General features: G+C 67.2%; 51 protein-coding genes (2 of these 51 cut by a window edge). 26 read left to right on the top strand and 25 right to left on the bottom strand.

Annotated elements, in window-relative coordinates; genetic code table 11:
- The 7 genes from IB261_RS12545 to IB261_RS12515 all read right to left on the bottom strand — a co-directional run.
- Nucleotides 1–963 carry the 5' portion of an MFS transporter gene (locus IB261_RS12545; RefSeq protein WP_192382950.1) on the bottom strand. The gene continues 327 nt to the left of window position 1, outside the view, so 963 of the gene's 1,290 nt are visible here — the first part of the coding sequence; its start codon is at nucleotides 961–963; its stop codon lies beyond the left edge, outside the window.
- A gap of 90 nt (nucleotides 964–1,053) precedes the next feature.
- On the bottom strand, nucleotides 1,054–2,106 hold the full coding sequence (locus IB261_RS12540; RefSeq protein WP_081516844.1) for a beta-keto acid cleavage family enzyme: 1,053 nt from the start codon (nucleotides 2,104–2,106) through the stop codon (nucleotides 1,054–1,056).
- 44 nt (nucleotides 2,107–2,150) lie between these two features.
- Nucleotides 2,151–2,999, bottom strand: coding sequence for a TauD/TfdA dioxygenase family protein (locus IB261_RS12535; protein WP_081516843.1), 849 nt, complete (start codon nucleotides 2,997–2,999; stop codon nucleotides 2,151–2,153).
- Nucleotides 3,000–3,009: 10 nt separating this feature from the next.
- The gene (locus tag IB261_RS12530) at nucleotides 3,010–3,990 is read right to left on the bottom strand and encodes a quinone oxidoreductase family protein (protein WP_081516842.1); all 981 of its coding nucleotides are present in this window, start codon (nucleotides 3,988–3,990) and stop codon (nucleotides 3,010–3,012) included.
- Between the two features lie 231 nt (nucleotides 3,991–4,221).
- Nucleotides 4,222–4,893 carry a DUF3313 domain-containing protein gene (locus tag IB261_RS12525; protein ID WP_151186763.1) on the bottom strand — a complete coding sequence of 224 codons (672 nt, stop codon included), beginning with the start codon at nucleotides 4,891–4,893 and terminating at the stop codon, nucleotides 4,222–4,224.
- A gap of 135 nt (nucleotides 4,894–5,028) precedes the next feature.
- On the bottom strand, nucleotides 5,029–5,988 hold the full coding sequence (locus tag IB261_RS12520) for an HlyD family secretion protein (protein WP_081516840.1): 960 nt from the start codon (nucleotides 5,986–5,988) through the stop codon (nucleotides 5,029–5,031).
- Between the two features lie 3 nt (nucleotides 5,989–5,991).
- A complete protein-coding gene (locus IB261_RS12515) occupies nucleotides 5,992–6,360 on the bottom strand; it encodes a DUF3302 domain-containing protein (protein WP_081516839.1) in 369 nt (122 codons plus the stop codon).
- A 222-nt stretch (nucleotides 6,361–6,582) separates the two neighbouring features.
- Here IB261_RS12515 and IB261_RS12510 point away from each other — a divergent pair, with 222 nt between their 5' ends.
- Nucleotides 6,583–6,768: a hypothetical protein gene (locus IB261_RS12510; protein WP_151186762.1), complete on the top strand. Its 186-nt coding sequence runs from the start codon at nucleotides 6,583–6,585 to the stop codon at nucleotides 6,766–6,768.
- A 27-nt stretch (nucleotides 6,769–6,795) separates the two neighbouring features.
- Here the strand turns inward: IB261_RS12510 and IB261_RS12505 are convergent, their stop codons facing one another.
- Entirely contained in the window at nucleotides 6,796–7,026 is a 231-nt protein-coding gene (locus IB261_RS12505; RefSeq protein ID WP_081516838.1) for a hypothetical protein, read from the bottom strand.
- Nucleotides 7,027–7,194: 168 nt separating this feature from the next.
- On the opposite strand from IB261_RS12505, the gene IB261_RS12500 reads away from it, so the two are divergent.
- The 6 genes from IB261_RS12500 (at nucleotide 7,195) to IB261_RS12475 (ending at nucleotide 14,126) form a co-directional block, all read left to right on the top strand.
- The gene (locus tag IB261_RS12500) at nucleotides 7,195–8,196 is read left to right on the top strand and encodes an HlyD family secretion protein (protein ID WP_151186761.1); all 1,002 of its coding nucleotides are present in this window, start codon (nucleotides 7,195–7,197) and stop codon (nucleotides 8,194–8,196) included.
- Nucleotides 8,196–9,962 carry an ATP-binding cassette domain-containing protein gene (locus tag IB261_RS12495; protein ID WP_192382951.1) on the top strand — a complete coding sequence of 589 codons (1,767 nt, stop codon included), beginning with the start codon at nucleotides 8,196–8,198 and terminating at the stop codon, nucleotides 9,960–9,962. Before IB261_RS12500 ends, IB261_RS12495 begins: the two co-directional genes overlap by 1 nt.
- Nucleotides 9,959–11,101 carry an ABC transporter permease gene (locus tag IB261_RS12490; protein WP_192382952.1) on the top strand — a complete coding sequence of 381 codons (1,143 nt, stop codon included), beginning with the start codon at nucleotides 9,959–9,961 and terminating at the stop codon, nucleotides 11,099–11,101. Before IB261_RS12495 ends, IB261_RS12490 begins: the two co-directional genes overlap by 4 nt.
- Before the next feature lie 5 nt (nucleotides 11,102–11,106).
- Nucleotides 11,107–12,210: an ABC transporter permease gene (locus IB261_RS12485; RefSeq protein WP_081516834.1), complete on the top strand. Its 1,104-nt coding sequence runs from the start codon at nucleotides 11,107–11,109 to the stop codon at nucleotides 12,208–12,210.
- A gap of 68 nt (nucleotides 12,211–12,278) precedes the next feature.
- The gene (locus tag IB261_RS12480) at nucleotides 12,279–12,587 is read left to right on the top strand and encodes a hypothetical protein (RefSeq protein ID WP_192223148.1); all 309 of its coding nucleotides are present in this window, start codon (nucleotides 12,279–12,281) and stop codon (nucleotides 12,585–12,587) included.
- 45 nt (nucleotides 12,588–12,632) lie between these two features.
- On the top strand, nucleotides 12,633–14,126 hold the full coding sequence (locus IB261_RS12475) for an efflux transporter outer membrane subunit (RefSeq protein WP_192382953.1): 1,494 nt from the start codon (nucleotides 12,633–12,635) through the stop codon (nucleotides 14,124–14,126).
- 2 nt (nucleotides 14,127–14,128) lie between these two features.
- Here IB261_RS12475 and IB261_RS12470 read toward each other — a convergent pair whose 3' ends face one another.
- A complete protein-coding gene (locus IB261_RS12470; RefSeq protein ID WP_192382954.1) occupies nucleotides 14,129–14,749 on the bottom strand; it encodes an eCIS core domain-containing protein in 621 nt (206 codons plus the stop codon).
- A 271-nt stretch (nucleotides 14,750–15,020) separates the two neighbouring features.
- On the opposite strand from IB261_RS12470, the gene IB261_RS12465 reads away from it, so the two are divergent.
- From IB261_RS12465 to lysA, 10 genes are all read left to right on the top strand, one after another.
- A complete protein-coding gene (locus IB261_RS12465; protein ID WP_192382955.1) occupies nucleotides 15,021–15,437 on the top strand; it encodes a YybH family protein in 417 nt (138 codons plus the stop codon).
- The gene (locus IB261_RS12460; protein WP_081516829.1) at nucleotides 15,434–15,925 is read left to right on the top strand and encodes a P-loop nucleotide/nucleoside kinase family protein; all 492 of its coding nucleotides are present in this window, start codon (nucleotides 15,434–15,436) and stop codon (nucleotides 15,923–15,925) included. The genes IB261_RS12465 and IB261_RS12460 overlap by 4 nt, the downstream gene beginning before the upstream one ends.
- A 59-nt stretch (nucleotides 15,926–15,984) precedes the next feature.
- A complete protein-coding gene (locus IB261_RS12455; protein ID WP_192382956.1) occupies nucleotides 15,985–16,923 on the top strand; it encodes a class I SAM-dependent methyltransferase in 939 nt (312 codons plus the stop codon).
- Between the two features lie 265 nt (nucleotides 16,924–17,188).
- Complete coding sequence (locus tag IB261_RS12450; protein ID WP_192382957.1) at nucleotides 17,189–18,838, top strand: VRR-NUC domain-containing protein; 1,650 nt, start codon at nucleotides 17,189–17,191, stop codon at nucleotides 18,836–18,838.
- Nucleotides 18,835–21,150: an ATP-dependent DNA helicase gene (locus IB261_RS12445; protein ID WP_192382958.1), complete on the top strand. Its 2,316-nt coding sequence runs from the start codon at nucleotides 18,835–18,837 to the stop codon at nucleotides 21,148–21,150. Before IB261_RS12450 ends, IB261_RS12445 begins: the two co-directional genes overlap by 4 nt.
- A 256-nt stretch (nucleotides 21,151–21,406) precedes the next feature.
- Nucleotides 21,407–22,021: a translesion DNA synthesis-associated protein ImuA gene (imuA, locus tag IB261_RS12440; protein ID WP_192382959.1), complete on the top strand. Its 615-nt coding sequence runs from the start codon at nucleotides 21,407–21,409 to the stop codon at nucleotides 22,019–22,021.
- 2 nt (nucleotides 22,022–22,023) lie between these two features.
- Nucleotides 22,024–23,433 carry a Y-family DNA polymerase gene (locus IB261_RS12435; RefSeq protein WP_192382960.1) on the top strand — a complete coding sequence of 470 codons (1,410 nt, stop codon included), beginning with the start codon at nucleotides 22,024–22,026 and terminating at the stop codon, nucleotides 23,431–23,433.
- Complete coding sequence (locus IB261_RS12430; protein WP_192382961.1) at nucleotides 23,430–26,516, top strand: error-prone DNA polymerase; 3,087 nt, start codon at nucleotides 23,430–23,432, stop codon at nucleotides 26,514–26,516. The genes IB261_RS12435 and IB261_RS12430 overlap by 4 nt, the downstream gene beginning before the upstream one ends.
- 358 nt (nucleotides 26,517–26,874) lie before the next feature.
- Nucleotides 26,875–27,810 carry a LysR family transcriptional regulator gene (locus IB261_RS12425; RefSeq protein WP_192382962.1) on the top strand — a complete coding sequence of 312 codons (936 nt, stop codon included), beginning with the start codon at nucleotides 26,875–26,877 and terminating at the stop codon, nucleotides 27,808–27,810.
- Nucleotides 27,811–27,889: 79 nt separating this feature from the next.
- Complete coding sequence (gene lysA, locus IB261_RS12420) at nucleotides 27,890–29,134, top strand: diaminopimelate decarboxylase (RefSeq protein ID WP_192223138.1); 1,245 nt, start codon at nucleotides 27,890–27,892, stop codon at nucleotides 29,132–29,134.
- Between the two features lie 139 nt (nucleotides 29,135–29,273).
- On the opposite strand, the gene IB261_RS12415 is transcribed toward lysA, so the two are convergent.
- Complete coding sequence (locus IB261_RS12415) at nucleotides 29,274–29,702, bottom strand: Lrp/AsnC family transcriptional regulator (protein ID WP_081516819.1); 429 nt, start codon at nucleotides 29,700–29,702, stop codon at nucleotides 29,274–29,276.
- Nucleotides 29,703–29,926: 224 nt separating this feature from the next.
- On the opposite strand from IB261_RS12415, the gene IB261_RS12410 reads away from it, so the two are divergent.
- Together IB261_RS12410 and IB261_RS12405 are read left to right on the top strand one after the other, a co-directional pair.
- Complete coding sequence (locus IB261_RS12410; protein ID WP_192382963.1) at nucleotides 29,927–31,609, top strand: flavin monoamine oxidase family protein; 1,683 nt, start codon at nucleotides 29,927–29,929, stop codon at nucleotides 31,607–31,609.
- A gap of 102 nt (nucleotides 31,610–31,711) precedes the next feature.
- Nucleotides 31,712–32,497 (top strand): carbon-nitrogen hydrolase family protein, encoded by a 786-nt coding sequence (locus IB261_RS12405; RefSeq protein WP_151186747.1) that lies wholly within the window; start codon nucleotides 31,712–31,714, stop codon nucleotides 32,495–32,497.
- 114 nt (nucleotides 32,498–32,611) lie between these two features.
- On the opposite strand, the gene IB261_RS12400 is transcribed toward IB261_RS12405, so the two are convergent.
- The 10 genes from IB261_RS12400 to IB261_RS12355 form a co-directional block, all read right to left on the bottom strand.
- Entirely contained in the window at nucleotides 32,612–32,983 is a 372-nt protein-coding gene (locus tag IB261_RS12400; RefSeq protein ID WP_192382964.1) for a cytochrome c3 family protein, read from the bottom strand.
- Entirely contained in the window at nucleotides 32,980–33,684 is a 705-nt protein-coding gene (locus IB261_RS12395; RefSeq protein WP_192382965.1) for a ferric reductase-like transmembrane domain-containing protein, read from the bottom strand. Before IB261_RS12395 ends, IB261_RS12400 begins: the two co-directional genes overlap by 4 nt.
- 255 nt (nucleotides 33,685–33,939) lie before the next feature.
- Nucleotides 33,940–34,890 (bottom strand): PDR/VanB family oxidoreductase, encoded by a 951-nt coding sequence (locus IB261_RS12390; protein ID WP_081516814.1) that lies wholly within the window; start codon nucleotides 34,888–34,890, stop codon nucleotides 33,940–33,942.
- A 336-nt stretch (nucleotides 34,891–35,226) separates the two neighbouring features.
- Nucleotides 35,227–35,967: an SDR family NAD(P)-dependent oxidoreductase gene (locus tag IB261_RS12385; RefSeq protein ID WP_151186743.1), complete on the bottom strand. Its 741-nt coding sequence runs from the start codon at nucleotides 35,965–35,967 to the stop codon at nucleotides 35,227–35,229.
- Nucleotides 35,968–35,977: 10 nt separating this feature from the next.
- On the bottom strand, nucleotides 35,978–36,475 hold the full coding sequence (locus IB261_RS12380; protein ID WP_192382966.1) for an aromatic-ring-hydroxylating dioxygenase subunit beta: 498 nt from the start codon (nucleotides 36,473–36,475) through the stop codon (nucleotides 35,978–35,980).
- Entirely contained in the window at nucleotides 36,472–37,755 is a 1,284-nt protein-coding gene (locus IB261_RS12375; RefSeq protein ID WP_192382967.1) for an aromatic ring-hydroxylating oxygenase subunit alpha, read from the bottom strand. The genes IB261_RS12380 and IB261_RS12375 overlap by 4 nt, the downstream gene beginning before the upstream one ends.
- Before the next feature lie 10 nt (nucleotides 37,756–37,765).
- The gene (locus IB261_RS12370) at nucleotides 37,766–38,929 is read right to left on the bottom strand and encodes an amidase (protein ID WP_151186741.1); all 1,164 of its coding nucleotides are present in this window, start codon (nucleotides 38,927–38,929) and stop codon (nucleotides 37,766–37,768) included.
- The gene (locus IB261_RS12365) at nucleotides 38,926–39,426 is read right to left on the bottom strand and encodes a nuclear transport factor 2 family protein (protein WP_405307951.1); all 501 of its coding nucleotides are present in this window, start codon (nucleotides 39,424–39,426) and stop codon (nucleotides 38,926–38,928) included. Before IB261_RS12365 ends, IB261_RS12370 begins: the two co-directional genes overlap by 4 nt.
- Before the next feature lie 3 nt (nucleotides 39,427–39,429).
- Nucleotides 39,430–39,801 carry a hypothetical protein gene (locus IB261_RS12360; RefSeq protein ID WP_192382968.1) on the bottom strand — a complete coding sequence of 124 codons (372 nt, stop codon included), beginning with the start codon at nucleotides 39,799–39,801 and terminating at the stop codon, nucleotides 39,430–39,432.
- Nucleotides 39,802–39,832: 31 nt separating this feature from the next.
- Complete coding sequence (locus tag IB261_RS12355; protein ID WP_192382969.1) at nucleotides 39,833–40,984, bottom strand: acyl-CoA dehydrogenase family protein; 1,152 nt, start codon at nucleotides 40,982–40,984, stop codon at nucleotides 39,833–39,835.
- 226 nt (nucleotides 40,985–41,210) lie between these two features.
- Here IB261_RS12355 and IB261_RS12350 point away from each other — a divergent pair, with 226 nt between their 5' ends.
- A complete protein-coding gene (locus IB261_RS12350; protein WP_151186739.1) occupies nucleotides 41,211–42,686 on the top strand; it encodes a PAS domain-containing sensor histidine kinase in 1,476 nt (491 codons plus the stop codon).
- A gap of 435 nt (nucleotides 42,687–43,121) precedes the next feature.
- Here IB261_RS12350 and fusA read toward each other — a convergent pair whose 3' ends face one another.
- Nucleotides 43,122–45,230 (bottom strand): elongation factor G, encoded by a 2,109-nt coding sequence (gene fusA / locus IB261_RS12345; RefSeq protein WP_081516807.1) that lies wholly within the window; start codon nucleotides 45,228–45,230, stop codon nucleotides 43,122–43,124.
- 258 nt (nucleotides 45,231–45,488) lie between these two features.
- On the opposite strand from fusA, the gene IB261_RS12340 reads away from it, so the two are divergent.
- The 4 genes from IB261_RS12340 to IB261_RS12325 all read left to right on the top strand — a co-directional run bounded on the left by IB261_RS12340 (nucleotide 45,489) and on the right by IB261_RS12325 (nucleotide 50,474).
- The gene (locus IB261_RS12340; protein WP_151186738.1) at nucleotides 45,489–45,992 is read left to right on the top strand and encodes a sigma-70 family RNA polymerase sigma factor; all 504 of its coding nucleotides are present in this window, start codon (nucleotides 45,489–45,491) and stop codon (nucleotides 45,990–45,992) included.
- On the top strand, nucleotides 45,992–46,927 hold the full coding sequence (locus tag IB261_RS12335; RefSeq protein WP_192382970.1) for a FecR domain-containing protein: 936 nt from the start codon (nucleotides 45,992–45,994) through the stop codon (nucleotides 46,925–46,927). Before IB261_RS12340 ends, IB261_RS12335 begins: the two co-directional genes overlap by 1 nt.
- A gap of 302 nt (nucleotides 46,928–47,229) precedes the next feature.
- Nucleotides 47,230–49,641, top strand: a complete 2,412-nt coding sequence (locus IB261_RS12330) for a TonB-dependent receptor (protein ID WP_192382971.1) — start codon at nucleotides 47,230–47,232, stop codon at nucleotides 49,639–49,641.
- A gap of 173 nt (nucleotides 49,642–49,814) precedes the next feature.
- On the top strand, nucleotides 49,815–50,474 hold the full coding sequence (locus tag IB261_RS12325; RefSeq protein ID WP_192211239.1) for a DsbA family oxidoreductase: 660 nt from the start codon (nucleotides 49,815–49,817) through the stop codon (nucleotides 50,472–50,474).
- Between the two features lie 272 nt (nucleotides 50,475–50,746).
- On the opposite strand, the gene IB261_RS12320 is transcribed toward IB261_RS12325, so the two are convergent.
- Nucleotides 50,747–51,082, bottom strand: a complete 336-nt coding sequence (locus IB261_RS12320; protein ID WP_024762270.1) for a ribonuclease E inhibitor RraB — start codon at nucleotides 51,080–51,082, stop codon at nucleotides 50,747–50,749.
- A 207-nt stretch (nucleotides 51,083–51,289) separates the two neighbouring features.
- On the opposite strand from IB261_RS12320, the gene ptrC reads away from it, so the two are divergent.
- On the top strand, nucleotides 51,290–51,481 hold the full coding sequence (gene ptrC / locus IB261_RS12315) for a type III secretion system co-regulatory protein PtrC (protein ID WP_081516802.1): 192 nt from the start codon (nucleotides 51,290–51,292) through the stop codon (nucleotides 51,479–51,481).
- A 55-nt stretch (nucleotides 51,482–51,536) separates the two neighbouring features.
- On the opposite strand, the gene IB261_RS12310 is transcribed toward ptrC, so the two are convergent.
- From IB261_RS12310 to IB261_RS12300, 3 genes are all read right to left on the bottom strand, one after another.
- On the bottom strand, nucleotides 51,537–53,780 hold the full coding sequence (locus IB261_RS12310; protein ID WP_081516801.1) for a xanthine dehydrogenase family protein molybdopterin-binding subunit: 2,244 nt from the start codon (nucleotides 53,778–53,780) through the stop codon (nucleotides 51,537–51,539).
- An 11-nt stretch (nucleotides 53,781–53,791) separates the two neighbouring features.
- On the bottom strand, nucleotides 53,792–54,250 hold the full coding sequence (locus tag IB261_RS12305) for a (2Fe-2S)-binding protein (protein ID WP_081516800.1): 459 nt from the start codon (nucleotides 54,248–54,250) through the stop codon (nucleotides 53,792–53,794).
- 440 nt (nucleotides 54,251–54,690) lie between these two features.
- The gene (locus tag IB261_RS12300) at nucleotides 54,691–55,710 is read right to left on the bottom strand and encodes a zinc-dependent alcohol dehydrogenase family protein (RefSeq protein ID WP_192382972.1); all 1,020 of its coding nucleotides are present in this window, start codon (nucleotides 55,708–55,710) and stop codon (nucleotides 54,691–54,693) included.
- Between the two features lie 313 nt (nucleotides 55,711–56,023).
- On the opposite strand from IB261_RS12300, the gene IB261_RS12295 reads away from it, so the two are divergent.
- A protein-coding gene (locus IB261_RS12295; RefSeq protein ID WP_017517481.1) for a LysR family transcriptional regulator crosses the window boundary here: on the top strand, nucleotides 56,024–56,351 show its start. The gene runs 587 nt beyond the window's last position; only the first 328 of its 915 coding nucleotides appear in the window; its start codon is at nucleotides 56,024–56,026; its stop codon lies off the right edge, out of view.

Genomic DNA, 56,351 nt, shown 5'->3' with positions numbered 1-56,351 from the left:
CAGGTGGAAGGCCACCAACAGCAGCAGGCAGCTGGCCAGGCAGAAGCCGATGGCGAGGATGATCTTGCGCGGCGGGTTGCTGCGGCCCAGGCGGTCGCAGAGGATGCCGCAGAGCACCATGCCGCTGCCGCCGACCAGTACGATCACCGCGGAGATCATCCCGGCCTTGCCGGTGTCCAGGTGGTAGTAGCGGTTCAGGTAGCTGGGAATCCACACCATCACGGCGGCGGCGACGAACAGCTGCAGGCCGCTGCCCAGGTAGGCGGCGATCACCGAGCGGCTGCCGAACAGGCTGCGCAGCGAGCGCCCGCCGGCCTGGCGCGGCGCTTCGGCAGCGGCCACCGGGGCAATGCGCTTCTCGCTCACCACCAGCGGGTAGAGCAGCGCCAGCAGCAGGCCGAACAGCGCCATGCCGGCGAACGCCCAGCGCCAGCCCAGGTGCGCGGCGAGCACGCCGCCCAGGCCCATGCCGAGCACCGAGCCGAACATGCCGCCGGCCATGAAGGCGCCGGTCAGGGTGGCGCGCAGGTGCGCCGGGAATACCGAGATGACCACGGCGATACCGACGCTGCCGTAGGCGGCCTCGCCGACGCCGACGAAGAAGCGCGCGGCGAACATCTGCGGGAAGGTCTCAGCCGCGGCGCAGCCAAGCGTTGCGAGGCTCCACAGCATGGCCATCAGCGCCAGGCTGCGTACGCGCCCCCAGCGGTCGGCGAGCAGCGAGAGCGGGAAAGTCAGCAGGCCGACCATCACCGCGACGATGCCGCTGAGCAGGCCCAGCTGCGCATCGCTCAGGGCCCATTCGACCTTGAGCAGCGGGAAGACGGCATTGAGCACCTGACGCGACATGTAATCGGAGATCAGCAGGCCGAAGGTCAGAGCGAACACCACCCAGGCATAGCGGCGCGGCACGCTGGGCACGGTGGCAGGGATGTCGCCCAGGGCGACGGAGTGGATGGCCATGGTGCTAGCTCTCCAGGTGGGTCAATGGATTCTTGTTGTTCTGGGATAAAAGCCGTGGCGCGGTACTGGCAGACCGCGCCACGGAGCCTGTCACGCGCGAAGCGGAACGGACTTCTGGCCCGGCTGGCGGTTGGGCGCCATGCCGTTCATGCGCAGGGTTTCTTCCACGCTGTCGTACTGCACGCCGATCTTGTAGATGGCGCGTGCTTCCTTGCCGCTGGCGACCTCGCGGCCCAGTTCATGGGCGACGCGGACGCACTGCTGGATCTGTTCCACCGAGGTCATGCGCTGGCCGTGCTGGCCGATGATGGTGTCCTCGATGCCGCAACGCGGGTGCAGCCCCATGGCCATCGCCATCATGTTGAACGGCAGGACGTTCTTGAGCAGCGACTCGGCGGTGACGGTGGCGCCGTCCGGTGCGCGGTGCACGAAGTTCATGAAGTTGAACGGGTTGGGGCCGTCGAAGCCGCCGCCGATGCCAATCCAGGTCAGGTTCAGCGGGCCCTTGTAGACGCCCTTGCGCACCAGGCGCTCGAGGGTTTCCAGGGCATGCATGCCGGTCAGCTGGAAGTGCGGCTGGATGCCGGCGGCCTGCAGTCGCTTCAGGTGCTCTTCGACCCAGGCCGGGCCGGCCGGCACGGTCATCTCGCTGTAGGCCGCCTGGTAGAGCGGGTTCTCCAGGGAGGTACCTTTCAGGTACTCCGGATAGAGCAGCTCCATGATGTTCATCTGGGTGGTGTTGATCGCCACCGTCACCTGGTCGGGCTTGGGAGTCAGCTCGGCGAGCATGTGGCGGGTGTCGTCGGACAGCCACTTGGCCGCTTCGCCGTCGCTTTCCGGGGCAAAGGAAATCGAGCCGCCGACCTGGATGATCATGTCCGGCACGGCTTCGCGCACGCCAGCGATCAGCTCGTTGAACTTGGACAGGCGCTTGGAGCCCTTGCCGTCCAGCTCGCGGACGTGCAGGTGGAGCACGGTGGCGCCAGCCTCGTAGCAGTCAACGGCCTTCTGGACCTGCTCGTCCATGGTCACCGGAATGTCTTCGGGGAAGTCCTCGGGCATCCATTCGGGGCCGTAGGGAGCGGTGGTGATGACCACCTTGTCCTGGTTCTCGGGGTGCAGCGAATCGTCGAAGAATTGCATGTCGGTCTCCGTAATTGTTTTTGTCAGAAGTCTTTCTTCAGGGATCAGAACGGCTTGTCGCCGATGATTCCGGCGCGTTCCATGCGGCGCACGCAGGGCGGGTAGTCCATCACCGCGTAGTGCTGGGTACAGCGGTTGTCCCAGATCGCCACATCGTTCTTCTTCCAGCGCCAGCGCACCTGGAATTCGGGGATGTACACCTGGCTCACCAGGTAGCGCAGCAGGTCGGCTGCGCCGGGGTTGGCGTCCTGGCCGAAGCGCACGTTCTGTGGCGTGTGGTAGTTGCTGAAGTGGGTGGTGAAGGCATTGACGAACAGCACCTTCTCGCCGGTTTCCGGGTGAGTACGCACCACCGGGTGCTCGGCGTCGGGGTACATGGCCTTGAGCGCCAGGCGCTTCTCGATCGGCATCGCCGCGCCGAAGCTGGCCTCGATGCTGTGGCGCGCGCGCAGCTTGGCGATGCGCTCCTTGATCTCGGCCGGGAGCATGTCGTAGGCCAGGGCCATGTTCGCCCACATGGTGTCGCCGCCCACCGGCGGGCACTCCACGCAGCGCAGGACGCAGCCCAGGGGCGGCACCTCGCGCCAGGTGGCGTCTGTGTGCCAGGCGTTCTCGTAGCGGTCGTTGGGCAGGTCCGGAGTCTTGTAGATGCGCACCAGGCCCGGGTGCTCCGGGTCACTGCCGGCCACCGGGTGGTCTTCCAGTTCACCGAAGCGGCGGGCAAATGCCACGTGCTCGGCACGGGTGATGTCCTGGTCGCGCAGGAACAGCACCTTGTGCTTGAGCAGCAGCTCGCGCAGCTCGGCGAACAGGCCTTCATCGCGGGAGGCGTCGCCCAGGTTCACCCCGGAGATTTCGGCGCCGATGCTGCAGGTCAGACGTTCTACGTGCATGGCGGCGCCCTCAGATGACGAAGATCGACGAGCCGGTGGTCTTGCGCGACTCGAGGTCGCGGTGGGCCTGCACGGCATCTTCCAGCGCATAGTGCTGGTTGATCTCGATGCGGATGTCGCCGTTGCCCACATGGGTGAACAGCTCGTCCAGCAGCGCCGCCTTTTCCGCCGGGTCGGCGATGTAGTCGGCCAGGGCCGGGCGAGTGAGGAAGAGCGAGCCCTTCATCGCCAGCAGCACCGGATCGAACGGCGGGATCGGGCCCGACGCGGTGCCGACGCAGACCATCAGGCCACGACGCTTGAGCGACTCCAGGGAGGTCATGAAGGTGTCCTTGCCGACGCTGTCGAAGACCACGTCCACACCACGGCCATCGGTCAGTTCGCGCACGCGCTCGGCGACGCCTTCCTGGCTGTAGTTGATGACGTGCTCGCAACCGTGGGCGAAGGCGATCTCGGCCTTGGCGTCGCTGGAGACGGTGCCGATCACCCGCAGGCCGAGCAGCTTGGCCCACTGCGAGACGATCAGACCGACACCGCCGGCGGCGGCGTGCAGCAGGATGCTCTGGCCCGGCTTGAAGTCGTGTATGCGACGCAGCAGGTAGGCCGAGGTCAGGCCGCGCATGGTCATGGCGGCGGCGGTCTCGAAGGCGATGTTCTCCGGCAGACGGATCAGCGGCGCCGCCGGTACCAGGCGCTCGGTGCTGTAGGCGCCGAGGGTGTTGATGAAGCCGGTGTAGGTGACTCGGTCACCGGGCACGACGTTGGTCACGCCCTCGCCCACCGCCACCACCACGCCGGCGGCTTCCACGCCCATGCCGCTGGGCAGCGGAACGGCGTAGGTGCCATTGCGGAAATAGGTGTCCGCATAGTTCAGGCCCACCGCCACATGGCGAATGCGCACTTGCCCCGGGCCGGGCTCGCCGACCTCCACGTCCTCGTAACGCAGGACTTCGGGTCCCCCTGTTTCATAGAAACGAACGGCTTTGGCCATGGCCGGAATCTCCAGTTGTCTTGTTGTCTTGGGCGCCCCGTTTGGAGCAGGCAAGCGCCCTTTGAGCGGACAATAGGCAGGGGCCGGGCGGGAAGCTTCACATCGTGCGACAGGGGCTTTTCATTTCATGACAGGCCGATGCGGCGCCACGCTGGGCGCCGCATGGAGAGCAGGTTTGTCGGTGCTGGTGCAGGCCCTGGCGGACGAGCGGGATTGCTTGAATGACGAGAACTACTTGAGTTCGCGCAATTTGCTGTAGGTCAGGCGCATGTCGCGGGCCCAGCCGTCGAGCACGCCCTTGAAGTCGCTGGCGGCCATGGCCTGGCTGTCGTTCTCCAGCGCATGCCCGGTGCCTTTGCGCACTACCTGGGCGACCACACGGCTGGAGGGGCCGTCGAGAATCGCCGCTTCGGTGGCGATCTGGGTGTCCTGGTCGCGGATGCCGGTAGCGGTGCTGACCCCGGCGGCGATCAGGGCGATCGGAATGACTTCATAGGGTTTGAGCGACTGGGTGTGGCTGCTCACCGCGGTGATCGCCGGACGTAGCACCAGGGTGCCCGGGCCGGGCTTGTCGACGACCTGCAGCACCTGGCCCAGCTCGCGGCGCAGCGCCTTGTCGTAGTAGTCGGTGATCTGCGTCATGGTCGCTTGCGAGAGCTGATCGGTGGCCTTGGGCGCCGGGTAGAACTGCGAGCGCTCGATGACGATGCTGCGGTAGTTCATCAGGTTCAGCTTGGGGTCGATCCAGGCCAGGACCTTGGTGCCCGCGGCGTTTTCCTGTTCGGTGAGACGGGAGTAGTCATACAGGAAGCCGGAGTATTCCTCCGGCTGGACCTGTTTTTCCGCGCAGCCTTGCAGAAACGGCAACAGCAGCAGGGACAACAACGCGACATAGGACTTCATAGGGTTCTCCGGTTGAGCTATCGATGTCGCCAGGTTGTACGGCAGGAGACTGCGCTACCCCCTCCCCCGTGTTGTTCGCGCGCAGACGGACGCCCACGCGCAGGCGCCCCCGTGGGGGCGCCGCAATGCCGCGAATCAGTGGAACGGGAAGATGTAGTTCATCCAGGCCGCCATGCGCAGGAGGATCTTGCGCATGATCGCCACATGGTGGAAATGCTCGCTGTAGAGCGCCGCCTGGCCGTAGGAGCCGCCGGGCATGATGCTGGCGTACTGGGCGAAATCCGGGTCGGTGATCTTGATCAACACCGGTACCCGACCCGGCGGCGGGGAGCCGGTGTAGCTGATCAGGGTACCGGAAGGCTGCACCTGGCCCTCGCCGATCACCGGCAGGACCTTGTCCACGGTGCCGGCGAAGACCCTGCCGGGTATGCCGTCGAAGGCGACTTCGGCCTCGTCGCCGACGGTCAGGCGCAGCTGGCTGTTCTGGCGCATCCAGGCGGTGAAATACGGACCTTCATCCGGTACGAAGACCATCGAGGGGCGCAGCGGCAAGCGGCTGGCCATCATCCCGGGACGCAGCGACACGTGGCTGACGAAGCCCCGCGAGGGCGCGCGCACCACGGTGTTGTCCAGGTTGAACTGAGCCAGGGCCACCTGCGCGTTGAGGTCATCGACGCGGGCGGTGGTCAGGTCCACGTCGCGCTTGTTGCCGACGTTGCGCAGCGCCAGCTCACGGGCGCGGGCCTGGTCGGCGCGCGCCGAGACCAGTTGCGCCTTAAGCGAATCCAGCTTGAGCTGGAAGGGTTTGGGATCGATGCGGAACAGCACGGCTCCCTTCTCGATGATCTCGTTCCCCTTGACCGGCACCTCCACCACTTGCCCGGTAACCACCGGGATCACCGGCGTGGTGACGAAGTAGGTGCGCGCCACCTCGGAATACGGGTGGTTGTAGTTCATCAGGAAGATCAGCGTACCGATCAGCACGATGCCGCCGAGCGCGGCGGTAGGTACCGTCCACTTGTTCAGCGGGATGCGGAAGATCTTGAAGATGGCGACGCAGAAGGCTGTGTAGGTGAGGATCAGCAACAGGTCCATGGCTCAGCCCTCCCCGCCCGGTTGAGTGGTCGCCGGTGCGGCAGGCGAGTTCTGGCGGCCTTCCAGCGCATCCAGGCGCTGACGCAGCTCGGCCAGCTGCTGTTCCAGGTATTGCGCCTCCTGCGCCGGCGTCTTGCCGTGATGGAAGCCCCAACCCCGGTCCTCGCGGTACAACATGGCCCAGATCCACAGGAACGGCCACAGCGCATGCAGCGTGAAAAGGCTTACCCAGCCGGCCGCGTGGATCGCGTCCTGGTGGGGATGGTTGCGGTGTACCGCAATCTCATAAGGAATGTCGTGCAGCACGATGATCCCGTAGAACAGTACCAATCCGACAAAGATCAGTACCCCCAGCGCAAAATAGTCGAGCATCCCGCCCTCCTTGTTCCCCCGAGCACAACGCCGGAGCGAGTCGCCTGAGTATGGTTGATCCATGGCAATCTGCACGATCGTAACCGCGCGAAAACAGCGGGATTTCAAGCGATTGCCAGGGAAACCGGCGGGCCGGTTGCGGCGCCCCCATTCGTCCGACCGGCCGGCTCACCGGCGGGTTTTCGTTTTCACTGGAAGGACGGCTCACCAGGAGCAACCACCATGGGAAAAACCACCGCTCTACTCATGATCGGCGCGCTGGCCGTGCTGCTGGGCGGCTCGTCCTGCGGCAGCCACAACGACCACGACGCACCACGCCCGCCGCCCATGGAAGAGGGCCAGATGGGCTACCGGAACATCCCGCAGCAGCAGATGCAGCCGCAGGTGCAGTCCATTCCGCGGCGCTGAGCCGTATCGGCCCAGTACCGGTGGCTCCTACACAGGCTTCGGCCGCATCAGGATGAACCGCGCCACCACCAGCGCCAGCGCGCCGACCACAGCGAAGGCGACAATGGTCGCCACACCGCCATCGCGCTGCAGGAAGTCGGTCAACGCCGCAAGCCCCACGGCCAGGAACAGCAGGACCAGGCCGAACCATTGAATCCGCTGGGCACGCAGGTACAAGGACGCCCGGTGCGCGCTCGTGGTGTTTTCGTCTTTGCCCATGGTGGCATCTCCATCGGGATGTCTCTCCACGCTAACAGGCGACGCCCCCAGCGGCACGGCAGCTGACGAAGGGCAGGCTCTGCGACGCGGGGTAGCGGCCTGCGTCAGAGTCCTGGGGCGAATAACTGTCTATCCTTCACCGGGCTGTCATGAATCAGGGATGGGCCGATGCCTAAGAAGCTGGTGCTGGTGGCGCTCGTTGCGCTGCTGCTGGGGGGCGGGCTGTGGTGGTACCTGCAGTCCCGCGAAAGTGATGACAAACGCCTGGTGCTCTACGGCAACGTGGACATCCGTCAGGTGTCGCTGGCCTTCACCGGCAGCGAGCGCATCGCGAAGATGAATGTCGAGGAAGGCGACGTGGTGAAAGCCGGCGACGTGCTGGCCAGCCTGGACACCCGCGCCCTGCGCCTGCAGATCGACAAGGCCCGGGCACAGATTGCCGCCCAGGAGCAGAACCTGCTGCGCCTGAAGAACGGCTCGCGCCCCGAGGACATCGACCGGGCGAAAGCCCAGGACAAGGCCGCTCGCGCCCAGCTCGACCTTGCCAACACCCAGTTGCGCCGGCTGCAGAGCATCCGCGCCAACAGCCCCGGCGGCCGCGCCGTCAGCCAGCAGGACATCGACAGCGCCACCTCGCAGCAGAAGGTCGCCCAGGCCGAGCTGGAAGACCGGCAGAAGTCCCTGCGCCTGGCGCAGATCGGCCCGCGCGCGGAAGACATCGCCCAGGCCGACGCCCAGCTCGCCGCCGCCCGTGCGGACGTGGCGCTGCTGCAGCACAACCTCGATGAAGCCGACCTCAAGGCGCCGCAGAACGCCACCGTGCGCTCGCGCCTGCTGGAGCCCGGCGACATGGCCTCGCCGCAGCGCCCGGTGTACTCCCTGGCGCTGACCGATCCGAAGTGGATTCGCGCCTACGTCAGCGAAACCAACCTGGGCCGCATCAAGCCCGGCATGAAAACCCAGGTGTTCACCGACAGCCACCCGGACCAGGCCATCGACGGCCATATCGGCTTCATTTCCTCGGTGGCCGAGTTCACCCCGAAATCGGTGCAGACCGAGGAGCTGCGCACCAGCCTCGTCTACGAGGTGCGCGTGCTGGTGGCCGACCCGGACAACCGCCTGCGCCTGGGCATGCCGGCCACGGTGCGCTTCGCCGACGAGCCGCGCTGATGTCTGACGCTCCAGTAATTCGCGCCGAGGGCCTAGCCAAGCACTTTCTGGTGAAAGAGTCGGGCAAGACCGTGCAGGCGCTCAAGGACATCAGCCTGGACATCCCGCGCGGCCAGCTCACCGCGCTGGTGGGCCCGGACGGCGCCGGCAAGACCACCTTCCTGCGTCTGGTCGCCGGACTGCTGCAGGCCGACGCCGGCACGCTCACGGTGCTGGACGTGGACGTCCACGCCCACCCGCAGCAGGTGCAGGACCGTATCAGCTACATGCCGCAGCGCTTCGGCCTCTACGAGGACCTGAGCGTGCAGGAGAACCTCGACCTCTACGCCGACCTCCACGGCGTGCCGCACAAGGAGCGCCAGGAGCGCTACCAGCGCCTGCTGGAGATGACCGACCTGGCACGTTTCACCGATCGCCCGGCGGGCAAGCTCTCCGGCGGCATGAAACAGAAGCTGGGCCTGGCCTGCACCCTGGTGCGTTCGCCGGACCTGCTGCTGCTCGACGAGCCCACCGTCGGCGTCGATCCGCTGTCGCGCCGCGAGCTGTGGGAGATCATCCAGCAGCTGATCGAGCAGGAGCAGCTCAGCGTGCTGGTCTCCACCTCCTACATGGACGAAGCCGAGCGCTGCGCCGAAGTCTTCCTGCTGCACCAGGGCCAGCTGATGGCCAAGGGCGACCCGGCGTCGATCCGCGAACACGCCGACAACCTCTGTTTCATCGCCACTCCGCCCGCCGACGAGCCCGCGCGCACCCTGCAGGCGCGGCTGCTGGACGACCACCAGAACATCGTCGACGCGGTGCCGCAGTCCGGCGAGGTGCGTTTCATCCGTCAGTCGGACGCCGACCAGGGCAAGCTCGAGCAGATGCTCGACGGCGCACCGGTACGCCAGGTGGACGCGCGCCTGGAAGACGGCTTCATGTTCCTCCTGCGCGCCCGCAGCGATGCCGAAGCCGTCGACATGGAATCCCTGAAAGCCGGTACTCACCGTCATGACGACAGCAACGAAGCAGTGATCGAAGTGAAGGACCTGGTGCGCAAGTTCGGCGACTTCACCGCCGTCGCCAGCACCAGCTTCAGCGTGCGCCGCGGGGAAATCTTCGGCCTGCTCGGGCCCAACGGCGCCGGCAAGACCACCACCTTCCGCATGCTCTGCGGGCTGCTGCCGGCCACCAGCGGCACGCTGCAGGTGGCCGGGGTCAACCTGCGCCACGCGCGGGCCCAGGCGCGGCGCAAAGTCGGCTACGTGTCGCAGAAGTTCTCCCTCTACGGCAACCTCTCGGTCGCCGAGAACCTGCGCTTTTTCGGCGGCGCCTATGGCCTGGGCGGCAAGCGCCTGAGCCAGCGGATGGACGCGGTGTCCCGGCAGTTCGACCTCAGCGGCCAGGAGGACTCGCCCAGCGGCCAGCTTCCCGGCGGTTTCAAGCAACGCCTGGCGATGGCGGTCGGCCTGCTCCACGAGCCGGAAATCCTCTTTCTCGACGAACCCACCAGCGGCGCCGACCCCCTCGCCCGCCGGGGCTTCTGGCAGCGCATCACGGCGCTGGCGGCCTCCGGCACCACCATCATCATCACCACCCACTTCATGGAAGAGGCCGAGTACTGCGACCGCATCGTCATCCAGGATGCCGGCAAGCTGCTGGCCATGGGCACCCCGCAGGAAGTCCGCGAGCAGGCCGGCGGCAAGGGCAGTACGCTGAACATGGAGCAGGCTTTTATCGAAATCGTGGAAAGCAACCGCCATCCGGCCAAGGCGGGCGCGGCATGAGCGCCGGCGGTTTCTGGCGGCGCCTCGCCTCGCTGACCCGCAAGGAAGTGCGGCAGCTGGTGCGCGACCGCAGCAACCTGCTGATCGGCATCGGCCTGCCCATCGCGCTGATCCTGATCTTCGGCTACGGCCTGTCGCTGGACGTGAAGCGCGCCATCGTCGCCATCGTCCTCGACGACCCGTCCCCCGTGGCCCGCGACGTGGCTGCCGGGATCAGCCACACCGAGTACCTGGAGCCTCACCTGGTGCGCTCCTTCGCCGAAGGCGAGGCGCTGATGAAGGCGCGCGAGGTGGACGCGCTGGTGCAGTTCCCTGCCGATTTCACCCGCCGCCTGAACGACGGCAACGCGCAGGTCCAGGTACTCGTGCAGGGCTCGGATGCCACCCGCGCCGCCAGCGTCTCCACCTACGTCAGCAGCGCCCTGGCCGGCTATGGCGAGAAGCAGGCCGACCGCAGCGCCGGCAGCACGGCCCAATCCACGGATCAGCGCGGCGCGGTCACCATCGTCCAGCGCATGTGGTTCAACGCCGCCAACACCAGCACCTGGTACCTGGTGCCGGGGCTGATCGTGCTGATCATGACCCTGGTCGGCGCCTTTCTCACCGCGCTGGTGATGGCTCGCGAATGGGAGCGCGGCACGCTGGAGGCGCTGTTCGTCACGCCGGTGCGGCCGGTGGAAATCCTCCTGGCGAAGATCATCCCCTGCTTCGGCATCGGCATGATCGGCCTCGCCTTGTGCCTGCTTGCCGCGCGCTTCCTGTTCGACGTGCCGATCTACGGCTCCTTCGTCGTGCTGGTGATCGCCTCGATGCTCTACATGCTGGTGGCGCTGGGCATCGGCCTGCTGATCTCGGCGGTGACCAAGAACCAGTTCCTCGCCAGCCAGATCGCCCTGCTCGCCAGCTTCCTGCCGGCGATGATGCTCTCGGGCTTCATCTTCGACCTGCGCAACGTGCCCACCGCGATCCGGGTGATCGGCAACCTGCTGCCGGCGACCTACTTCATGGAGCTGGTGAAATCCCTGTTCCTGGCCGGCGACTTCTGGCCGATGATCCTCAAGAACTGCGCCATCCTCGCCGCCTACGCCGTCGCCCTGCTGGGCCTGGCGCGGATGGTGACGCGCAAGCGGCTGGACTGAATCCCATGGAATTTCTCTGGCGCATCCTCAACCTGTGGCGCAAGGAACTGCTGGTGATCCTCAAGGACCCGGCCAACCGCATCGTGCTGGTGGCGCCGGTGCTGATGCAGAGCGTGCTGTTCGGCTACGCGGTGACCTTCGACCTCAACGATGCGCCCTACGCCATCCTCGACCTGAGCCACAGCGAATCCTCCACCCGCCTCGCCTCGCGCCTGGACGGCAGCGGTATCTTCCACCGGGTGGCGACGCTGACCCGCGTGGAGGAAATCCAGACGGTGATCGACGAGCAGAAGGCCCTGCTGGTGATCCATATCCCGTCGGACTTCCAGACCCGCCTGGCGCAGGGCGACCCGGCGCCGATCCAGGTCATCCTCGACGGGCGCAACTCCAACACCGCCGGCTCCGCAGCTGCCGGGCTGGCCGTGGTGGTCGGGCAGTTCAACCAGGAACAGGGCCTGGCCTCGGCGCCCATCAGCGTGGTCAGCCGCTCCTGGTACAACCCCAACCTGGAGACCCGCTGGCCGCTGATCCCGGCGCTGATCGCCACCCTGAGCATGATGCAGACGCTGATGCTCACCGCGCTCTCGGTGGCCCGCGAACGCGAACAGGGCACCTTCGACCAGTTGCTGGTGACGCCCTACACGCCGCTGGAGATCATGCTCGGCAAGGCCATTCCGCCCCTGCTGATCGGTATGCTGCAGGCCACACTGGTGCTGCTGATGGCGCTGTTCTGGTTCCGAATACCCATGGCCGGTTCGCTGTTCAACCTCTACGCCGGGCTGGCGGTATTCACCATCGCCTGTGTCGGGCTGGGCATGTCGATCAGCGCGGTGTCGCTGAACATGCAGCAGGCAATGCTCTACACCTTCGTGCTGATCATGCCGCTGACGCTGCTCTCCGGCCTCGCCACGCCGGTGCGCAACATGCCCGAATTCCTGCAGGTGGTGACCTACGCCAACCCGCTGCGCTTCGGCATCGACCTGATCCAGCGCGTCTACCTCGAAGGCGCGACCCTGGCCGATGTCTGGCACAACCTGATTCCCATGCTGGTGGTGGCCGCCGTCACCCTGCCGCTCGCCTCGTGGCTGTTCCGCCACCGGCTTGCGTAGTCGATCACTGGAGATGGCCCCGCGATGCAATACCCTCACCCGGAACCCCACTTCAGAAGCCGCCACCCATGAGTGAAACCAGCCAGTTCATCGTCTTCGCCGTCACCCAGCTCGCCCTGCCGTTCGGGCTGGGCTACCTGTACTGCCGCCGCAAGGGCATCCCGACCGACACCTGGCGAGCCGGAGGCATCTACCTGATCGCCCTGTCGCTGGCGATGCTGTTCTTCATCGGCCTGCTCGGTCTGCCGACCCATGTGAAAAACGTCGGCATGGTCAGCAACCGCTCCATGGGCCTGACGCTGGGCCTCGTCGGTATTGCCGCAGGCCTGCTGCTGGGCTACGTCGCACGGCGTTTCGAGGGCTCGTCCGATGACTAGCGCCCAGCGAATCTGAAAAGGTGCAATTCTGAAAAGGTGCCATCGATGAACCGCACGTCTCGCCTCGTCTCCCTCGCCCTGCTCGGCACAGGCCTCGCCGGCTGCGCCGTCGGCCCCGACTACGAAGCGCCGCGAACCCAGGCGCCGGCCAGCTGGCAGGCCGCGCACTCGGGCGACGCGCAGTTGCACCCCGCCCAGGGCGATGTCCACCTCAGCGAAGACTGGTGGACGCTGTTCAACGACCCGGTGCTGAACAACCTGCAACGCCGCGCCGACAAGGCCAGCCCCGACCTCAACAGCGCCGTGCTGCGCTTCGCCCAGAGCCGCATGCAGCGGCAAATGGTGGCGGCCCAGCGTGGCGTGGATGTCAACGCTTCCGGCGGCGTGACCCGCCAGCGCATGAGCGAGAACGGCGCCAACGCACTGATGATCCAGCGCATCGCCCCCGGCGCCAGCAGCGACGAGATCAGCAAGGTGCTGGCGCAGCCCTTCACCCTTTATCAGGCCGGTTTCGACGCCTCCTGGGAGCCCGACCTGTGGGGCCGCGTGAGCCGCTCCATCGAAGCCGCCGATGCCAGCGTGGCGGCGCAGCAGGCGATGTTCGAGGAAACCCGCCTGGGCGTCTCGGCGGAGCTGGCCCGCGCCTACTTCGAGCTGCGCGGCGTGCAGCAGCAGATCGTCGTGGCCAACCAGGACATTGTCGCCACCGAGCAATCCCTGCAGCTGATCCAGGTGCGCGCCGACGGCGGCCTGGTGGACGACTTCGACGTCGAACGCCAGCGCGGCCAGCTCGCCGACCTGCGCTCCAGCCTGCCACAGCTGCACGCCAGCGAGAGCGCGGCGATCAACCAGATCGGCGTGCTGATCGGCGCCGAGCCCGGCAGCCTGCGCGATGACCTGAAGCCCGTCGCGCAGACCACTGCGCAAACGCCCGACCTGAGCCTCGGCCTGCCGTCGGAAGTGGCCCGCCGTCGCCCGGATATCCGCGCCGCCGAGGCCCAGCTGCACGCCGCCACCGCCAACATCGGCGTGGCCGTGGCCGATCTCTACCCGTCCATCCGCCTGGGCGCGAGCTTCGGCTACGAGTCCGCCGACGACGGCAAGTTCAGCGACTGGGGCAGCCGCACCTGGAGCGTCGGCCCGAGCCTGTCGCTGCCGATCTTCGACAACGGCCGGCGGCGCTCGCAGATCAACCTGCGCAAGCTGGAGCAGCAGGAAGCGGCGGTGTCCTACCAGCAGACCGTGCTCAAGGCCTGGCAGGAAGTGGACGATGCCCTCAACCACTACGGCGCCGAGCGCCAGCGCAACCAGCGCCTGCAGGAGAAGCTGCACAGCAGCGACGTCGCCTATGGCATGGCCAAGGCGCGCTATGCCGGCGGCATGACCGACTTCCTGGTGGAGCTGGATGCCCAGCGCGCGTTCCTGCAGTCGCGCCGCGATGTGGTGGACAGCGATACCCAGCTGCGCCTGACGCTGATCGCCCTGTGCAAGGCGCTCGGCGGCGGCACGCCGGCGCCGGAGGCCAGCGCCAGCCGCTGAGGTCAGTTCTGCTGTGCGGTGACCTTGCCGTCGCGCAGGTCCTTGGCGACCCGGCGCTGCATCTCGTAGGCCGGTGCCTCCACGGCATCGAAGTCCTCGGAGTAGCGCGTGGCAAAGCCCTGCACGCCCCACTCCTGGTACTGCTTCACGTGCCACAGTTCGTGGGCCCAGAGGGCAACGTCATTCTGCGCGTCGTCCTCGCTGCGGAAGACGATCACGTCCACCAGGGTGACCGCCTCGGTGTCAGGGTTCTGCATGATCGCCTGGGCAGCGTTCAGCTCGTCCAGCGCACCGGTGGAATAGCGCGCGGCCATCAGCACGTCGTCAGAGAAGTACGGCTGCAACTGGGCGCGGATCTCCAGCGGGATCGGCTCGGTGCCGCCCTGCGCCGCCTGCTCGCGGGACTGCTGCAGCCACACGCCCAGCGCCTGGGCGGCCATCTTGCGGGTATCCGACAGCACCGGGCCGAGCACTGCGCCCAGGTCCGGCAGGCAGGTGCAGGTATCCAGGCAGACCTGGCGCTGCCCCGGCGGGCAGGTCGCGGCAAGGGCATCGACGGACGCGGCCAACCCGGCGAGCAGCGCCAGGGCGCGCAGGAAGCGGGTTGCAAGGGGGGACGGCATGAAAAGACTCCGCTACAGCGTGGAGAAAGACATGGTGCTCAGACCATGGCGCGGCGCGATCATGCCATGCCGCCAGCAAAAAAGAGCGCTGGCGCGACGTATGAAACTTCTGATAGCTTCTGAGCCATGAATGCCGCCAACCGCACCTTCCAGCAGATTATTACCACCATCGCTCCGATGGTGGGTTAGCGCATTCCGCGAACAACCAAACCCGCCTCCCGGCGGGTTTTTTAATGCCCGCCGTCCGAGGCTCCCGATCGAGGAGACACTGATGGACCAGGCACCTTCCCCCGCTCTTTCCCCGGAGCTGCACCCCCTGCAAGCGCTCATCCAGGCCGCCGACGAAGCCATCGGTCGCGAGGACTTCGACGCGCTGCTCGGGTTTTACACCGAAGACGCCCTGCTGGTGGTCAAGCCCGGCCTGCTGGCACGCGGCAAGGCGCAGATCCGCCAGGCCTTCGTCGCCATCGCCGAGCACTTCGGGCACAAGCTGCGGGTGCGCCAGGGGCGCCTGGAAATCCTCGAAACCGGCGACACCGCGCTCGTTGTCGCGCAAACCCTGCTGGATACCAGTCACGGCAAGCTGAGCCGCCGCGCCAGCTACGTGTTCCGCCGCGAAGCCGACGGCGCCTGGCGTTGCGCGGTCGACAACTCCTACGGCACCGACCTGCTGGAGGCCACCACATGAATACACAGACAGGCACCCTGCACCTGCTGTGCGGCAAGGCGGCGTCGGGCAAATCCTGCCTCGCCCGCGAACTGGCCGAGGCACCGGGCACCGTGATGCTAGCCGAGGAGCAGTGGCTGGCCGAGCTGTTCCCCTGGGGCATCAGCAACCCCGACGACTACCAGCTCTACGCCCGCCGCGTGCGCAAGGTCATGGGCCCGCACGTGGTCGGCCTGCTCCGCGCCGGCACCAGCGTGGTGCTGGACATCCCCGCCAACACCCTGGCCGACCGCCGCTGGCTGATCGACCTGGCGCAGCAGGCCGGTGCGGCGCACTGCCTGCATTTCCTCGACGTCGACCCGGCCACCTGCCGCAGCCGCCTGCTGGCGCGCCACGCCATCGCCCCGCTGGCTGCGCCGCTGGACCCGGCCGGCTACGAGGCGCTCAACCGCTACTTCGTCGCCCCGCGCCCGGAGGAAAAACTGCAGGTGCAGCGCCATGGCGCCTGAGCGCGTAGAATCGCCGCCCCGATTTGCCCCAATCGCCTGAATTCAGAAAGACCGGATAGATGAACACCGAAGCCATCGCCACCCTGCGCGAGCAACTGCTCACCGCCCTGAACCCCGCCCCTGCGGAAACCCGCCGCCTGTTCCACGGCCGCGGCCGCCGCTGGCCGGGGCTGGAGCAGGTCACCGCCGACTGGCTGGAAGGCGTGCTGCTGGTGTCGCTGTTCCGCGAGCCCGCCGAAGACGAGCTGAGCGCGCTGCGGGCGATGCTGGTGGAGCTGGCGCAAGGCGATGTCTGGCGCGCTACCGGCGCCCGCAGCCTGATGCTGCAGCACCGCTACACCCTGGAAAGCACCATGGAAGTGCTCCACGGCGAAGCCTTCGACGGCTGGCAGATCAGCGAACACGGCCTGCGCTACCAGCTGGACCTGGGCCGCAAGCAGAACAACGGCCTGTTCCTCGACATGCGCTACGGCCGCCAGTGGGTGCAGGCCAACTCCGCCGGGTTGCGCGTGCTCAACCTGTTCGCCTACACCTGCGGCTTCTCCGTGGCGGCGATGGCCGGCGGCGCGCAGAAGGTGGTCAACCTCGACATGGCCCGTGCCGCCCTCAGTCGTGGCCGCGACAACCACCGCCTGAACGGCCACGACCTGTCGAAGGTGAGCTTCCTCGACCACGACCTGTTCAAGTCCTGGGGCAAGGTGAAGAAATCCGGCCCGTACGACCTGATCATCATCGACCCGCCGAGCTTCCAGAAAGGCAGCTTCGTCCTCGACAAGGATTACGCCCGCGTCCTGCGCCGCCTGCCGGAACTGCTGGACGGCGCCGGCACCGTGCTGGCCTGCGTCAACGACCCAGGTATCGGCGTGGACTTCCTGCTCCGTGGCATGGCCGCCGAGGCGCCTCAGCTGCGCTTCATCGAACGCCTGGAAAACCCGCCGGAGTTCGCCGACATCGAGGAAGACAGCGGCCTCAAGGCGCTGGTGTTCCGGTTGGACTGATCCACCACTTCACCACGCCTGGCATTGAACGGCGGATAACCGTGAACGGTTATTCGCCCTACGAACGAGCGCTCCGACTGAATCACCCGTAGGGCGCATAACGCCTACAGCGTTATCCGCCGCCCTACCGCAAACCCGGCGTCCACTGTAGGAGCGAGCTCCTACAGAAAAGCCCAACTTCTCCCGATGAAAGGCCGTGCCAACCCTTGCGGCCAGGCCCCCATCACGCCATCCTTGCCACTGTATGTAAAACCAGTGCCAACCGATGTCCGTGCCGCTCGACCCCAGCCTCTACTACCTGACCAACTTCCACCGCGCCCTCGACTGGATCGACGAACGCTACGCCGACCTGCTTGACGCCGAGGAAGCCCGGTTCATCGCCGATTTCCGCGCGCTGCCGCTGCCGTCGCGGGCGCTGCTGGTGCGGCTGGTGATGCGCAAGGGGCCGCACTTTCGCGCCGGCAAGCTGAGCTACGCGGAGATCGGCGACATCCCCAACGCCGCCGCGCCGCTGCTGGAACTGGGCTGGCTGGACGATGCCTACCCTCTCGCGCTGGAAGAGTTGCTGCCACTGCTGCTCAAGGACGAACTGCTCGCGCGCTTCCGCGCTGACCTGCCGCGCGGCGCGCTGAAGAAGGCCGAGCTGTACGAGCACCTGCACGCCTACCACGAGCAGGTACAACCCTTCGCCGGCTGGTACCCGGAGCTCGACCACCTCTACACGCTGATGGCAACGCCGTTGTGCGATCGCCTGCGTCTGCTGTTCTTCGGCAACCTGCAGCAGGACTGGTCCGAATTCGTCCTTGCCGACCTCGGCATCTTCCGTTACGAAACAGTCCCTTTCACTGCCGACTCCCGAGCCTTCCGCCGCCGCGATGACCTTGAGGCCTACATCCACCTGTGGAACGGCGCGGTGCGCTTCGAAACCGGCGAACCCATCGCCGAGCTGCTGGCCGAACTGGGTGACTTCCACAGCGACAACAGCTATCTGCAAGCCCGCCACGACCGTCTGCTGTACCGCATGGCCTACCAGCTGGAGCGCGAAGGTGAGCTGGACGCCGCACTGGCGCTTTACCAACGCACCACCGCCGGGGGCTCGCGGCAGCGGCAGATTCGCGTGCTGGAACGCCTGCAACGCTTCGAGGAAGCCCATGCGCTGGTGCAAGCCGCCCTGGCCGCGCCGGAAAGCGACGGCGAGCTGCAGTTGGTCGAACGTGCGCTGACCCGGCTGATCCGCCAGCTCGGGCTGCCGAAGGAAAAAGTCGCCAAGGCTGCGCCGCCGCTGCGCATCGACCTGGAGCTGGCGCGCCCGGACGTCAACGTCGAATTCGCCGTGCAGGCCGTGCTTCACGAAGACGAAGCGCCGGTGTACTACGTGGAGAACGCGCTGATCTGCAGCCTGTTCGGCCTGCTCTGCTGGGAGGTGATCTTCGCCCCGCTGCCCGGCGCCTTCTTCCACCCCTTCCAGGTCGGGCCCAGCGATCTCAACCGCAGCGACTTCGTCAGCCGCCGCGCGGAAGCCTTCGCCGCACGCCTGGCGTTGCTGGACAGCGATGCGTACCTGAAGGCGATCCGCGAAACCTGGGCCGCCAAGACCGGCATCCTCTCGCCCTTCGTACACTGGGAGCTGCTCGACGAAAACCTGCTGGAGCAGGCCCTGCACTGCCTGCCGGCGGCGCACCTGAAGCTGTGGTTCGAGCGCCTGCTGGCCGACCCGAAGGCCAACCGCGCCGGCATGCCCGACCTGATCCAGTTCTGGCCCGCCGAGGCGCGCTACCGGATGATCGAGGTGAAAGGCCCCGGTGACCGCCTGCAGGACAACCAGAAGCGCTGGCTGGCCTTCTGCGCCGAGCACGGCATGCCAGTGGAAGTCTGCTACGTGCGCTGGCAGGGCGCGGCGGACGAAGCCGAATGAGCTACGCCATCGCCGTGCGCGCGCTCTGCGAATTCACCGCCAAGGAAGGTGACCTCGACCTGCGCTTCACCCCCGCCCCCACCGCCCAGGAAGGCATGGCCGGCCACGCTACGGTGGTCTCTCGGCGTGGCCTGGGCTACATCGCCGAACTGCCGCTGCGCGGCGAATACCCGGGGCTGGTGGTCAGCGGCCGCGCCGACGGCTACGACCCGAACGAAAACCTGCTGGAAGAGATCAAGACCCACCGCGGCGACGTCGCGCGCATCCCACAGAACCACCGGCTGCTGCACTGGGCGCAGGTGAAGGTATACGGCTGGCTGCTGTGCCAGACCCTGGAGATCGACGCCATCGATCTCGCCGTCGTCTACTTCAACGTCATCACCCAGAAGGAAACCGAGTTCCGCGAGCGCTTCGCCGCCGCCGAGCTGCGCGCCTTCTTCGAGCTGCAATGCCAGCGCTTCGTGCAATGGGCCGAGCAGGAAAGCGCCCACCGCGTCGAGCGCGACCAGGGGTTGGAGACGCTGCGCTTCCCCTACGCCGATTTCCGCCAGGGCCAGCGCATGCTCGCCGAATCGGTGTACCGCGCCGCCCGCGACGGCCAGACGCTGATGGCGCAGGCCACCACCGGCATCGGCAAGACTCTCGGCACGCTGTTCCCGCAGCTCAAGGCCTTCCCCGGCCAGCAGCTGGACCGCCTGTTCTTCCTCACCGCCAAGACCCCCGGCCGGCGCCTGGCGCTGGACGCCCTGGCGACCCTGCGCCAGCAGGAGGCCGCCCAGCCGCTGCGGGTGCTCGAGCACGTCGCCCGCGACAAGGCCTGCGAGCACCCGGACAAGGCCTGCCACGGCGAATCCTGCCCGCTGGCCAAGGGGTTCTACGACCGCCTGCCCGCCGCCCGCGAGGCCGCGCTCAAGCAGTGCTGGCTGACCCAGGAGGCGGTGCGCAAGGTGGCGCTGGAGCACCAGGTCTGCCCCTACTACCTGAGCCAGGAACTGTGCCGCTGGTCCGACGTGGTGGTGGGCGACTACAACTACTACTTCGACATGACCGCCCTGCTCTATGGCCTCACCGTGCTCAACGACTGGAAGGTCACCCTGCTGGTGGACGAGGCGCACAACCTCATCGAGCGCGGCCGCGGCATGTACAGCGCCGAGCTGGACCAGGGCGAGTTCAACGCCCTGCGCAAGGTCGCCCCGGCCAAGCTGAAGAGCGCGCTGGAGCGCGTCGGTCGGCACTGGAACCAGCTGCACCAGGACCAGGACGCGGAGTACCAGATCTACCCGACCATCCCCGACCTGTTCATCGCCGCGTTGCAGAAGGCCGTCAGCGCCATCACCGACCACCTCACCGACCAGCCCACCGGCAACGAGGCCGAGCTGCTGCGCTTCTATCTCGACGCCATGCTGTTCTGCCGGCTGGCCGAAGCCTACGGGCCGCACTCGCTGTTCGACATCACCCGCCACGACGTCAGCGCGCGCCGCGTGCTCTCAACCCTGTGCCTGCGCAACGTGGTGCCGGCGCCCTTCCTCGCCGAGCGCTTCAAGGTGGCCCACAGCACCACGCTGTTCTCCGCCACCCTGACCCCGGCGCACTACTACGCCGACCTGCTCGGCCTGCCCGAAGACACCGGCTGGCGAGAGGTCGAGTCGCCCTTCCACGCGCAGCAGCTGGAAGTCCATGCGCTGAGCAACCTGTCCACCCGCTACCAGCACCGCGAGGCCAGCCTCACACCGATCAGCACGCTGATGGCCCGCCAGTTCCGCGCGCGCCCCGGCAACTACCTGGCCTTCTTCAGCAGCTACGCCTACCTGCAGCAGGCGCTGGACCGTTTCACCGCCGAGCACCCGGACATCCCGCACTGGGCGCAGTCGCGCAGCATGAACGAACTGGAGCGCCAGGCCTTCCTCGACCGCTTCACCACCAGCTCGCGCGGCATCGGCTTCGCCGTGCTCGGCGGCGCCTTCGGCGAGGGCATCGACCTGCCGGGCGACCGTCTCATCGGCGCATTCATCGCCACGCTGGGCCTGCCGCAGGTGAACGAGGTCAACGAGGAGATCAAGCAGCGCATGCAGGGGATGTTCGGCGACGGTTACGACTACACCTACCTGTTCCCCGGCTTGCAGAAAGTCGTTCAGGCGGCGGGCCGGGTGATCCGCACGCCGACGGATTCGGGGGTGATCTACCTGCTCGACGACCGCTTCAACCAGCCGGCGGTGCGGCGGTTGCTGCCAGGGTGGTGGAAGCCGGAGCGACTGAAGTTCATCGCCGATCCACCTCGGTTCAAGGCGCCGCAGGGGTATCTGCTGCTATAAACCGTTGGGTGGCGCTCTTTGTGCTCCGCCGTGATGCAGGCACGAGCGTAAACTTGGGTCGCGGGCATGGCCCGCTCCTACAGTGAGCCACCCAACGTCCGTCAGTCCAACCGCCATTGACGGCGCCTTCCCACCGGATAAACTGTATATCCATACAGCATTATCCGAGTCATCCCATGCCCCGCCACGCCAGTTCCCTCCCCCGGCCCTCTCGCCGGGCGCATGACCGTCGCCGTTCGCCGGCCGGGAGGCCGTGATGGGCAGCGTGGTCGCACTCGACACCCTGTTCCACCAGCGGCAGGTCTGGAAGGGCCAACCGCAAGGCCTGCCGCCCAGCCAACAGCCCACCGGCCATGCGCTGCTGGACGCTGCCCTGCCCAGCGGCGGCTGGCCGGAAGCGGCGCTCAGCGAAATCCTCCTGGCTGCCGAAGGCACCGGCGAACTGCAACTGGTCTGGCCGACCCTCGCGCGACTCAGTGCAGCGGGCGAGCGCATCGTGCTGGTCGCACCACCCCACATTCCCTACCCGGCCGCCTGGCAGGCCGCCGGCGTCGCGCTGGAGCAGCTCGCCATCATCCAGGCGCGCGGGCGCGATGCGCTCTGGGCCGCCGAACAGTGCCTGCGCTCGGGCAGCTGTGGTGCCGTGCTGTGCTGGCCGCAGCAGGCCGACGACCGCGCCCTGCGCCGCCTGCAGGTGGCCGCCGAAACCGGGCAGACCCTGGCCATCGCCTACCGCTCGCAGCGCGAAGCGCTCAACCCCTCGCCCGCCGCGTTGCGCCTGGCGCTGGACGCCAACCCGGCGCAGCTGCGCGTGCTCAAGTGCCGGGGTGGCCTGGCGCCGGCGCGGCCCATCCCGCTGCCCTGGCACTGACCATGCTCTGGGCCTGCATTCTCCTGCCACAGCTGGCCATGGACGGCGTGCTGCGCGGCCGTCCCGAGCCGGACGCCGCCCTGGCGCTGCTCGCCGGGCCGACCCAGCGCCGCGTACTGCAGGCGGTGAACCCGGCTGCGCGGGCGCTGGGGCTCAAGCCCGGCCAGTCGCTCACCGCCGCCCAGGCCTTGAGCCGCGACTTCGCCACCGCCGAGTACGACCTGCGCGACGTGCAGCGCTGGCAGAACCTGCTGGCCGCCTGGGCCTACGGCTTCAGCTCGCAGGTCAGCCAGCACTACCCGCGCGCGCTGCTGCTGGAAGTGCAGTCGAGCCTGCAACTGTTCGGCCCCTGGCCGCGCTTCGAGGCACGTCTGCGCGAGGAGTTGAACGGGCTGGGCTTCCGCCACCGCATCACCGCCGCGCCCAACCCGGCCGCCGCGCGCATCCTCGCCAACGGCCACGACGGCCTGGCGATCCACGACAACCAGCAGCTGCGCCAGTACCTGGGGAAGATGCCGCTGGAGCGCCTGGGCCTGGAGCGCGACGCCGCCACGTCGCTGGGGCGCATGGGCCTGCGCAGCCTGCAGCAACTGCTCGCCCTGCCGCGCGAAAGCCTGGCCCGGCGCTTCCCGCCACAGGTGCTGCGGCAGGTCGACACCCTGCTCGGCCAACGCCCGCTGGCCCTGGAGTTCTACCGGCCGCCGGACTGTTTCGAGTCGCGTATCGAGCTGAATTTCGACGTGGAGTCCACCCAGGCGCTGCTGTTCCCGCTGCGCCGCCTGACCGCCGATCTCGCCGCCTTCCTCGCCGGACGCGACAGCGGCGTGCAGCGTTTCGTCCTCCATCTGGAGCACCACGAAGGCAGCGACACGCTGATGCCGGTCGGCCTGCTCAGCGCCGAACGCGAGGCGACGATGCTCTTCGAGCTGACCCGTGGCCGCCTGGAGCAACTGCAACTGCGCGCCCCGGTGCACAGCGTGCGGCTGCTGGCCGACGACCTGCCGGCCTTCGTGCCGCAGCACCGCGAGCTGTTCGACGACCGCCCGCAACAATCGCTGCCCTGGGAACAGCTGCGCGAACGCCTGCGCGCGCGGCTGGGCGACGACGCCGTGCACAGTCTCGGCGGCCGCGCCGACCATCGCCCGGAGCGCGCCTGGCAAGGCAGCCCGACGCCGCTGCAGGCCATCATCGAAGCCCCGCGCCCCGGCTGGCTGCTGGCCGAGCCCCAGCCACTGCGCGAGTTCGCCCCGGCCCTGCTGGCCGGCCCCGAGCGCATCGAATCCGGCTGGTGGGACGGCGAGGACATCCGCCGCGACTACTACCAGGTGCGCACCCGCAGCGGCCAGCGCGCCTGGGTGTTCCGCCCGGTGGGCGACGACGGCCCGCTGCTGCTGCACGGCTGGTTCGCATGAGCGCGCCGGAGGAAGGCATCGGCTACGCCGAGCTGCACTGCCTGTCCAACTTCAGCTTCCAGCGCGGCGCCTCCAGCGCTGACGAGCTGTTCGAGCGGGCGAAGAAGCTCGGCTACCGCGCCCTGGCGATCACCGACGAATGCAGCCTGGCCGGCATCGTCCGCGCCTGGCAGGCGGCGAAGAAACACGAGATCGCGCTGATCACCGGCAGCGAACTGAGCATCGAGCAAGGCCCGAAGCTGGTGCTGCTGGCGGAGAACCTGGCCGGCTACGAGAACCTCTGCCGCCTGCTCACCCACGCCCGCCGCCGCGCCGAGAAAGGCAGCTACCGCCTGGTGCGCACGGACTTCGACGGCAACCTCGACCACCTGCTGGCAATCTGGCTGCCTCGGGATGATCAGGACGACGACGGATTCTGGCTCCGCGAACTGTTCCCCGAGCGCCTGTGGCTGGGCGTCGAACTGCACAAGGGCCCGGACGACGCCGGCAAGCTGCGCCGTCTACAGGAACAGGCCGCACGCCTGGAGATTCCCGCCGTGGCCTGCGGCGACGTACACATGCACGCCCGCGGCCGCCGCGCCCTGCAGGACTGCATGACCGCCATCCGCCAGCACCTGCCGGTGCACGAGGCCGGCCAGCACCTCTATCCCAATGGCGAACGGCATCTGCGGCCGAGGGAGGCGCTGGCGTCGATCTACCCGGCCGAGCTGCTGGCGGAGACATTGAAGATCGCCGGGCGCTGCACCTTCGACCTGGGCGATCTGAAGTACCAGTACCCGCGCGAATTGGTACCCGAGGGCCATACGCCCACCTCCTGGCTGCGCGAGAAGACCGAGGAAGGCATCCGGCGCCGCTGGCCGGATGGTGAGACAGAAAAAGCGCGCGCACAGGTGGAATACGAGCTGGAGCTGATCGCCGAGCTGGGCTACGACAGCTACTTCCTCACCGTCCACGACATAGTCGCCTTCGCCCGCCGCCAGAGCATCCTCTGCCAGGGGCGCGGCTCGGCGGCCAACTCGGTGGTCTGCTTCGCCCTCGGCATCACCGAGCTGGACCCGTCCAAGGCCAGGCTGCTGTTCGAACGTTTCATCTCCCGCGAGCGCAACGAGCCGCCGGACATCGACGTCGACTTCGAACACGACCGCCGCGAGGAGGTCATCCAGTACGTGTTCCAGCGCTACGGCCGCAGCCGCGCCGCGCTCACCGCCGTGGCCAGCACTTACCGCGGCGCCGGTGCGGTACGCGACGTGGCCAAGGCGCTGGGCCTGCCGCCGGACCAGGTCGGCGCGCTGGCCGACTGCTGTGGCGCCTGGAGCCGCGAGGCGCCGCCGCCCGAGCGCCTGCTGGAGGCCGGCTTCGACCCGGAAAGCCCGATCCTGCGCCGCGTGCTGGCCCTGACCGGGCAACTGGTCGGCTTCCCCCGGCACCTGTCGCAGCACCCCGGCGGCTTCGTCATTTCCCAGCAGCCACTGGAAACCCTGGTGCCGGTGGAGAACGCGGCAATGCCCGAGCGCACCCTGATCCAGTGGGACAAGGACGACCTCGACGCCGTCGGCCTGCTCAAGGTCGACGTCCTCGCCCTCGGCATGCTCAGCGCCCTGCGCCGCTGCTTCAACCTGGTCGCCGGCTATCGTGGCCAACAGTGGACCCTGGCGACGCTGCCGCAGGAGTGCGCGAAGACCTACGAAATGATCAGCCGCGCCGACACCGTGGGCGTGTTCCAGATCGAGTCCCGCGCGCAGATGGCCATGCTGCCGCGCCTGCGGCCCGAAACCTTCTACGACCTGGTGATCGAAGTGGCCATCGTCCGTCCCGGCCCGATCCAGGGCGACATGGTCCATCCCTACCTGCGCCGGCGGAACAAGGAGGAAAAGGTCGAGTACCCGCACGAAGAGCTGATCCCGATCTTCGAACGCACCCTGGGCGTACCGCTGTTCCAGGAACAGGTGATGGAGCTGGCGGTGGTTGCTGCCGAGTACACGCCCGGCGAAGCCGACCAACTGCGTCGTTCCATGGCTGCCTGGAAACGCCATGGCGGGCTGGAGCCGCACCGCCAGAGATTGTCCGAACGCATGGGCGCCAAGGGCTACAAGCAGGAATACATCGACCGCATCTTCGAGCAGATCAAGGGCTTCGGCAGCTACGGCTTCCCCGAATCCCACGCCGCCAGCTTCGCCCTGCTCACCTACGCCAGCTGCTGGTTGAAATGCCACGAGCCGGCGGCCTTCACCTGCGCGCTGATCAACAGCTGGCCCATGGGTTTCTACAGCCCCGACCAGCTGCTGCAGGACGCCCGCCGCCATGGCCTGGAGATTCGCCCGGTGGACGTGCGCCACAGCCACTGGGACTGCACCCTGGAACCCATCGCCGAACGCCAGCCGGCGATCCGCCTCGGCCTGCGCATGGTGCGCGGGCTGCGTGAGGACGTTGCCAACGCCGTGGCCCGGGCGCGCGAGCAACGCCCCTTCGCCGATGTCGCTGACCTCTGCCTGCGTGCCCATCTCGACGGCCGCGCCCGCGAACAACTAGCCGACGCCGGCGCCCTGCGCGGCCTCGCCGGCCACCGGCACAAGGCGCGCTGGGCGATCGCCGGAGTCGAGCCGCAGCTGCCGCTGTTCGCCGGCCAGGCCTCCGAGGAAGCGCCGGTCAGCCTGCCGCTGCCCAGCCGCGGCGAAGACCTGCTCACCGATTACGCGACCCTCGGCACTACCCTCGGCCCGCACCCCATGACCCTGCTGCGCGGCGCCCTCAAGGCCCGTCGCTGCCGCAGTTCAAGGGAACTGGCCAGCCTGGAAGCCGACCGCCCGGTACGCGTCGCCGGCCTGGTGGTCGGCCGCCAGCGCCCCGGCACGGCCAGCGGCGTCACTTTCATCACCCTGGAAGACGAGTTCGGCATGATCAACGTGATCGTCTGGCGCGACCTCGCCGAACAGCAGCGCCGCCCCTTCCTCAGCGCCCGCCTGATGCAGGTGGACGGCACCCTGGAAGCCAAGGACGGTGTGCGCCATGTGATCGCCGGACGGCTGACGGACCTGAGTGAGCTACTGGAGGGGCTGGATGTGCGGAGTCGGGATTTCCATTGAGCCAGCAAAACGAATCTCGCAGGAATGCGGCTTCGTAGGATGGCGTGGAGCGCAGCGATACCCATCAGCCCCCGGCACCATCAGCATGGGTATCGCTGCGCTCCACCCATCCTACCTAATCCCATCCTGATGCCTATGCGCTGGGGCTGTCGCAGGCATGGCCAGCTCCTACAGGCCGGCTGTAGGCTGCCCATGTAGGAGCGGGCCATGCCCGCGAAAAGCGGACAAAGTCCGCACCGACATACCACCCCAGGCCTCGATACACCCCCAATCCCTCCAGGAACGCGCGGTCAGGACCGCACTGGTGCCCTACCCAGAACAACGCCACAATGACCCGCACTCCAGCATCGGACCCAGCATGATCACCCTCCGCCACATCGAAGTCTTCCGCGCGGTCATGACCACCGGCAGCGTCACCCGCGCGGCGGCGTTCCTGCATACCAGCCAGCCCACCGTCAGCCGCGAGCTGGCGAGGCTGGAGCAACTGGTCGGCTTCGAGCTGTTCCTGCGCGAGCGTGGGCGGCTGGCGCCGACGGCGCGGGCGCTGATGCTGTTCGAGGAGGTGGAGCGTTCCTTCACCGGGCTGGACCGCATCGTCGCCTTCGCCGACAGCCTCGGGCAGTTCGCCGAGGGCAAGTTCTCCATCGGCTGCCTGCCGGCGCTGACCCAGGCGCTGCTGCCCGAAGCCTGCAAGCGCTTCAGCCGGGAGAACCCGGCCATCAGCCTGGAGGTGGCGGCGCTGGAGTCGCCGCACCTGGAAGAGGCGCTCAGCGCCCAGCACCACGACATCGGCCTGATCGAGAACGACGACGCCCCGCGCGGCACCGAGCTGCAACCGCTGCTGGCGGTGGACGAGGTGTGCATCCTCCCGGACGGCCACCCGCTGCTGGCCCGCGAGCACCTGGCGGCGGCAGACTTCGCCGGCCAGCCCTTCGTCAGCCTGGCCACCAGCGACCGCTACCGACACCTGATCGACGCCGTGTTCCTCGGCGCTGGCGTGCAGCGGCAGATGCAGGTGGAAACCCACAGCGCCGTCTCGGTGTGCAGCATGGTCCGCGCCGGCCTGGGCCTGGCCGTGGTCAACCCGATCACCGCGCTGATGTTCCAGGGCCAGGGCATCCAGCTGCGCCCGCTGGCTTTCTCGCTGCCGTTCCAGGTCAGCGTGGCGAAACCGCTGTACCGCCCCGCTACGCCGCTGCGCGAGCGCTTCGTGGCGGCACTTCAGGCAGAGGCTGGCGTGCTGGTACAACGCCTGCGCGAAGCCGGCGTGGGCTGCACCCTATATCAAAATTGAATTGATCCGATAACAAGCGGCATTATTCAGCCATGCAAAGGACCGGTAGACTAGCGCCATCTACCTTCGGAGCCCATTCATGACTTTCCTCGCCCTGCCCCGCGCCGAACAGCTCGCCCTGCAATTCGGCACCCCGCTGTGGATCTACGACGCAGCCACCATCCGCGGCCAGATCGAGCGCCTGAAAAGCTTCGACATCATCCGCTTCGCCCAGAAGGCCTGCTCCAACCTGCACATCCTGCGCCTGATGCGCGAACAGGGGGTGAAGGTCGATGCGGTATCCCAGGGCGAACTGCTGCGTGCCCTGGCCGCCGGCTACTCGTGCCGCGAGGATGAATCCGAGATCGTCTTCACCGCCGACCTGCTGGACCGCACCACCCTGGAAACCGTGGTCGAGCACGGCATCCCGGTGAACGCCGGCTCCATCGACATGCTCCGCCAGCTGGGCGAGGTCGCCCCCGGTCATCCGGTGTGGCTGCGCATCAACCCCGGTTTCGGTCACGGCCACAGCAACAAGACCAACACCGGCGGCGAACACTCCAAGCACGGCATCTGGCACAGCGACCTGCGCGCCGCCCTGGACGTGATCCGCGAGCGCGGCCTGCGTCTGGTCGGCCTGCACATGCACATCGGTTCGGGCGTCGACTACGGCCACCTGGCCCAGGTCGGCGAAGCCATGCTCGGCCTGGTGCAGCAGGTGAAGGACGCCGGTCATGATCTGTCCGGCATCTCTGCCGGCGGCGGCCTGTCCATCCCCTACCGCGCCGGCGACCCGGAAGTGGACACCGCGCACTACTTCCAGCTGTGGGACAAGGCGCGCAAGGCCGCCGAGGCCGTGGTCGGCCACAAGCTGCACCTGGAGATCGAACCGGGCCGCTACCTGGTCGCCCAGTCCGGCTGCCTGCTCAGCGAAGTGCGCGCCACCAAGGACGCCGGCCGCAACCACTTCGTGCTGGTGGACGCCGGCTTCAACGAGCTGATGCGCCCATCCATGTACGGCAGCTACCACGGCATCCGCGTGCTGGCCGGCGACGTCGCCAGTCGCGAGGTGATCGATACCGTGGTGGCCGGCCCGCTGTGCGAATCCGGTGACGTGTTCACCCAGGGCGATGGCGGCGTGGTCATCCCCCGCGCCCTGCCGCGCGCCCAGGTCGGCGACCTGCTGCTGATCGAGGACACCGGCGCCTATGGCGCGTCCATGTCGTCGAACTACAACAGCCGCCCGCTGATTGCCGAGGTGCTGCTCGAAGGCGCCGACGCGAAGCTGATCCGCCGCCGCCAGCGCGTGGAAGAGCTGCTGGCCCTGGAAGAAGATCTGGGCTGATCCCCGCCGTCACGATCCGCCGGCCCTGCCGGCGAGTCGCGGGCGTGGCCCGCTCCTACAGTCAGTGCTCAACCTGTAGGAGCGTGCCCTGCACGCGAAAGGCGGGCAAAGCCCGCCCTCTGCCGGAAGCGTCCGCCCCTCACCGATCGATGCGCGTCGACAGAATGATCGACGACATCGTCCGCTCCACCCCGTCCAGCGCGCCGATGCGGTCCAGCACCGCGTCCAGGTCGCGGATCGACAGCGCCTCGACTATCACGATCATGTCGAAGTTGCCGCTCACCGAATGCAGTGTCTTCACCTCGGCGATCTTCTCCAGTGCCTGCACCACCTGGTGCGACAGCTTGGGCAGCGCCGTCACCAGCACGTGGGCGCGCACCAGCGACTGCGCGTAGCTGTCCGACACCTTGATCGAATAGCCGGTGATGACGCCCTGCTGCTCCAGCCTTTCGATACGGCTCTGCACCGTGGAGCGCGACACCCCGAGCTTGCGCGCCAGCTCGGAGATCGACTCGCGGGCATTGGCGCGCAGCAGGTTCAGCAAGGCCGTGTCGGCATTTTTCGTCATATTGCTCATGGTATTGGTCAATCTGCCTGAAAGCTCCCGACAATCTTGCAGATTGTCAGGTTCATTTCAACGACGGCCTTTGCAATAGTGGACGCCACGGCGAGCCCTCACAGCTCGCCATTTCTTTGCCCGCGCGCCATCCATCGACTGGCCCCGGCGGGTCGCAGAAAGCCTTGCCAAGCTGGTGCTACAAGCCGGCACGTCGAACAAGAAGGAAATACCCAATGCTCAAGAACCGCCACCCCCACACCCCCGGCAAGAAACCGGTGACCATCTTCGGCCCGGACTTCCCCTTCGCCTTCGACGACTGGATCGAGCACCCCGCCGGCCTGGGCAGCATCCCCGCCGAGAAGCACGGCCAGGAAGTGGCCATCGTCGGCGCCGGCATCTCCGGCCTGGTGGCGGCCTACGAGCTGATGAAGATGGGCTTGAAGCCGGTGGTCTACGAGGCCTCGAAAATGGGCGGCCGACTGCGTTCGGAGACCTTCGAAGGCGCCGACGGCATCATCGCCGAGCTGGGCGGCATGCGCTTCCCGGTCTCCAGCACCGCCTTCTACCACTACGTCGACAAGCTCGGCCTGGAAACCCGGCCCTTCCCCAACCCGCTGACCCCGGCCTCGGGCAGCACCGTGGTCGACCTGGAAGGCACCAGCCACTACGCCGAGAAGATGGCCGACCTGCCGGAAATCTTCCGCGAAGTCGCCCAGGCCTGGGCCGAAGCGCTGGAAGACGGTGCGCGCTTCTCCGAGGTCCAGGACGCGCTGCGCGAGCGCGATACGGTCAAGCTCAAAGCCCTGTGGGACGAACTGGTGCCCAAGTGGGACGACCGCACCTTCTACGACTTCGTCGCCACCTCCAAGGCCTTCTCGCGCCTGTCCTACCGTCACCGCGAAATCTTCGGCCAGGTCGGCTTCGGCACCGGCGGCTGGGACTCGGACTTCCCCAACTCCATGCTGGAAATCTTCCGCGTGGTGATGACCAACTGCGACGATCACCAGCATCTGGTCGTGGGCGGCGTCGAGCAGGTGCCACGCGGCATCTGGAGCCATGTGCCGGAGCAATGCGCGCACTGGCCGGCCGGCACCTCCCTGGCCACCCTGCACAACGGCGCGCCGCGTCCGGGCGTGAAGAAGATCGCCCGCGCCGCCGACGGCACCTTCGCCGTCACCGACTACTGGGGTGACACCCGCCACTACGCGGCCGTCCTCGCGACCTGCCAGACCTGGCTGCTGACCACCCAGATCGAATGCGAGGAAGCGCTGTTCTCGCAGAAGATGTGGATGGCCCTGGACCGCACCCGCTACATGCAGTCCTCGAAGACCTTCGTGATGGTCGACCGGCCGTTCTGGAAGGACAAGGACCCGCAGACCGGCCGCGACGTGATGAGCATGACCCTCACCGACCGCCTCACCCGCGGCACCTACCTGTTCGACAACGGCGACGACAAGCCGGGGGTGATCTGCCTGTCCTACTCCTGGATGAGCGACGCCATGAAGATGCTCCCGCACCCGGTGGAGAAGCGCGTGCAGCTTGCGCTGGATGCATTGAAGAAGGTCTACCCGAAGGTCGATATCGCCGGCCACATCATCGGCAACCCGATCACCGTGTCCTGGGAGGCCGACCCGCACTTCCTCGGCGCCTTCAAGGGCGCGCTGCCGGGCCACTACCGCTACAACCAGCGCATGTATGCGCACTTCATGCAGGACGACATGCCCGCCGAGCAGCGCGGCATCTTCATCGCCGGCGACGATGTGTCCTGGACCCCGGCCTGGGTGGAAGGCGCGGTGCAGACCTCGCTGAACGCCGTGTGGGGCATCATGAAGCACTTCGGCGGCGCGACCCATCCGGAGAACCCCGGCCCCGGCGACCGCTTCGCCGAACTGGGCCCGATGGAACTGCCGGACTGATCCGCGCCGCTCCCCTGCCTTGACTGAACAGTGGCTCGCGCGGGGCCGGGATCGGGTGCAAACTGCCTGATCCCGGCCTTGCGCGTTTCGAAGGAGAACCCCATGTACCTCGCCCTCTACCAGTGCCCTCCCGGCCCCGACGACATCGCCGGCAACCTGCGCCGCCTGGAGCAGGCCGCGCAACAGGCGGTGCAGAACGGTGCGGACCTGCTGGTGCTGCCGGAGATGTACCTGTCCGGCTACAACATCGGCGCGAAGCGTGTCGCGGAGCTTGCGGAAAGCTGCGACGGCCCGTCTGCCCTGCGCATCGCAGAGATCGCCCGCGAGCACAAGCTCGGCATCCTCTACGGCTATCCCGAACGTGACGGCGACGCCATCTTCAACAGCGTGCAGCTGATCGACCGGCAGGGCGAACGCCGCGCCAACTACCGCAAGACCCACCTCTACGGCGACCTCGACCGCAGCCAGTTCAGCGCCTCCGATGAGCCGCCAGCGATCTTCGAGCTCGACGGCTGGAAGGTCGGCCTGCTGATCTGTTTCGACGTGGAATTCCCCGAGGCCGTGCGCACGCTCGCTTTGGCCGGCGCGGATGTCGTGCTGGTGCCCACTGCGAACATGCGCCCGTACGAATTCGTCGCCCAGGTGCTGGTGCCGACCCGCGCCTACGAGAACCAGGTGTTCCTCGCCTACGCCAACTACGTCGGCAGCGAGGGCGAAATCGAGTACTGCGGCCTGAGCAGCATCGTCGCCCCGGATGGCCAGGTGCTGACCAAGGCCAAGCAAGGCGAGGAATTGCTGGTGGCCGAACTGGACCCGCACCGCATCGCCCTGGCGCGTGAGGGGTACAGCTATGTGCACCTGCGGCGGCCGGTGCTGTATCGCAGCTGAAAAAAGGCCCGGCTAAATGCCGGGCTTTCTTTTGCACAAGAACAATCGTAGGGCGCATAACACGGAACGGGTTATCCGCCGCGATGGCGGATAACGCTTCAGGCGTTATGCGCCCTACGGTAACGGCTTCCCGGCTGTATCACGGTGGCACGCCTGGCAGCTGCGCACCGGTCCGCTGGCGTGAAACGCCTGCAGGCGCTGCAGGTGGCAGCTCTGGCAGAGCTGGTGGAAATCCGCCTCGATGCGCGCGGCCAGCGCCGGGCTCTGCTTGTGGCAGAGGATGCAGGTGCGGTTGCCGGAGACCGAGGGCGACTGGTCCTGGTAGTCGTGGTGGCAGCTGATGCAGTTCACCGAGGCGTGCGGCTCATGGGGGAACGCCAGCGGCAGCAGCGGGCGGCTGCGCTGCCAGTGCTCATGGGCGAACCACGCCCCTGCCGACAGCACGATGACTGCGGTAACTGAAAACCCGATCCAGACGCGCCTCACAGTGGCAGCTCCAGATTCGCCAGCACGCTGTAGAGCGCCGACAGGCCGATGATCAACACGCTGGCCGCCAGCACCAACCAGGTGGCGCGCTGCGCGGTGTTGCGCTTGCGACCGCTGACGCCGTTGGCAGGCTTGGGCAGGCGCGGCCAGAGGGCCACCGCCAGCATCAGCGCCACCAGCAACGCGCCCTTCCAGACTCCGCCGCTGTAGTAGCCCGCGCCGAGCACATGAACAGCCATCAGCGACAGGGCGAGCAGACTGCCGCCGTAATGCCAGCGGCGGAACGAAGCGGCGCTGCTGCTCCAGCGCGGGCGGACGCGGCTCAGGCTGGAAACCGCCAGCACCAGCATCAGGATCGCCGACGCCAGCCCGGCCAGCATGTAGCCGGGTGCGGATGGCAACAGGTCCTCGATCAGCAGCGGCTCATCGACCAGCAGCACGACGATGTGCACCAGCAGCAATGCGACGGCAGCAAAGCCCAGGTCGCGGTGCAGGCGCAGGAAGAACTTGCCCTCATAGAGCGGGCGCGGTTGCGGCCGGCCGCCGATGACGAACAGCAGCCCCAGCAGGCAGGCGCCGAGCAGACCGGCGGCGTTGGCGAAATCCCAGGCATAGCCGAGCCCCGGCATGGCGCCGAGGCCGAGCAGGATGACGACCGGCAGCAGGCAACCGAGCGCCAGGCGCGCAAACAGCGCAGGCATGGGGGACTCCGAACACGGGTCTATTACCGGAGGCTAGCAAGCACCGGAGGCGCGCGAGTGTCGCTGCCTGCCAGACGAATTGCCGCCTGTGCCACACCCTGTAGGAGCGCCCCATGGCCCGCTCCTGCGCTGGGCTCCGTAGCGCGCCAGGAAACACCACGCAGGATGGCGTGGAGCGAAGCGATACCCATCAATCCGCTCACCAGCAGCATGGGTATCGCTGCGCTCCACCCATCCTACGAAGAGCAGTCCGGATTACAGGTCCAGCACCAGCCGCGCCGATTTGGCGCGAGACACACAAGCGCAGATCTGCTTGTTGGCAGCCTTCTCCTTGTTCGACAGGCAGTTGTCGCGGTGCTCCGGCTCGCCCTCCAGCACTTCGACGATGCAGGTGCCGCAGATGCCCTCGCGGCACTCGGTGTCGATGTCGCAGCCATGGGCCTGCAGCACATCCACCAGCGTCGAGTCTGCCGGTACGTGAAGCACCACGCCGGAGCTGGCCAGTTCCACTTCGAAGGAGCCGGTCGGCGCCGCGTTGGCGGCCGGGTCGGCCTGGAAGTGTTCCAGGTGGATAGCGTCTTCCGGGCGGCTGCGCGCGGCGATTTCGACCACCTTGTTCATGAACGGCGCCGGGCCGCAGGTGTAGACGTGGGCCTGTTGCGGCGCGCGCTCCAGGCACTCGCCCAACACGCGGTCGAGGTCGGCGGGTTCGACGCCGTAGTGCAGCTCCACCTTGCCGGCGAAGGCCTCGCTGGCCAGCAGCTCGACGAAGGCCGCGTGCTCGGCCGAACGGGCGAAGTAATGCAGGCGATAGGACTCGCCCATGGCGTTCAGGCGGTAGGCCATGCTCAGCAGCGGCGTGACGCCAATGCCGGCGGCGAACAGCACGTGCTCGCGGGCTTCCGGCGCCAGGCGGAACAGGTTGCGCGGCGCGCCGATGTCCAGCTCCATGCCTTCGCGCACTTCGTGCAGCGCGCTGGAGCCGCCACGGGAGGCGCCTTCCTTCTTGATCGCTACCAGATAGGCCGCGCGGTCATCCGGCGGGCTGCACAGCGAATACTGGCGCGTCACCCCGGTGGGGCCGGTGACGTCGACGTGGGCGCCCGGCTCGTAGGCGTCGAACGGCTGGCCATCACAACGTACGAGGCGCAAGGAACGGATGTCCTGCGCTTCCTCGACGATCCTTTCGATTCTGACCTTCATCATGGCGTTACCTGCAAGGCGTTGAGTGCGGGCTCTGTGGCCCCTTTCCGGCCTCTTTTTCACGAGCGGACGGGTTGTCGATGTTGCTCTGGAGAGAGGTTTCCTCTCTCCGTTTGATTGATTTCGGAGCAAGGGCACTGCCCTCACCCCAGCCCTCTCCCGGAGGGAGAGGGAGCAGAATGTGCCGGCTGACGATGCGGTTTCATCCTGCTCCGGACGGTCCCCTCTCCCTTCGGGAGAGGGTTAGGGTGAGGGGGCTTGAAGCCCATCACCCATGCCAGGACCGAGCGCAGGGCGGATAACGCGCAGCGTTATCCGCCGATCACTCAGCCCGAAGCCTCAGCGCATGAACAACCCGCCATTGATATCCCAGCAGGCGCCCGTCACCGATCCGGCGTTCTCCGCGCAGAGCAGCAGCACGCTGTCGGCGATGAAAGTCGGGTCGCCCAGGCGGCCTGTGGGGATGGTCTTGAGGATCAGTTCCAGGCGCTCGGGCGCCACGCTCTCGTAGACCACCGGCAAGTCCAGCGGCCCCGGCGAGATGGCATTGACGGTCACGCCCTGGCCCGAGAGTTCGCGGGCGAACACCTTGGTCAGGGTCGCCACGCCGCCCTTGGCCGCCGCGTAGTGGCCGCCGGTGGCAGTGCCGCCGTTCTGCCCGGCCAGCGAGGCGATGTTGACGATGCGGCCATAGCCGCGCGCCGCGAAGTGCGTGCCGAAAACCTGGCAGGCGACGAAGGTGCCGCGCAGGTTCACCGCCATGGAGGCGTCGAAGTCCTCCGGGCTGATGTCCATGAGCGCGGCCACCTTGGACATCCCGGCGTTGTTCACCAGGATGTCGGTGCCGCCCCAGCGCTCGGCGAGCAGGTCACGGGCACGCTCGAAATCGGCTTTCTCCCGCGCGTCCAGCTTCAACCCGACAGCCGTGCGGCCCTCGGGGTCGAGTTCGTCGGCCAGGCGCTGTACCGCTTCTTCGTTCAGGTCGGCCAGCGCCACGCGCAGGCCGGCAGCGTGCAGTCGGCGTGCAATGACCTCACCCAGTCCGCGTGCGGCGCCGGTTACCAGGGCTACTCGTTGCATGGCGCGGCCCTCAGAGCAGGAAGCCGAGCGCGTTGAGCGCGTCTTCGGCGTTGATCAGGCGGATCACCTTGCGCTCCAGTCGCGGCTGGCCGTCGACGAAGCGGATACGGTGGTTCAGGTCGGCAATGAACGGAGTCGCCACGCCGCGCTTGTAGGCGTATAGCACCTGCGCCGAGTTCATCTCGACCAGGTCGCCCGCCGCTTCCACCAGGGAAAAGCGCGAGATGGTGCGCACGGTCTTCGCCGCATCCACTGCCGACGGCGAGTGGCCGCCGGTGAGGCGTTCGATACGCAGGGCGCGCATACGCGCATCGTCGAAGACGTAGTTCAGTCTCGAGGCGAAGTCATCGTCCTCGCCGTCGATCGGCACCACGTAGACGCCATCCTCGCTCCACAGCTGCGACCACTGTGCGTAGTCCTTGCGGTCCAGCAGTTCGGCTTCGCGCCAGACGAACTCGATGGCCTTGGCCAGCGGGCCGGAGAAGCCGTTCAGGGTGTCGTTGCTCATTGGCTCATCATCCTTTTCCACATCTGGTATGCCTCGCGCATGCCGCCTTCGTCGGTGGCGTGGGAGACCTTGTCGCCGTTTTCGGCGACCACTTCGCGGTTCAGGCCGCGGTTGACCAGGATCGGCGCGTCGACGCCGGCGTAGGAGCCACGCTGCACGCGGTCCCAGGCCTCGGCGTCATCCGGGCTGCCGAAACCGAACGGGCCCTGGAAGTGCTCGTGGATGCGCATGCGCTCGCGGTTGGCGATTTCCGGGCCGCCGTCCATGCCCAGCGCGACGTGGCGAATTTCGGTCTCGGTGACGGAGATCGGCCGCAGCACGCGGAAGAACGACATGGACATGGCCACGTTGGGAAACAGGTTGAGGTTGAAGCCGGCGCCATGCAGCGAACGGACGATGCGACGCACCTGCGCAGGCTCCATGGTTTTCGACAGTTCCTCGGTGACGTGGGCGAAGCGCTCCTGGAGCTGCTCGGTGCCGTCGTCGTGGTCGAGATCGACGTGCTCAGGGACCATCACCATCACGCTGTGGCCGTTGCCCAAGGCGTGGGTGACCGCCTGCTCGTCGCTCATGAACGAGAGCATCTCTTCGGTCTCTTCATCCACCGAGGACATGAACGACTTGTGCACGATGGGGAAGTGGTAGCCGTCGGTGGTGTTTTCCAGCTGGATCTTCCAGTTGCCGCGGAAGGTGAACTTGTGTTCGCCCTGGGTCTTGATCGGGTAGCCGGCGCCCTGCTTCATGAACAGGTCCATCCAGTGCTTCGCCCCGCCGAGGAAGTCTTCCAGCGGCTCGATCTCGTCGTTGTAGGTGGCGAACACCATGCCGGCGTAGCTCTCCACGCGCAGGCTGGTCAGCGGCAGCTCGGACTTGTCGAGGATGTCCTCGTAGCCGTCCGGGTACGGCAGCGCGCGCAGCTTGCCGTCCAGCGCATAGGACCAGCTGTGGTACGGGCAGGTGAAGCCGGTGGCATTGCCCTTGTGCTTCTCGCACACGGTGGCGCCGCGGTGGCGGCAGCGGTTTTCCAGGACGTTGATAGTGCCCTTCTTGTCGCGCACCACGATCACCGGGCGGCGACCGACGCTGGTGGTCTTGAAGTCGCCGGCGTTGCGCACTTCGCTTTCGTGGGCGACCCACACCCAGGTGCGGTAGAAGATCTTGTCCATCTCCGCTTCGAACAGCTGCGGGTCGTTGTACAGCGAAACATCGACGCGGTCGTCGCCGACCAGCTCTTCGACGCTGCGCGACCGGGCGATCAGCCGGTATTCGTGAGCGCTCATGCCCATCTCCTCATGCCGATTTCTTATGTTTTTGCGCAGGCCGCGTGGCAGCCAGGCTGTGTTCGAGTTGCGCGCCGAAGGCACACACACGTTCGTCGTCGCCCTTGCGGCCGACGATCTGCAGGCCGACTTTCAGCCCGCCGCAATCCAGGTCCACCGGCACCGTCAGCGCCGGGTGTCCGCTCAGGTTGAAAGGCCGCACCAGAGGCGTCATGCCCGCCACGGACTTGCCGTTGCGCGCATCGCTGAGCAGCGGCGGCAGGTCGGGCATGGTCGGCAACAGCAGGACTTCGAAGTCCTCCAGCGCAGCGTCGATAGCGCGGGTGAAACCGTCGCGCACCTTCTGGGCCTCGGCGCGCTCGGCGTCGGTGGTGCGACTGGCCAGCAGCAGGCGCTGCTCGACATCGGCACCGATCAGGCCCTTGCCGGTCAGCGCCGCATAAGCGGCCCAGTTCTCGTGGTTGATCACCACCAGCCCGGCCTGGAAAGCCGCCTCGAACTCGCCGAGGAACAGGTGGCTGCGGCGCCAGCCGGCGCGGTCGGCGGCGGCACCCAGGCAAGCCTGGATGTGCGGCGCCGCCGGCACTTCGAGGAAGGCCACGCGGGCACCCTCGCCCGGCATCCGGACCTCGCCGAAGCCGGGGCAGATGACCTGCATGGCGGCGATCAGGTCGGCCATGTTGGCGGCGAACGGGCCGACGCAATCCAGGCTGCTCTGCGCCGGATGCACGCCGTCGCGGCTGACCCGGCCGAAGGTCGGCTTCAGCCCGGCGATGCCACAGCAGGCCGCCGGTACGCGGACCGAACCGCCGGTATCAGTGCCCAGGGCGATATCCGCCAACCCGGCCGCCACGGCAGACGCGGAACCGCTGGACGAGCCGCCCGGCACGCGGTCGGGCGCCATCGGGTTGATCGGCGTGCCGGTCCAGTCGTTGATGCCGGTGACGCCGAAGGCCAGTTCGTGAAGGTTGGTCTTGCCGACGATCTGCCAGCCGGCGTTGAGCACAGCGTCGACCACGAAGGCGTTGCGCTCGGCTGGCGCGGCGTCGGCCAGCGCACGGGTGCCGCAACGGGTCGGGTAGCCGGCGATGTCGATGCTGTCCTTGACCGCGACGCGCTTGCCGTCGCCGTTATCGTTGCGGCCGAGGAGGAACTCGCTGACGAAGGTGCTCATGGACGGGTCTCCTCTGCGCTGCCCAGCAGGCGCTGCGACAGGCGCTGGGTGCGGAAGTGGCTGATCTGCCAGCGCCCGTCGATCTCGCGGAAATCGATGTCCAGGCGCGTGCCGAACAGCTCGGTGTGGCCCTCGGCGTAGGTCGAAAGCTGCTGCATGATCCATTGCCCACGAGCGGTGCGACCGTCGACGCGGATCGACTCGCTGGTGAGGAAGTGCAGGTTCAGGGTGAAGTGCGGCGACGGCGGCAGGTAGCCGAAGACGAACGCGGCAATCGCCTCGCGGCCCTGGTGATGACCGAAGGTCTGCGCCGTGGAAGAGCCGATGCCCTCCCACACCGCGTCCTCGCTGAACAGCTCGGCCAGCTCGCTCATCGCCACCGGCGCGTGCGGCACGTCGCAGAGGTCCATGTAGCGGGCCATCAACCGGCGCACCTGGCTTTCCCCTTCGAGGGTCTCCAGGCGGCGGTTCAGCTCGGCCATGCTCAGGCTGCTCATGGCTCAGGTCCGCGCGGCTTCGGGAATGGTCAGCGGGCGGCCGATGCGCGCCTCGACCTTGGCGTACTTCCACAGGCTGTACTCGCCCACCGGAGTGGTGCGGAACAGGTTGCAGGCGTCGATCACGGTCTGGTGGCAGTCCACGTCGGCCATGATGTAGACGGTCCAGGGCGAGGTGGTGGACGGGCCGACCATCAGGCGGTCGTCATCCAGCACGCCGAGCACGTTCATGCCCGGCAGCGCGTCGAGGTCGCCCATCATCTGCGAGAAGCCCTTCCACACGGTGATGCCTTCACCGGTGGGCAGGTCGAAGAACGGCTGGGCGATGCCGATGCAGAACAGTACGCGCAAGGGTTCGGTGGTCGGACGGGTCATGTTTCTGGGTCCTTGTTCTTATGGGTTCGAATCAGATGTATCCGGGGAACGGCGGCACATCGAGCAGCACCGCGCCGGCGCCGTCGTACATGCCGTCGCTCAAGAAGGCGTGCTGGGTGACCACCATGGCGTCGCGCAGGTAGCGCTGCAGCGGGTGGTGCATATAGATGGCCGTGGTTCCGGCCAGGGTGTAGGCGCGGCGCACCACGTCGGCGCCGGCGCGGGACACGTGCACGGCGGACAGGCGCAGCTGGCTGACCTGCTCCGGGCTGACCGCATCGCCCGCAAGAATGGATGCCCAGACGGCCTCGGTGGCGTCATAGAAGAAGCCGCGCGCGGCCTGCAGCTCGGCCTCGGCCTTGCCGATCTCGATGCGCACGTAGGCGCGGTCACCCAGTTTGGGCGCGCCGGTCACGCCGCTGGACGACGCCATGCGGGTGATCTCGTCCAGCGCCGCGCGTGCCAGGCCGAGGTTGACCACGGCGAGTACCTGGGCGGCGTAGGCAATGGTCGGGTAGCGGTACAGTGGCTCGTCGATGTTCGATTGGCCGCCACGGATGAAGGTCCAGTCGTCCGCGACGAAGGCGTTGTCCAGCTTCAGGTCGTGACTGCCGGTGCCCTTGAGGCCGACCACGTTCCAGTTCTCGACGATCTCCACATCCTTTGCCCGCAGCAGCGCGGTGCGCGGCTTGCCGCCCGGCCCGCCGATACCGATACCGACGCCGAGCACGTCGGCGCCCTTGCAGCCGCTGGCGAACTTCCAGGTACCGCTGACACGCCAGCCGCCTTCCACCTGGGTCGCCGGCTGGATCGGGAACAGGCCACCGGCGAACACCAGGTCCGGGCCGTCGGCATAGAGTTCAGCAAGGGTGTGACGCGGCAGCGCGGTGAGGTAGGTGCTGGCGCTGCCGAAGCTGGCAACCCAGCCGGCGGAGCCATCGGCTTCGGCGATGCGCTCGACCAGACGGAGGAACTGCGCCGGCGGCAGCGCGTCGCCACCGAAGCACTTGGGCGTGGCAGCGCGGTAGATGCCCACGTCGCGGAAGCGTTCGACCATGTCGCGCGGGACAAAGGAGCGGGTGTCGAACTCCTCGCGGCGCTGGCGGACTTCATCCAGTACGCGCTGGAATTCGAGGGCACGGCCGTCCGCATCGAGCGGTTCGGCGAGAGCGGCACGCAGCATGGCGTCATCTCCGGTTGTTCTTGTAGGGCCGGCCCGTTCGATGCGGGCCGGTCGTCGTTGGGGCCAGTGTATGAACCGCCCTGCCCGCCCAACTATTGGTGCGTGCAGCCCCATGCCTAAAGAAATCCCCTAGTCGGCGCCGGGTTACTCCGCAGTCCCTTCGCGCTACGCTGCGCGGTATAAAGACGCCACTGCCAATCCGAACCTGCCTCCGAGAGCACGCTCGATGTTCCAGCCCAAGCCCGACGACTTCCTCGCCCTGCTCCAGGCCATGCCGCTGTGCGTGATCCTCCACGACGCGCAGACCAAGGAAATCCTCTGGGCGAACAACGCAGCGCTGGCCGTGCTCGGCTTCACCCTCGAAGAGCTGGTACCGCTGAAAGCGCCGGACATGACCGCCAAGGCCCCGCAGTACCGCCGCTCGGTCGGCCTGCGCTGGCTGGAAGGCGCCGCGCGCACCGGGCAGCGCACCATCGAGTGGTGCTACCGCTCCAAGCAGGGCGTGGAAATCCTCTCTGAAGCCGTCGCCACCCGCGTCCACCTGCAGGAGCGCGATGTGCTGATGGTGCAGTTCCGCGACATCTCGAAGGAGAAGCAGGTCGAGCGCGACCTGCAGCGTTTCGAGAGCCGCCTGAAGGCCTTCATGCAGGACCTCGCCGAAGGCGTGGCGGTGCTGGATGCCGACGGCAACCTGCGTTTCTTGAGCGAATCCGCCCTGCCCCTGCTGGGCGGCAGCCAGGACGACTGGCTGGCGCACAACTTCCTCGGCCGCTGCGACACCGCCACGCGCCCGCGCCTGGAACACCACCTCGCCATGCAGCCGCCGAGCCGCGAGCCCTATTCCGTCAGTTACCAGTTGCAGCGCCTGGACGGCGAATGGCGCTGGCACCACGCGACCTGCCGCTACATCGAGATCGAGGACGACCTGGTCGGCCACCTGCTGCTGTTCCGCGACGTCACCGAACAGGTGCGCGCGGCCCAGGCGCAGCGCCAGAGCGACCAGAAGCTGGAGTACCTGGCGCGCTACAACGCCATGGGCGAGATGGCCTTGGCGATTGCCCACGAGCTCAGCCAACCGCTGGCGGCCACGCGCAACTTCATCGAGGGCGCGCTGATCCGCCTGGACCGCGAACAGAAGACCGAAGCCTCCGCCGCCTGGGGCCTGGACAGCGCGGTGCGACAGATCGAGCACGCCTCGCTGATCATCAAGAGCGTGCGCGAATACGTGGTGAAGCTGGAGCAGGCCGAGCAGCGCATCGACCTCAACGAACTGCTCGGCGAAACCCTCTACTTCATCAGCCTCAAGGCCCAGCCGAGCAATGTGCGCGTGGAGCTGGAGCGCTGCGAGGAGCCGCTGTGGGTGAGCTGCGAGAAGGTGCTGGTCGGCCAGGTGATCCTCAACCTGGCCTTCAACGCCATCGAGGAGATGCTCAACCTCCCCGAAGAGCGCCGCCTGCTGCGCATTCGCACTTCTAGCGAAGGGAACAGCGCGCGATTGTCAGTCCTCGATCAGGGCCGGGGCATCGATGCCGGCGCCAAGGAACGGCTGTTCGATGGCTTCTTCACGTCGAAGGTGAGCGGCAACGGCATTGGTCTGGCGCTGTGCCAGAGCATCGTCTCGCGGCATCGCGGTGATATCTGGGCGGAGAATGTCGAGCCGTGTGGCGCGATGTTCTGTTTCGAGTTGCCGTTGGCGGAGTGATTGACCGCCGGCCCAGCCGGCGGGTCGCGGGCATGGCCCGCTCCTACAAAAGAAGGCCGGCGCACACCCTGCTTTTCGCTCCCGAAGACTTCCAGAGAAATATCCGTGCGCGCCGAGTGCCCCGTTCAGGAGGCCTCGTTGAAGCGAAAAACCGGATGTCCGGGGCAAGCCTTTTGGTTACTTTTTGGGGGCGGCCTTCCGTCGTTTGGAAAAGTAACTCGCCCGAGGGGGCGAAACACTATGTCCGCGCGCACGCCGAAGCGACGCAGAAACACCCAAGTCAATGCAGCACCGTAGGGCGCATAACCTGGAACAGGTTATCCGCCATTCCCGGCGGATAACGCTGGCGCGTTATGCGCCCTACGAAATGCGCCATCGCTAGGCTCCACCAAAGAAAACGGCGCCCGCGGGCGCCGTTATCGGTTCAGGAACAACTCACCCCTGGGACTTCTTGATGATCGCCTCGGCGATGTTCGCTGGCGCCTCGGCGTACTTGGTGAACTCCATCGAGTAGCTCGCCCGCCCCTGAGACATCGAACGCACGTCCGTGGCGTAGCCGAACATCTCGCCCAGCGGCACCTCGGCGCGGATGACCTTGCCCGCCGGGGTGTCTTCCATGCCCTGGATCAGTCCGCGCCGGCGGTTGAGGTCGCCCATCACGTCGCCCATGTAATCCTCCGGCGTCACCACCTCGACCTTCATCACCGGCTCCAGCAGCACCGCGCCGCCCTTCTGCGAGAGCTGCTTGGTGGCCATGGAAGCGGCGATCTTGAACGCCATCTCGCTGGAGTCGACGTCGTGGTAGGAGCCGTCGAACACCGAGGCCTTCAGGCCGATCAGCGGGTAGCCGGCGAGCACGCCGTTCTGCATCTGTTCCTCGATGCCCTTCTGGATCGCCGGGATGAACTCGCGCGGGATCACGCCGCCGACCACCTCGTTGACGAACTCCAGCCCGTCCTTGCCCTCGTCGCCCGGCTCGAAGCGAATCCAGCAGTGGCCGAACTGGCCACGGCCACCGGACTGGCGGACGAACTTGCCTTCGATCTCGCACTTCCTGCGGATCGCCTCGCGGTAGGCCACCTGCGGCTTGCCGATGTTGGCCTCGACGTTGAACTCGCGGCGCATGCGGTCGACGATGATGTCCAGGTGCAACTCGCCCATGCCGGAGATGATGGTCTGCCCGGTTTCCTCATCGGTTTTCACGCGGAACGAGGGGTCTTCCTGGGCCAGCTTGGACAGGGCGATGCCCATCTTCTCCTGGTCGGCCTTGGTCTTGGGTTCCACGGCCACGGAGATCACCGGATCGGGGAAGTCCATGCGCTCGAGGATGATCGGCTTGTCGATGGAGCACAGGGTGTCGCCGGTGGTGACGTCCTTCATGCCGATCAGCGCGGCGATGTCGCCGGCGCGCACTTCCTTGATCTCTTCGCGCTGGTTGGCGTGCATCTGCACCATGCGGCCGACGCGCTCCTTCTTGATCTTCACCGAGTTGAGCACGGCGTCGCCGCTGCTCAGTACGCCGGAATAGACACGGGCGAAGGTCAGGGTGCCGACGAAGGGGTCGGTGGCGATCTTGAAGGCGAGCGCGGAGAACGGCTCGCTGTCGTCAGCGTGGCGTTCCAGGTGCTTCTCTTCGTCGTCCGGATCGGTGCCGTTGATCGCGGGGATTTCCGTGGGCGCCGGCAGGTAGTCGATCACCGCGTCGAGCACCAGCGGCACGCCCTTGTTCTTGAACGAGGAACCCAGCACCGCCGGGACGATCTGGTTGGCCAGGGTGCGCTGGCGCAGGCCGGCCTTGATCTCCTCGATGGTCAGTTCCTGGCCTTCGAGGTACTTGTTCATCAGGTCGTCGTTGGCTTCGGCCGCGGCCTCGACCATGTGTGCGCGCCACTCGTCCGCCAGCGCCTGCAGTTCGGCCGGGATGGGTTCCTCGGTGTAGCTGGTGCCCTGGTCGGCGTCGTTCCAGACGATGGCCTTCATCTTCACCAGGTCGATCTGCCCGGCGAAGGTTTCCTCCGAGCCGATGGCCAGCTGGATCGGCACCGGGGTATGCCCCAGGCGCTGCTTGATCTGCGCCACCACGCGGAGGAAGTCGGCGCCCTGGCGGTCCATCTTGTTGACGTAGGCCAGGCGCGGCACGTGGTACTTGTTGGCCTGGCGCCAGACCGTCTCGGATTGCGGCTCGACGCCATCGGCGCCGCTGAACACCACCACCGCGCCGTCGAGCACGCGCAGGGAGCGTTCCACCTCGATGGTGAAGTCCACGTGGCCGGGGGTGTCGATGATGTTGAAGCGGTACTTGTTGGGGTACTGCTTGGAGGAGCCCTGCCAGAACGCCGTGGTGGCCGCCGAGGTGATGGTGATGCCGCGCTCCTGTTCCTGCACCATCCAGTCCATGGTCGCCGCGCCGTCGTGCACCTCGCCCATCTTGTGGTTCACACCGGTGTAGAAAAGGATGCGCTCGGTCGTCGTGGTCTTGCCGGCGTCGACGTGGGCGACGATGCCGATGTTGCGGTAAAGCTCGATGGGCGTGGTGCGAGCCATGGTGTGCTCCGTATCTGCTGGGTGACTGCCGGGCCTGCTGCTGCGGGTCCGTTGCCTGCGCGGGACGGCGAGAGGAAGTACGGCGTCAGAAATTTCTGAGCGCAACAGGCTCAAGGTAGCGCGTCTTCGTGGCAATTCCAGTGTCGGAGGGTCGCGGGCGGCGTCGTCCGACCGGCTGCGCCGCCGTGCCATTGCGCTATGCGGCGGGAAAACCATAAAATGATAGGCATTCTCAAATGAAAATCTGACGCACACACTGTGGCCCTCGTCGAAACCCCGTCCCCGCAGCATCTGCACACCCTCTACAACGAGCACAACGGCTGGCTCCAGCAGTGGCTGCGCGGCAGGCTGGGCAACGCCTGGGATGCCGCCGACCTCGCCCATGACACCTTCCTGCGCCTGCTGCGGCGGCCGCTGGAGGACCTCGGCGAGCGCCCGCGCGCCCTCCTCACCCACATCGCCAAGGGCCTGCTGGTGGACCGCTGGCGGCGTCAGGAGATCGAACGCGCCTATCTGGAAAGCGTCGCCGCGCTGCCCGAAGAGCAGGCGCCCGGCCCAGAAACCCGCGAGCTGATCCTCGAAGCGCTGGAGCGCATCGATGCCGCCCTGAGCGAGCTGCCGGCACTGACCCGCGAGGCCTTCCTGCTGTCGCAACTGGATGGCCTGACCTACCCGGTGATCGCCGGGCAGCTGGGCATCTCCCTGGCCAGCGTGAAGCGCTACATGCGCGCCGGCTTCGTCGCCTGCCTGAGCATCGCCTGATGCGCGAGCAACCGCTGGACCCCGGCATCCTCGGCGAAGCCGCCGACTGGCTGGTGCGCCTCAACGAACACCCGGCCAGTAGCGCCGACCTGCAGGCCATCGAGCAATGGCGCGCGCGCAGCGCTCAACACGCCGAAGCCTGGCGCCGCGCCGAAGCCCTGCTGGGCCTGCGCCAGCTGCCGCCGGGCCTTGGCCGGCAGAGCCTGCAACGCAGCGGCCTGAGCCGCCGGCAGATGCTCAACCGCCTGGGCGTGCTGATGGCCGTGGCGCCGGCCGCCTGGCTGGCGGCGCGGCAGCTGCCCTGGGCGGAATGGAACGCCGACCTGCGCACCGCCGTGGGCGAGCGCAAGCACCTGCGCCTGCCCGATGGCAGCCAGCTGACCCTGAATACCGACAGCGCGGTGAACGTGGCCTTCAACGCCCGCGAAAGGCGCCTGAGCCTGCTCGAAGGCGAAATCCTCGTCGACGCCCTGCCCGACCCGCGCCCCTTCCTCGTCGACAGCCGCCACGGCCAGCTGCGCACCCCGGCCGCACGTTTCAGCCTGCGCGACCTGGGCGATGCATGCCGCGTCGCGGTGCTCGACAAGGAGGTCAGCATCGAGCTGCCGGGCTACGCAAGCCAGACAGTCGGCGCCGGCCAGCAACTGGTGTTCGGCGCGCAGGGCTTCCAGCCGCTGCAGACAGCGGATGCCAACGCCAGCGCCTGGGAAAACGGCATGCTGCTGGCCCAGGGGATGCGCCTGGACGACCTGCTGGGCGAGCTGGGCCGCTACCGCAGCGGCTTCCTGCGCTGCGACCCGCGCCTGGCGAACCTGCGCGTGACCGGGGCGATACCGCTGGGCGACAGCGACGCCGGCCTCGCGCTGCTGGCGGACATGCTGCCGGTGAAACTGCGGCGGATGACACGCTACTGGGTCACCGTGGAGCCGGCATGAACGACCACCCCCGTAGGGCGCATAACCTGGAACAGGTTATGCGCCGGCATGCCCGTGGCGGATAACGCTGGCGCGTTATGCGCCCTACGAACTGCCGACCGTCCTTGCCATGAGCACCTTTGTAGGATGGGTGGAGCCTAAGCGATACCCATGCTGTTTACGCACGGACCGATGGGTATCGCTGCGCTCCACGCCATCCTACAAATGGCCCCCTCTGAAATTTTTTCACCCATCCCTGACACCTTTTCCAATCTCGCCCGGTGACGAGGAAGACAACCTCCATTCGCCGACAGGAACACTCCATGCTCCTCCGCTCCCGCCTCCGCCCGCACTCCCTCGCCCTGGCCGTCGGCCTGGCCCTTTCCGGCGGCGTCGTGCTACCCAGCCTGGCCGCCGAAGCCGCCAGCCAGCAGCGCCAGTACGACATCGCCCCCGGCCCGCTGGGCGAGGTGCTGGCGCGCTTCGCCGCCCAGGCCGGCGTGCCGCTGGCGTTCGAGGCGCAGGCGCTGAACCGCCAGCAGAGCGCGGGCCTGAAAGGCAGCTTCGCCCCCGAGCAGGGCCTGGAGCAGTTGCTTGAAGGCAGCGGCTACCGCCTGGTGCGCAAGAGCAGCGGCTACGGCGTGGAGGCCGCCCCCGATGACAGCGGCGCCCTGGAAATGGACGCCACCACCGTCAGCGGCGCCGCCCGGCAACCCGGTGACCTGCCGCCCGCCTATGCCGGCGGCCAGGTCGCACGGGGCGCGCAACTGGGCATGATGGGCAACCAGGATATCCAGGACGTGCCCTTCAGCTTCGCCAGCTACACCGCCAAGACCATCCAGGACACCCAGGCGCAGACCGTCGGCGACGTACTGCTCAACGACGCCTCGGTGCGCCAGGGCAACGGCTACGGCAACTTCTCGCAGATCTTCGTCATCCGCGGCCTGCCGCTGAGCACCGACGATGTCTCGCTCAACGGCCTGTACGGCGTCACCCCGCGGCAGATCATCGGCACCGAGTCGCTGGAGCGCGTCGAGCTGTTCAAGGGCCCCAACGCCTTCATCAACGGCGTGACGCCCAGCGGCAGCGGCATCGGCGGCGCGGTCAACCTGCAGACCAAGCGCGCCGAGGACACCCCCACCCGCAGCGTGACCCTGGGCTACGGCAGCGACAACCAGATCGGCGAGCACCTCGACCTCGGCCAGCGCTTCGGCGAGGACAACCGCTTCGGCGCGCGGGTCAACCTGGCCCAGCGCGAAGGCGAGACCGGCGTTGACGACGAGAACCAGCGCTACAAGCTGGCCACCGTCAACCTCGACTACCGTGGCGAGCGCCTGCGCCTGAACACCGACTTCGGCTACCAGAAGCAGCGCATCAACCAGGGCCGCCCGGTGGTCTACGTCGGCAGCGGTGTCACCAGCATCCCCCACGCCCCGGATGCCGACCACAACTACGGCCAGTCCTGGAGCTACTCGCAGCTGGAAGACACCTTCGGCATGTTCCGCGCCGAGTACGACCTCAATGACAACTGGACGGCCTACCTCTCCGGTGGCGCCAAGCACACCCGCGAGAACGGCGCCTACTCCGCGCTGACCCTCAACGACAACAGCGGCGACGCGGGGGGCGGCATGATGGACGCCACCCACGACGAGGACAACAAGAGCGCCATGGCCGGCCTCAACGGCCACTTCGCCACCGGCCCGGTCAGCCACCAGATGAACCTCAGCGTCGCCGGCATCTGGGCCGAACAGCGCAGCGCCTACACCATGACCACCAAGCGCTACCCGACCAACCTCTACAACCCGGTGCAGACGCCCAAGCCCGCGCCGACCCTGGCCGGCGGCGACTACAGCGACCCTGGCATCGTCGGCAAGACGCTGAACAGGAGCGTGGCCGCCGCCGATACCCTGGGCTTCCTCGATGACCGCGTGCTGCTGACCGTCGGCGTGCGCCGCCAGAGCATCGGCACCGACGGCTGGAACTACGTCGGCAAGCGCACCGCCAGCTACGACGAGTCCATCACCACGCCGGTCTACGGCCTGGTGGTGAAACCCACCGAGTACCTGTCGCTCTACGCCAACCGCATCGAAGGTCTGGCCGCCGGCCCGACCGCACCCAGCAGCGCTTCGAACTTCGGCGAAGTCTTCGCGCCGAACCGCTCCAAGCAGGTGGAAGTGGGCGCCAAGCTGGACTTCGGCAGCTACGGCGGCAACCTGGCCTTCTACCGCATCGAGCAGCCGTTCAGCACCACCGACCCGGATTCGAAGATCTTCAGCGTCGATGGCGAACAGGAAAACCGCGGCATCGAACTGAACCTCTTCGGTGAGCCGGTCGACGGCCTGCGCCTGCTGGCCGGTGGCACCTGGATCGACACCGAGCTGAAGAACACTGCCGGCGGCAAGACCGACGGCAACCGTGCCGTGGGCGTGCCGACCTTCCAGTACAACCTGGGCGCCGACTGGGACGTCCCCGGCATCCAGGGCGCCGCCCTCAACGGCCGCGTGCTGCGCACCGGCGGTCAATACCTGGACGCGGCCAACGACCTGAGCATCCCGGCCTGGACCCGCTTCGACCTCGGCGCCCGCTACGCCTTCAAGGTGGACGAGCGCGACGTGACCCTGCGCGCCAACCTGGAAAACGTCGCCAACAAGTCGTACTGGGCCTCCACCATCGGCGGCTACCTGACCCAGGGCGACCCGCGCACCCTGAAGCTGTCGATGACCGTCGACTTCTGATTTCCCCATCGCGACAAGGAAGTCGCACCCCATCCCCCCGCCGCCGGCGCTTCAGCCCGGCGGTGCAGACCCCCGGCAATCAGGCGAAAAGCACTCCCGGCCGTCTCGCCACTGGATCGAAACGCCCTTCCGGGTCCATGCTGGAAGCTCGCCCAATTGCCGGAGTTCGCCCCATGAGCGACGCCATCACCATCGATTTCGTCTCCGACGTGGTCTGCCCCTGGTGTGCCATCGGCCTCAACGGCCTGTTGGCCGCCATCCGCCGGGTAGACGGCGAACTGACCGTGGAACTGCGCATCAAGCCCTTCGAACTGAATGCCGACATGCCCGCCGAAGGGGAAGACCTGGTGGAGCACCTGCAGCGCAAGTACGGCAGCAGCGCCGAGGACATCGCCCGCAATCAGGAGCACCTGCGCTCCATGGGCGAGGAAGTCGGCGTGCACTTCGACCTGAAGAAGCGCAGCCGCATCTACAACACCTTCGACGCCCACCGCCTGCTGCACTGGGCGGGTGAATCGCACCGCGACATCGCCCTGAAGCAGGCGCTGCTGCACGCCTACTTCGGCGAAGGGCGCGACCCGAGCGACCCGGAAGTGCTGCTGGAAGTGGCCGTCAGCGTCGGCCTGGACGCGGTGCGCGCGCGGGAAATCCTCGACAGCGACGCCTACGCCGACGAGGTGGTGGCCGAGGAGGATTTCTACACCAGCCATGGCATCCGCGCGGTGCCGGCAGTGATCCTCAATGGTCGCCAGCTGATCTCCGGGGCGCAGAGCACCGACTACTACGAGCAGGCGCTGCGCCAGGTGGCGCGTAATGCACCGTTGCCGGAGTGAGCCTTCTACCGCAGTGAAAAGGCCCGCTTCGCGCGGGCCTTTTCATTTGGCACGGTCGTTTCCTGCGAACGCGGTGCTCCCCTGTAGGAGCGGACATTATCCGCGAAGGATTGCAGGACCGTAGGGCGCATAATCTGGAACAGGTTATCCGCCGGCACCCGCACGGCGGATAACGCTGGCGCGTTATGCGCCCTGCAAGGGCCGCCCGCCTGCATTTGCCACAAAAGAAAAACGGCGCCCGAAGGCGCCGTTTCTCGTGCAGCATCAGCCGATCAGAGCGCCGACCAGCCGTCCATCTGACCGCCCAGGTCAGCGGAGTGCTCGGACAGCAGCGCCGCGTAGCCGCTGATGTGCTCGTGGGAGAGCTCCATCACCGGGTAGGCCAGGACCTGCCAGGGCAGCTTGTCGTTGCCGTCGTACTCGGAGTACGCCACCTTCTGCCCGTTCTGCAGCAGCATGATGGCGAAGTCCAGGGCGGACTGCTCGTCCGGGAAGATCACCGCGAACTCCACCTCATGCTCGAGGGAGAGGTCTTCGCCGTCTTCCTGCAGGGCCCACAGGGCATCGCCGATTTCGTCTTCCGGGAAAAGCTGCTTGTCGCGGCTCATGTCACTGCTCCAGTTCGATTTACAAAGTGCCCGGTGTGGGCACGCCCGCGCAGGATACCCGTCCTGCATGACAACTGCCGGAAAATCTCGCCGGCACCATCGCCTTTCGTGATGTTCACCATCACGGCGTTTCACTTCCGAGCTTGCCCGCCTGGCGCGAGGATGTGTCCATCGGGCCTGCGCCCTCCCCTCATCGAGCCTGCGACCATGCACAGCACCGAGGCCTACCGCATCACCTACATCACCCTGGACGAGGTGCAACTGCACTTCGAGACCGAAATCGCCATCCCCGACGAGGACGGTGGCCTCGCCCTGCTCCGTGCCGCCACGCCGCCAGCCGAACGCCGGGCGCTGCGCGAACTGATCTGCGAGCAGGCCCCGGCGGTTCTTTCAGCGTAGACCCTGCAAAGCAATAGCCCCGCATTCGCGGGGCTATTGCTTCAGGCTTCGAACCTCACGCCTGCAACTGATTGCCGATCGGTAGCGTGCGGATACGCTTGCCGGTCGCCGCGAACAGCGCGTTGGCCAGCGCCGGCGCCAGGGGCGGCACGCCCGGCTCACCGACACCGGTCGGCGGTTCGGCGGACGGCACGATGTGCACCTCCACTACCGGCATCTCGTTGATGCGCAGCACCTGGAAGTCGTGGAAGTTGGACTGGTCGACCTTGCCGTCGGTCAGCGTGATGGCGCTGTGCAGCGCCGCCGACAGGGCGAAGCCGATGCCTCCCTCCATCTGCGCCTTGATCACGTCCGGGTTGATCGCCAGGCCGCAGTCCACCGCGCAGACCACGCGGTCCACCTTGAAGCTCTTGTCGGCCTTGTAAGTCACCTCGACCACCTGGGCGACGAAGCTGCCGAACGACTCGTGCACGGCGATACCGCGACCGCGCTGTTCGCCGTCCTTGCCCTTTTCCAGCGGCGCCAGCCAGTTCGCCCGCTGCGCCACCAGCTCCAGCGCGCCACGATGACGCGGGTGCTTTTCCAGCAGCTTGCGGCGGAACTCGTACGGGTCCTGCTTGGCAGCAATGGCCGCTTCGTCGACCAGCGTCTCGGTGGAGAACGCCGTGTGGGTATGGCCCACCGAACGCCACCACTGGGTCGGCACCGTGACGTTCTCCGCCAGCGCCTGTTCGACGCGCAGATTCGGCACGGCGTAAGGCAGATCGGCGGCGCCTTCGACGGCGATCTTGTCGACACCGTCCTTGACCATGAACTTCTCGAACGGCGTGCCGACGATGAAGGACTGCCCCACCAGCCGCTGCTCCCAGCCCACCAGGTTGCCCTGGGCATCCACCGCCAGCCGCGCGCGGTGCAGGAAGGCCGGACGGTAGTAGCCGGCGCGGGTGTCGTCCTCGCGGGTCCAGACCATCTTGATCGGCACCTTCACGCCCTGCTCGCGGGCGGCCTTGGCAATGGCCACCGCCTCCAGCACGTAGTCCGAATGCGGATTGGCACGGCGGCCGAAGCTGCCGCCGGCGTACAGCTGGGTGATGCTCACCTGCTCGGGCGGCATGCCCAGCAGCTGCGCCACCGACATCTGGTCGCCGGTCTGCCACTGCTCGCCGTTCCAGATCTGGCAGCCGTCTTCCTTGAGGAAGACCACACAGTTCAGCGGCTCCATGGCCGCGTGGGCGAGATAGGGGAACTGGTATTCCGCCTCGATCAGGTGCGCCGGTTTCTCCAGCGCCTTGCCGATGTCACCTTCGTTGCGCGCCACCAGGCCCGGCTTGCTGGCCATGTCGCGGTACTGGGCGAAGATTTCCTTGCTGCCCATCTTGAAGGCCTTGCTCTCGTCCCACTCGACCTGCAGCGCGTCACGACCCTGGCGCGCGGCCCAGGTGTTCTTCGCCAGTACCGCGACCCCGGCGAAACGCCGCTCGCTGCCGGGGAACTGCACCACGTCGACCACGCCGGGCACGGCCTTGGCCTTGCTCGCATCGACTTTCGCCGGCACGCCGCCGAAGCGCGGCGGGTGGGCGACCACGGCCACCAGCATGTCGGGCAGGTGTACATCCTGGGTGAACTGCGCGGTGCCATCGGTCTTCGAGGGGCTGTCCTTGCGTGGCAGCTTCACCTGGCCGATCAGCTTGAAGTCCTTCGGGTCCTTGAGCTTCACGTCCGCCGGCACCGGCTGCTTCGCCGCCGCCTCGGCCAGTTCGCCAAAGCCGGCCTTGCGCCCGGAAGCCGGATGGGTGACGACGCCGTCGTGCACTTCGATCTGCGCCGCCGGCACCTTCCACTGTTCCGCCGCTGCGCCGACCAGCATGGCGCGGGCGCTGGCGCCGGCCTTGCGCATCTGCTCGAAGGAGTTGGCCATGGCGTTGCTGCCGCCGGTGCCCTGCAGGTTGCCGAAGGCCAGGTTGGCGTAGCGCTTGGCGTCAGCCGGGGCGCCTTCGACCTGCACGTGGCTCCAGTCGGCGTCCAGTTCCTCGGCCACCAGCGTGGCCAGGCCGGTGTAGCTGCCCTGGCCCATTTCCACATGCTTGGCGATCACGGTGACGGTGCCGTCCGGGGCGATGCGCACGAAAGCGTTGGCCTCGAAATCGCTGGCCGCCTGGGCGTCGCCCAGCTTGCCCAGCAGCGGCGCGAAATAGATACCCAGGGCCAGGCCGCCAGCGCCACGCAGGAAGCCGCGGCGGCTGACGTTGAGGATGCTGCCGGGCTGCGCCGGCTGTTCGTCGGTACGGGGTTCGAGCATGACTTCGGTCCTCAAGCCAGGGTCTGGGCGGCGTCGTGGATGGCCGCGCGGATCCGCGCATAGGTGGCGCAGCGGCAGATGTTGCCGCTCATGGCGGCGTCGATGTCAGCGTCGCTGGGCTTCTTGTTCGAAGCCAGCAGCGCAGTGGCCGACATGATCTGCCCGGACTGGCAGTAGCCGCACTGCACCACGTCGAGCTTGCGCCAGGCCTCCTGCACCGCCTTGCCGGCGGCCTGCTCGGCCACCGCCTCGATGGTGGTGATTTTCTTGCCGGCCACCGCCGCCAGCGGGGTGACGCAGGAGCGCGTCGGCTGGCCGTCGATGTGCACGGTGCAGGCGCCGCACAGCGCCATGCCGCAGCCGTACTTGGTGCCGGTCAGCCCGGCGACGTCGCGGATGGCCCAGAGCAGCGGCATCTCACCGGGGGCGTCGAGCTCGTGGTCCTTGCCGTTCAGGTTCACGGTAATCATCAGGAATTTCACCTCTTTCACTGGGTGATAAAAAACAGGGTCTTGAAAGGGAGCCAAGCGCAGCGGCTCCGGCACGCAATGGATTCAGCCTAGGCGCAGCGGCCGGCAGGTGCCGCGACGATACGCGAGGAAGGCGCCGAGCGGTTTGCCTGGTTCTCCCGAGGCTTGCCTGATACTGCGGGGGATATCGCGGTGTATAGAGGCCTCTACTCCGAAGCTTTGCGGCGGACGAGTACAACTCGGAAAACCCATGCTGCTTCTCGCAGGATGGCGTGGAGCGCAGCGATACCCATCAATCCTGCGCGGCGACAGCATGGGTATCGCTTAGGCTCCACCCATCCTACATTTCAGCAAGCCTTTAACCGTCGCCGGGGTAGCGATAATGGGCGCGCACAAAAAAGCCACTCCGAAGAGTGGCTTTTTCAGCTACCGATGACGGATCACTCCGGCATCTTCATCACCACACGGCCGCCGCCCGGGCAGGTTTCCATGTAGTAGTTGGCGTCGCGGTACTGGGCGAAATCGAACACCCGGTCGATGCTCGGCTTGAGCAGCTGGTCGGCGGTCATCTGGTTGATCGCGGTCAGCGCCCGTTGCACGGCTTCGTCGTTGCGGGTCAGGCCGATCTCCGGTTGCCCGGTGAAGTCCAGCACGCAGTGGCGGTAGAACTGCAGGTGCTTCTTGAACGCCGCGCAGGCCGGGAAGGCTGCGTCGTTGCCGCCATTGATGCCGTAGAGGATCAGCTTGCCGCGCGGCGCGGCGACGTCACCCAGCAGTTTCATCTGCGGGCCGGCGCACTGGTCCAGGACGATCTCCACGCCTTCACCCTTGGTGAAGCGTTCGACTTCCAGCACCAGGTCCTGCTCCTCGGTGTAGATGATCTTGTCCGCACCCAGGCCCTTCAGAAACTCGCGCGTTTCCTCATGGCTGGTGGTGGCGATCACCCGGGCGCCGAGCGCCTTGGCCAACTGCACCGCCTGCGGGGCGAGGCAGTGACCGGCCTCGGTGATCAGCACGCGCTGGCCGGGCTTGATCTGCGCCAACTCCACCAGGGCGAAGTAGGAATACAGCAGGCCGGTGTAGTGCACGGCGGCTTCGACCGGGGTCAGCACCTCGGGATAACGGGTCAGCGAGGTGCGCGGCACGATGACGTGGTCGCCCCAGGCCGGGTACAGGTTCGGCGAGTTCGCCGGGAAACTGGCCACCGCCACGCCGGGCTCGAGGTCTTCAACGCCCTCGCCCACGGCTTCGACGATGCCGGAGAGTTCATAGCCGATGCCCGCCGGCAGCTTGGCCTGATCCGGGGCGAGGTTCTGCCGCCAGAGCACGTCGCGCCAACTGACGCCCAGTGCCTGGGTACGGACCAGCACTTCACCCGGCCCCGGCTGCGGGGTCGGCATTTCCTCGATCTTCAGGACCGAGGCGTCACCGAACTGGTGGAAACGGATCATGCGGGACATCACATACCTCGCCTTAGTAGTGCTCATAGCCACGGACTCTATCCGGGCTTTAGGGGTGACGCCACCGTTCACCATTGATAATTGACATAAACGCCGATGATTCGGCCCGCGTTGAAAGCCTTGTCCGGCGCGGCTGCAAGGCTCTGCGACGGGGCTGCGGGAGGGACCGGGGCGACTCTGTTCCTACAGAGTCTGACCACACGGCCGGGGCGAGATTCTCATTAAAAAAGTGGAAATTGATCAAGGACTTATCTGACAGACTTGACTCAGGACACGCTCGGCCCCACTTTTCCCCCATCGCCAGGGAGTCCCTATGAACCGCAACGACCTCCGCAAGGTTGATCTCAACCTGTTGATCGTTTTCGAGACGCTGATGCATGAACGCAGCGTGACCCGCGCCGCCGAGAAGCTGTTCCTCGGCCAGCCGGCGATCAGTGCGGCCCTGGCGCGCCTGCGCGGTCTGTTCGACGATCCGCTGTTCGTCCGCACCGGGCGCAGCATGGAGCCTACCGCGCGGGCGCAGGAAATCTTCGGCCACCTCTCGCCGGCGCTGGACTCCATTTCCACCGCCCTGAGCCGCGCCGCCGACTTCGACCCGGCCACCAGCAAGGCGGTGTTCCGCATCGGCCTGTCCGATGACG

The sequence above is a fragment of the Pseudomonas sp. PDM20 genome (genome assembly GCF_014852575.3).
GTDB lineage: Bacteria > Pseudomonadota > Gammaproteobacteria > Pseudomonadales > Pseudomonadaceae > Pseudomonas.
Note: the sequence above shows the minus strand (reverse complement) of the source record. Positions and strands in the feature narration are given on the sequence as shown.

Coding starts and splice junctions, on each gene's coding strand:
- IB261_RS12475 (WP_192382953.1), top strand. CDS start 12,633: ATGAACCGCACGTCTCGCCTCGTCTCCCTCGCCCTGCTCGGCACAGGC.
- IB261_RS12330 (WP_192382971.1), top strand. CDS start 47,230: ATGCTCCTCCGCTCCCGCCTCCGCCCGCACTCCCTCGCCCTGGCCGTC.
- IB261_RS12305 (WP_081516800.1), bottom strand. CDS start 54,250: ATGATTACCGTGAACCTGAACGGCAAGGACCACGAGCTCGACGCCCCC.
- IB261_RS12480 (WP_192223148.1), top strand. CDS start 12,279: ATGAGTGAAACCAGCCAGTTCATCGTCTTCGCCGTCACCCAGCTCGCC.
- IB261_RS12505 (WP_081516838.1), bottom strand. CDS start 7,026: ATGGGCAAAGACGAAAACACCACGAGCGCGCACCGGGCGTCCTTGTAC.
- IB261_RS12455 (WP_192382956.1), top strand. CDS start 15,985: ATGAACACCGAAGCCATCGCCACCCTGCGCGAGCAACTGCTCACCGCC.
- IB261_RS12365 (WP_405307951.1), bottom strand. CDS start 39,426: ATGAGCAGCCTGAGCATGGCCGAGCTGAACCGCCGCCTGGAGACCCTC.
- IB261_RS12540 (WP_081516844.1), bottom strand. CDS start 2,106: ATGCAATTCTTCGACGATTCGCTGCACCCCGAGAACCAGGACAAGGTG.
- IB261_RS12310 (WP_081516801.1), bottom strand. CDS start 53,780: ATGCTCGAACCCCGTACCGACGAACAGCCGGCGCAGCCCGGCAGCATC.
- IB261_RS12390 (WP_081516814.1), bottom strand. CDS start 34,890: ATGATGAAGGTCAGAATCGAAAGGATCGTCGAGGAAGCGCAGGACATC.
- IB261_RS12385 (WP_151186743.1), bottom strand. CDS start 35,967: ATGCAACGAGTAGCCCTGGTAACCGGCGCCGCACGCGGACTGGGTGAG.
- IB261_RS12320 (WP_024762270.1), bottom strand. CDS start 51,082: ATGAGCCGCGACAAGCAGCTTTTCCCGGAAGACGAAATCGGCGATGCC.
- IB261_RS12360 (WP_192382968.1), bottom strand. CDS start 39,801: ATGACCCGTCCGACCACCGAACCCTTGCGCGTACTGTTCTGCATCGGC.
- IB261_RS12525 (WP_151186763.1), bottom strand. CDS start 4,893: ATGAAGTCCTATGTCGCGTTGTTGTCCCTGCTGCTGTTGCCGTTTCTG.
- IB261_RS12465 (WP_192382955.1), top strand. CDS start 15,021: ATGGACCAGGCACCTTCCCCCGCTCTTTCCCCGGAGCTGCACCCCCTG.
- IB261_RS12325 (WP_192211239.1), top strand. CDS start 49,815: ATGAGCGACGCCATCACCATCGATTTCGTCTCCGACGTGGTCTGCCCC.
- IB261_RS12430 (WP_192382961.1), top strand. CDS start 23,430: ATGAGCGCGCCGGAGGAAGGCATCGGCTACGCCGAGCTGCACTGCCTG.
- IB261_RS12410 (WP_192382963.1), top strand. CDS start 29,927: ATGCTCAAGAACCGCCACCCCCACACCCCCGGCAAGAAACCGGTGACC.
- lysA (WP_192223138.1), top strand. CDS start 27,890: ATGACTTTCCTCGCCCTGCCCCGCGCCGAACAGCTCGCCCTGCAATTC.
- IB261_RS12415 (WP_081516819.1), bottom strand. CDS start 29,702: ATGACGAAAAATGCCGACACGGCCTTGCTGAACCTGCTGCGCGCCAAT.
- IB261_RS12520 (WP_081516840.1), bottom strand. CDS start 5,988: ATGGACCTGTTGCTGATCCTCACCTACACAGCCTTCTGCGTCGCCATC.
- IB261_RS12535 (WP_081516843.1), bottom strand. CDS start 2,999: ATGCACGTAGAACGTCTGACCTGCAGCATCGGCGCCGAAATCTCCGGG.
- imuA (WP_192382959.1), top strand. CDS start 21,407: ATGGGCAGCGTGGTCGCACTCGACACCCTGTTCCACCAGCGGCAGGTC.
- IB261_RS12510 (WP_151186762.1), top strand. CDS start 6,583: ATGGGAAAAACCACCGCTCTACTCATGATCGGCGCGCTGGCCGTGCTG.
- IB261_RS12515 (WP_081516839.1), bottom strand. CDS start 6,360: ATGCTCGACTATTTTGCGCTGGGGGTACTGATCTTTGTCGGATTGGTA.
- IB261_RS12355 (WP_192382969.1), bottom strand. CDS start 40,984: ATGCTGCGTGCCGCTCTCGCCGAACCGCTCGATGCGGACGGCCGTGCC.
- IB261_RS12460 (WP_081516829.1), top strand. CDS start 15,434: ATGAATACACAGACAGGCACCCTGCACCTGCTGTGCGGCAAGGCGGCG.
- IB261_RS12370 (WP_151186741.1), bottom strand. CDS start 38,929: ATGAGCACCTTCGTCAGCGAGTTCCTCCTCGGCCGCAACGATAACGGC.
- IB261_RS12435 (WP_192382960.1), top strand. CDS start 22,024: ATGCTCTGGGCCTGCATTCTCCTGCCACAGCTGGCCATGGACGGCGTG.
- IB261_RS12425 (WP_192382962.1), top strand. CDS start 26,875: ATGATCACCCTCCGCCACATCGAAGTCTTCCGCGCGGTCATGACCACC.
- IB261_RS12495 (WP_192382951.1), top strand. CDS start 8,196: ATGTCTGACGCTCCAGTAATTCGCGCCGAGGGCCTAGCCAAGCACTTT.
- IB261_RS12395 (WP_192382965.1), bottom strand. CDS start 33,684: ATGCCTGCGCTGTTTGCGCGCCTGGCGCTCGGTTGCCTGCTGCCGGTC.
- IB261_RS12450 (WP_192382957.1), top strand. CDS start 17,189: ATGTCCGTGCCGCTCGACCCCAGCCTCTACTACCTGACCAACTTCCAC.
- IB261_RS12375 (WP_192382967.1), bottom strand. CDS start 37,755: ATGAGCGCTCACGAATACCGGCTGATCGCCCGGTCGCGCAGCGTCGAA.
- IB261_RS12530 (WP_081516842.1), bottom strand. CDS start 3,990: ATGGCCAAAGCCGTTCGTTTCTATGAAACAGGGGGACCCGAAGTCCTG.
- ptrC (WP_081516802.1), top strand. CDS start 51,290: ATGCACAGCACCGAGGCCTACCGCATCACCTACATCACCCTGGACGAG.
- IB261_RS12380 (WP_192382966.1), bottom strand. CDS start 36,475: ATGAGCAACGACACCCTGAACGGCTTCTCCGGCCCGCTGGCCAAGGCC.
- IB261_RS12445 (WP_192382958.1), top strand. CDS start 18,835: ATGAGCTACGCCATCGCCGTGCGCGCGCTCTGCGAATTCACCGCCAAG.
- IB261_RS12300 (WP_192382972.1), bottom strand. CDS start 55,710: ATGTCCCGCATGATCCGTTTCCACCAGTTCGGTGACGCCTCGGTCCTG.
- IB261_RS12335 (WP_192382970.1), top strand. CDS start 45,992: ATGCGCGAGCAACCGCTGGACCCCGGCATCCTCGGCGAAGCCGCCGAC.
- IB261_RS12500 (WP_151186761.1), top strand. CDS start 7,195: ATGCCTAAGAAGCTGGTGCTGGTGGCGCTCGTTGCGCTGCTGCTGGGG.
- fusA (WP_081516807.1), bottom strand. CDS start 45,230: ATGGCTCGCACCACGCCCATCGAGCTTTACCGCAACATCGGCATCGTC.
- IB261_RS12405 (WP_151186747.1), top strand. CDS start 31,712: ATGTACCTCGCCCTCTACCAGTGCCCTCCCGGCCCCGACGACATCGCC.
- IB261_RS12470 (WP_192382954.1), bottom strand. CDS start 14,749: ATGCCGTCCCCCCTTGCAACCCGCTTCCTGCGCGCCCTGGCGCTGCTC.
- IB261_RS12490 (WP_192382952.1), top strand. CDS start 9,959: ATGAGCGCCGGCGGTTTCTGGCGGCGCCTCGCCTCGCTGACCCGCAAG.
- IB261_RS12485 (WP_081516834.1), top strand. CDS start 11,107: ATGGAATTTCTCTGGCGCATCCTCAACCTGTGGCGCAAGGAACTGCTG.
- IB261_RS12350 (WP_151186739.1), top strand. CDS start 41,211: ATGTTCCAGCCCAAGCCCGACGACTTCCTCGCCCTGCTCCAGGCCATG.